This window comes from Thalassobaculum sp., assembly GCF_040219215.1.
Lineage (GTDB): Bacteria > Pseudomonadota > Alphaproteobacteria > Thalassobaculales > Thalassobaculaceae > Thalassobaculum_A.
Genome location: NZ_JAVJSX010000022.1, coordinates 279642 through 323929, shown reverse-complemented (window position 1 = coordinate 323929; position 44288 = coordinate 279642). Strand labels below are relative to the sequence as shown.

The window sequence follows — 44288 nt, the reverse complement described above, 5'->3', positions numbered from 1 at the left end:
TCAGGGTGGTGGTGGTGTTGATCGTGGTGACGATGCCGAAGGTCGCTTTCGCCAGCGTCGCCGGATAGGCGGCTCGCGCCTCCGCACCGAACGCCAGGGCGCCCCGTGCCGGGATGCGCCAGTCGCCGCCCAGGTCCGCCGTGCCGACCAGGCTGTCGGATGCCGCCACCGGCCGGTCGAGCAGCGTCGACAGTAGGTCGACGAAAGCCGCACCTTGCGGTCCCTGCGCGACCGAACAGCCGTACAGAACGATTTCGGCATCCTCGGACAGCGCGCCGCGGATCGACGCCGTCAACGCCGGACGCGCGGCCAGTGCCGCGGCGTCGATGCGCTGACCGGACAGCGCCAGCGCGCCGGGGGTTCCGTGCGACAGGATGTGGAGAGCCGAGACGTGTCGGCGTCCCGCCATGTGCAGCGCGATAGTCGCAATCGGGTCAGCGTCCACAGGCAGGCGAACGACCTCAACTTCTGGTCGTAGGCCGTCCAGCAGGATGGAGGGGTGGTCAACGCCGGGATCGACGAACAGGAGTTCCTGGGCTTTATTCGCAGCAACCAACGGGCGCCATTCTTGGCGTGCGTCTTCCATCTTTCCACTCCTCTCAACGGGCCGCGCAACAGGCCGGCCCGATGCTGTCGATATCAGCGTTCTGCGGATGACAGGTCGATCGGTTCCGAGATCCGAGAGATAAGATGGATCGGAAATGTCTCGAATGCCATTCAAATTCCGCTCATGTTAGGAGCTATCTACAAGACACTGATTAAGCAATCATTAATTTGAATCGCTAATATTGACGATGAAACGCAACCTCGGGCATCGGTGTGTGGCCGGTACATCCACCATTTGGAATGGCGGCAGCGTCGTTCCGGGCGGTTTCGAGCCAACCGCCAGATGTCGGGCAACAGGACCGATTGGTTGCGACGGACGAGGCGGCCGTGGCATTGGTCGCGGGACCCCCGTACAATTTGGAGGTTGCGGGATGTATCGGTCGGGCGGCGGGCTTCGAAAGGAAGTTTCGATTGCGAGAGTCGGCGCGACATAATGTATGCAATCGAATGTTAGATTCTAATTAAACCATAGAATGAGTTAGCTGAATCTTAACTATGGCAACCGAACCACCCCTGCAGCAGATTGAGCAGGCCGTCCTGACGGCTCCCCAAGACGCTCGGGCGGCGTTTGCATGGTCGGGCCATCTCCTGGAGCGGCGTGCTCCGCTCAAGTCACTCGTCTGGAGCCGTCGCGCGCGCTGCATCGCGGCTGACGCCGCGCCTCCGTGGAATCGCGAGGCCCTGGCGCTCTGGCACCTCAATCGGCTCGGGGCCGCGGAGACTGCGGCGCGGCGGTCGGCGGTTCTTGATCCGGGATACTCCCCGGCCTGGATCAACCTAGGCGCGGTTCTGAAACGTCTGGCCGCCTACAGCCGGGCGCTGCGTGCCTATCGCCGCGCTGAAGTCGCGGGCGCCGAGCCGCGTGCCATCGGGATGAACCGGGCGGCGATCGTGCTTGGTGGCGGCAACTTCCGGGAGGGCTGGCCGCTGTACCGAAACCGGCATGGTGCCCTCGGCGCGGAGCCTGCCGCCGTCTGGCCGGAATTGGGGGAATGGGACGGCCGGGCGATGCCGGGCCGCCTTCGCATCCTCGCCGAGCAGGGCATCGGCGACGCGATCATGTTCCTGACCCTGATGCACGCCGTCCGGCAGTCCGTCGGGGCGATCACGTTGCTGGTGGCTCCTCGCCTGGCCACGCTGATGCGTCGAAGCTTCCCGTACGCCGACGTCGTGGCACCCGACGAGAAGGGACAGCTTCCCTCTCTCGCACCGGCGGACGCGTGGATCTGCGCGGGTGACCTGCCGGCGGCCCTGGGACTGTTTGTCGACGGCGATCTTCGCCCGCATCCCTATCTTCAGCCGGACCGCCGACTTTCCGAGCGCCTGCGCGCCGGAATCCAGCGACGATCGCCCGATTGCCGTCTCGTCGGCATTGCCTGGACCAGCCAGGCCGAGGATGGATGGCGACGGACCGTTCCGCCGGAACTCTGGCGCCCATTGATCGAGACGTCGGGCGTTCGCCTGGTGTCGCTGCAGTACGGTGCCAGCCCCGGCGACCTCGCCGCGTTCGGCGACGGCATCGACTGCGAGCACGGGGTCGAACCCCTGACCGACATCGACGGATTCGCGGCGCTGGTCGCGGCGATGGACATGGTCGTCTCGCCGCCGAACAACACAGTGCATTTCGCCGGCGCCCTGGATGTGCCGTGCCTGGTTCTGCTGCCGGAAGATCCGGACTGGCGGTGGGGCCGCAGCGGGGCCACGAGCCTCTGGTACGATCGCACCAGAGTGTACCGCAAGAGCGCGCGGGTCGACTGGCCTGATCTGATCAGGCAGATTGCGGCTGAACTCATCGGTACACCATCGGAGCATCGTTCATGAGCGAGGCCTCGCTGCGCTTGCTCGAGGAAGGGATGCGTCGGCAGCGCGCGGGGTTTCGCGCCCACGCAGCGCGCCTGTACCGCCGGGTGCCCGCCGATGACGCGTACTACGCCGATGCCCTCAACCTTCTCGGTACGATACGCTTCGAAGAGGGACACGCCACCGAAGCGGCGCACCTCATCGAGAAGGCCGTGCGGACCAACCCCCGCAACGCTGCGGCCTGGGGCAACCTGGGCGGCGTCGCGCAGGGATTGCAGCGACCGATGGTGGCCATCGCCTGCTATCGCCGCGCGATGCTGCTGGCGCCCGCACGCGCCGAAAGTTCCATCGGGCTTGCCAAGATTGTAGCCGGCACCGCCCGGACCGCCCTGCTGAAACGCTGCCTGGTCCTGTCACCGTTCGACGAGGCCGCCAGCATCGAAATCGGCAACGATCTGGCGCTGGGCGGCGACAAGCAGGGGGCGGCGCGCCGGTTTCGTCGGCTGCTGGTCGCGCGGCCTGCGGTTTCCACCGCGCTGTTCAATCTCGGCAACGCGCTCCGCGATCTCGGCCGCTTTGACCTCGCCGAAGGACTCTACCGCCGCACGCTCTGTGTCATCCCGCGCAGTGGCAATGTCCTTAACAATCTCGGGCTCCTGGCCTTCAACCAGTCGGACTGGGTGGCGGCGGAGGAACGGTTTGCCGCCGCAAGCCGCGGCGATCCCCGCCTCGCAGCGGCGTGGTCGAACCGGGCACGCGCCCTGCAGAAGCTCGGACGGGATTCCGACGCGATCCTCCCCTACAAGCGCGGACTGCTGATCGAGCCAACCGGCGTGACGGTCTGCTGCGAGTTGGCCGGCCTGTTGGAGGACAAGTCCTGGGCGCTTCGCGCCATGGTGCTCGATCCGGTTGCCCCGCAGCCGTACAACCGGTTGGCGTTGCTCGCGACCAAGAACCCGGGCCGGGTCGGCGTGCTGTCCTGGTTGCGTCGAGGCGCCGTGGCCAAGCCGAACGACCCGGACGCCTGGTACAATCTCGGCGTCGAGCTTGGCCGAGCCGGCGATCCGCAAGGGGCGGTGACCTACGGCACCTACGCCACGCGGGTGAGCGACCGCCACGCACTGGCGCATCTCAACACCGCCCTGGCCCTGCTGGCGCTCGAACGGTTCCAGGAAGGATGGCAGGTACACACGCGCCGTCTCGAGTCGCCGGAGGCCGCATCGGTTCTCCGTTACTTCGCCGTTCCGGAATGGACCACCGAGAATATCGTGGGGCGCCATCTCCTGCTGTGGGGCGAGCAGGGCATCGGCGACGAGGTCCAGTTCCTGACTCTCGCGCCCTACCTGCGCCGGCTTGGCGTGAAGCTGACGATCCTCACCGAGCCCCGCCTGCGCCCGATCATCCGGCGCAGCTTTCCGGATGCCGCGGTGCCGGACATCTCCAATCCCGATGGCGCGGTGGAGAGCCATCACGGCGCCGATCTGCACCTGGCGCTTGGCGACCTTCCGCATCGTCTGAGGCTGTTCTGCGGAGGCGACGCGGTTCCCGAACCGTGGATCGTGCCCGACAGCGATCGGGTTGCCGCCATTCGCACCAGCCTCCAGGCCCGGCATCCTGGAAAGCGGCTGGTCGGAATCACCTGGCGGTCGCTGGCGCCGAAGACGGGCGGACGCCGGACGATCCCGCCGGCCCTGTGGCGGGACATCGCGGCCGTCCCGGGGGCTGCGGTGGTATCGCTGCAGTACGGGGCGGGCGAGGAGGACTTTTCGGCGTTCGAAGCCGAGGCCGGCGCCAGCATCGACAACAGCCACGGGATCGAGCCGATCCAGGATCTCGACGGTCTGGCCGCCCTGGTCGCGGCGGTCGATCTGGTGGTTTGTCCGGCCAACAACACGGTGCATTTCGCCGGTGCATTGTCGAAGCCGTGCTGGACGCTGCTGCCGACCAAGCCGGACTGGCGCTGGGGTCTCGGCAGAACCGACTCGCTCTGGTATCCGCGGACCGCGGTCTACCGGCAGGACAGCGACGACGACTGGAAACCGGTGATGGCGCGGGTCGCTGCCGATCTGAGAGCGTGGGCAGCGGGTCCCGGTTCACCGGACGCCGGGGCTGATTGAGTGGGGGCGAGGTGATGGGAGTGGAGATCGGGTTGATCAAGTGATCGGGGCGTCGCGACGATCCGGGCGATATCGCAGGGAAATCGGCTGACGACATAGGCGTCATCGTTGTTAGTCTTCGGCGTCCGATTTCAGCGAGAGCGCAGCATGAGCCAGTTCATCAATTCCAAGGAAACCCTGGTCACCGATGCCATCGACGGGGTGTTGAGAGCCGCTGGCGGCCGTCTGGCACGGTTGGATGGCTATCCGCACATCAAGGTGGTGGTGCGTTCCGACTGGGATAAGTCGAAGGTGGCGCTGGTCTCCGGCGGCGGGTCCGGCCATGAACCGTCGCACGCCGGCTTCGTCGGACAGGGCATGCTGACCGCCGCGGTCTGCGGCGACGTGTTCGCCTCGCCCTCGGTGGATGCCGTGCTGGCGGGCATCCTGGCCGTGACGGGTGCGGCGGGCTGCCTGCTGATCGTCAAGAACTACACCGGGGACCGCCTGAACTTCGGATTGGCGGCGGAGCGCGCACGGGCGCTTGGTCTCAATGTCGAGATGGTGGTGGTCGATGATGATATCGCCCTGCCCGACCTGCCTCAGGCGCGGGGAGTGGCCGGAACCCTGTTCGTGCACAAGATCGCAGGCGCGCTCGCCGAGGAGGGGGCGGATCTCCGGACGGTGAGCGAGGCCGCAAGGGCGGTGATCCGCCGGGTGGTGTCCATCGGGATGTCCGTGGACACCTGCACCGTCCCGGGGTCGCCCAAAGAGGATCGGATCGAAAGCGGCAAAGCCGAACTCGGTCTTGGAATTCATGGCGAGCCCGGTGTCGAGCAGGTTATCCTCGACAGCGCCCAGGCCGCTGTCGGTCTGGTCGTCGACCGGCTGTTGCCCCATGTCGGCTCCGGACCACTGGTGGCCCTCCTGAACAATCTGGGAGGAACGACCGGGCTGGAGATGTCGGTGATAGCCAACGAACTGGCCCGCTCTGCGCTGGGCGGAGACCTTAAGTGGCTGGTGGGTCCGGCGCCCTTGATGACGTCGCTCGACATGCAGGGGTTCTCGGTATCGTTGCTGCCGGTCGGCGAGGACGACGTGCGGGCGTTGCGCGCGCCGGTTGCTCCGCCGGCATGGCCCGGATGCCTGCCGGTGGCCGATGTCGCCGTCCGGCCGCTTCCGGATGGGTTGCTGCCGACGCCGCCGGTGCCGTCCGGGAACGCCCGCATCCACGATCTGGTCGGCAGCTGCTGCGATGTCCTGATCGCCTCGGAGCGACCGTTGAACCAGCTGGATGCGAAGTCCGGTGACGGTGACACCGGAACGACCCTGGCATCGGCGGCGCGCGCCCTGAAGGCGGCCCGCGACCGCTTGCCGCTGGCGGATCCGATCGAGCTCCATCGCGCGATCGGGCTGGAACTCGCCCAGACCATGGGCGGGTCGTCGGGCGTGCTGCTGGCGATCTTCTTCGCGGCGGCCGGCGATGCCGCGGCCGGCGGGGCCGATACGGTCGGCGCTCTGAGGGCCGGCCTGCAGCGGATCCAGCAGGTCGGCGGTGCGAGCCTTGGCGACCGGACGATGATCGACGCCCTGTCGCCGGCCCTGGACGCCGCGCCGCAGGGTTGGGACGCGGCTGCCAAGGCGGCGCGCGAAGGGGCGAACATGACCGGATCGATCACCAAGGCGAAGGCCGGGCGGGCAAGCTATGTCTCGGAGAGCAACCTCGCCGGGCACAACGATCCGGGCGCCGAGGCCGTCGCGATCCTGTTCGAACACCTCGCGTCGCGGTAGGGTTTGCCGGCCCCTTGCGCACCCGGGCTCGATCGAATGCCTGAGTTTGCGCCTGACGTCGCCAACTACGTACTGCTGCGAGCGTAGCACAGCGAGGATTATATCGCCGCGGACCAGAGTGCATCGGCGCGGCGGTCATACAATGGGATTAGCTGGCTTGATGCAGAGGTTCGACAGCAAAAGATGCGCTGATCTCTACGACTACTGGCGTGCGCTGGAAAGGCCGGCGGGCGGCGCAATTCCGCTGAAAAGCCGGCTCGATCCGACGGCGATTCCGAAGCTGCTGCCCAGGGTCCTGCTTCATGATCTGCGGACGCCCGGCCGAGCCATTCTTCGGCTGGTCGGTACCGGTCTTGTCGAGCAGTACGGATTCGATCCGACCGGCGAGGACTATTCGAAATACGTCGATCCCGAGCGCTGGCCGAGCGCCCTGGGCGAACTCGTGAAGGTCGCATTACACCCCTGCGGGATGCGCGTTCTCACCGTGCATGTCCATGCCGGAGGGGCGGTGCACAACAACGAGGCTGTCGGCCTTCCCCTCGAGGCGGATGACGGGAGCGGACGGTTCCTGATGTTCGTGGACGAGATTCTCGCGGCGCCGAAATTCATCGACCCGCGGCGCAAGCCGGTCGAGCGGGTCCGCGTGCTGCAGCGCGACTACATCGACATCGGCCGAGGAATTCCGCCCGGCACCCCGCCGCTCTAAGGTCGAGGGGAGCCGGATGTGTGGCGTCAAGCCGAGACGCGCTCGGTCCGGCGTTCGATGCCGGCCCGCCAGGCGAAGCCGAGACGCGCGCCAGCCCAGATCGATGCCAAGGCAATCATCGACGGCACGGACAGCGTGGCGACGCCGGACAACCCCTGGCCGACGGCGCAACCCAGGGCCAGCACTCCGCCGAGTCCCATGGCCGCGGCGCCGAGGCCGGCCCGGGCCATGTGCGCCGGATCATCGAAACCCTCCAGGCGGAGGCTGCGCGAGGCCGCCGCCTGCAGGAATGCGCCGGCGAGCACACCGACAAACATCACGACGCCGAAGTTGGCGTCGATCCCGGTGGAGATCATGACGAACATCAAGGCGTCGGCGCTCGGCTGGGTGAAGCGCAGCGATTCAACGGCGACCGGGTCGAACGCGGTGGCCGCGACCCAGCTGGTCGCCGCGAAGCCGAAGGCGACCAGCAGGCCGACGGCGGCTCCGACGGCGATGGGTGCCACTCGTCGGCTGCCAAGGCGCCAGGCGAGCGCAATTCCGCCGACCAACGCCAGCGCGCCGATTCCGGCGGCGATCGCCTGGGCGGGCAGGCCCGCAGTGATGGCCAGCGCGTCCGGAAGGGTCGGCGTCAGGTTACCAAGGGTGACGCGAGTGCTGTCGGCGAAGCCGGCGCGGGCCGAGGCCAGCAGCCCGCGGATCGCGGCATAGCCGACCACCGCGACCACCAGAAGGCTGAAGACCGAACGCAGGTTGCCGCGGACCGACAGCACGGTCAGCCGGCTGATGCAGCCTCCGGCAAACGTCATCCCGATCCCGAACAGCACTCCACCGACCACCATGCCGCCGAGCGAGAAATCAGCGCGCAGATAGGGCGTGTCCGAGACATCGATCACGCCGGCGGCGATACCGGCCTGGGTGGCGGCAATCGCGACCGCCGTGGCGGCGACCCATTGGGCGATCCGGGGTTTGTCGCCACCGCTGCGCGTGGTTTCCTCGACGGCGGCCCGGAAGCAGAAGCCGGAGCCCTGGGCGATCGCTCCGAACGCCAGCCCCAGCAGGGCGGCAAACAGCAGCAGCAGGCTCTCCGCCTCCCATCCGCCGAGTATTCCGCTTGCCAGCGCGTCCATCGAGTTCTCCGATCGAGCAGTGCAGCCGACGTCCCTGTGTTCGGCAAACCCTGCAATTCCGCTAAAACGAACATACAGTCGCTTTACAGAACTTCAATGCTTGTTTCGAAGCCCTGCTGGGGTACCGGGGGTCGCCGCGGGCTTGTGGCGACAGCGGCTTCTTGCCAAGGTTGAACATCCGATGCGGCGGCGACGCTTGAGGAGAGGCGCTGCCGCCTCTTCGAGCATGGTAGCGGCACGGCTCGGGGGAACAGTGCCCGCCCCGTCGGGCACGAGGGGGAGGAAGCGCCGAATGATCCGCAGAATACTGGCTGTCGCGATTCTGGGAGTGTCGCTGTCAGCGTGCAGTACCTGGTCGACGTCGAGCGTGAAGTCGCCGGCGCCCGGTGTGGGTGCGGCGCCCAGTGTTGTGGCACCGGCCCGCCCGGTTCTCGACCCGTCGCAGATCGTCGTCACGCCGAACGACTTCCCGAACCGGCCCTACGATGTGCTCGGCGACCTGGAGGTGACGGTCAACAAGACCACGGTGTTCCATCCCGATCCAACCCCCGCGCTGATCGACGAGAAGCTCCGCGAACAGGCCGCCCCGCTGGGAGCTGACGCGGTGATCCTGGCGAAATACGGCAAGGTGACGGTGTCGCTGTTCAGTTGGGGCTCGCTCGACGGATCCGGCCGGGCAATCCGGTTTCGGAAGTAGGCACCGGCCGGCAGCGCGGGTTTAACCCCAACGCCGCCGGCCCGCCTGCCAACGGTGGCGATCAGGCGCGGGCGGCGATCCCCGGCATGGCGAACCCTGCCGCTTCCAACTCGGCGCCCAGCTGCTTCACGGTGGCCGTGTCGAGCGCGACCAGCGGCGGGCGCAGCCGGGTCCAGTCGGGGTCGTCGGTGAAATGCGCGATCGTGGCCTTCAGGGCCGGGATCATCGGGTACTTGCCGACCCGATGCCGGAGCGCGGTGCAGGCGCTCTGACGCTCGTCGGCGTCGGCGTCCTGCCAGTGCCGGTACAACTCGACGATCGCCGGTGCGTTGACGTTGCAGGTCGCCGAGATGCAGCCAGCACCTCCGTGACGCATGGTGTCCAGCAGGATGGTCTCGTTGCCGGCGAACACGCCCCAGCCGGGGAACCGTTCCAGCATGGCCTTGGTGTTCGACCAGTCGCCGGAACTGTCCTTGATGCCGGCCACGGCACCTGCGTAGTCGTGGATCAGCCGCTCGATCAGATCGAGACTGAACCCAACCTGGGCCACCGGCGGGATGTGATACAGATACATCCGCAGCCGGGAGTCGCCGGCCCGCTCGATGATCTCGGCGATCGAACGGTAGATGCCCTCGTCGCTGAGTCCCTTGTAGTAGAACGGCGGCAGGGTCAGCACGCCGCCGCAGCCGCGCTCGACCATGTGCCGGGTCAGCCGCACGCTGTCGGGCAGGGCGCAACAGCCGGTCCCCGGCATCATCCGCGCCGGGTCGATCCCGGCCTCGATCAGACGGTCCACGATGTCGATCTTCTCGTCGACCGACAGCGAGTTGCCCTCGCTGTTGGTGCCGAAGATCGCCAGGCCGCAATCGTGCGACAGCAGCCATCGGCAATGCCGGATCAGGCGTTCGACATCCACCTGCAGGTCGGCGTCGAACGGCGTGACGACGGGTGACAGAACGCCGCGCATCGGCGCTGCATCGGTCATCGGGCTTCTCCTCGGTTGGGAACGGGGCTGAACAAGCGATGGACGATCGAGCCGATCGTCGCCGGTGTGCGTTTGGTCACGGGATGCTTGCCGTGCCCGTGAGGCAGACGGCAACACCAACGTACCAACCCTACGCCTGGACGTGTCCCGGTTGATCGAGCATCGGGTTTACAGGAGGCATTCTAATACTTCAAAATGAAATCAAGAAACGAAAACGCGTATTAATAGAATATAGAAATATGTTCTAGCACTAAAGTTGCCGATGTCTCCTGGTAAGATAAATTTAACAGTATTTTGGATAATTTCATCAAGAAATGTCGGATTAATACATTGGTGGGGGACGATGCCGGGTCGGACTACGCATCAAACCACTCGACAGATACTGGTGGCCACTGTCGTGGGGGCCGCAGTGCTGGTCTCGTCGTTCGGTCTGTATCAGTGGCAGCGCTATCAGGAAGAACTGACCCAGGCCGAGCGCAGCCTGCGCAGTACCGCTTCCCTGCTCGCCGAACACACCGCGCGAACCTTCGAGGTTGCCAAAGCGGTGCTGCGGGTCGTGGTGAACCTGCATGATGAAGCGGCGGAGCAGGGATACGATCGACATACCGTCCACGGCTTTCTGAAAACCGTTCACGGAGGCTCGCCGGTCTTCAAGGCCATCGGCTGGGTTGACGCCACCGGTAATCGTACCGCCTCGTCGCTGTTCGCCGATCCGCCGCCTCTCAACGTGGCCGACCAGGAGCAGTTCCGGGTGCACCGCGATGGCACTGCTGCGGCCGACCAAGTGTACGTGCCGGCCCCGGTGTTCTCGAACCTTCTCAACGCGAAGATCCTCAGCGTATCGATGCGTCTGAACGACCGGGGCCGGGGCTTCGGCGGCATCGCGGGCGGAGTGGTTGACCCGGATTATTTCACCGGCGTTTTTCGCGGCGTTGAGACGCGGCCAAGCGACGTGATGACGCTGTTCCGCCGCGACGGCATGATCCTCGCCCGCCAACCGACAGACGATGCGCTGTTGGGGACCTCGCTGGCGGGCCGTCGTTTCATGACCGAGATCGTCGCGAGCGCGCCGACCGGCGCGTTCCACGCCTGGGGTCTGTCCGATGGAGCGGAACGCATCATCGGATATGCGACCGTGCCGGGCAGCGGCTTCATCGTGACCGTCGCGTCGACATACAGGGAACTGTTCGCCGAGTTCTGGCGAAGCTTCGCATTCGCCAGCGGGCATCTGGGACTGGCCCTATTCGCCTTGGTGGCCGGTGCCTGGTCGCTGATACGGCAGACCCGGCGGCGCGACCAGTTGGCAGCTGACCTGCGGCGCAGCGAGGCGCGGTTTCGCGATCTGGCGGAGTCCTCGAGCGACTGGTTCTGGGAAACTGACGATCAGAACCGCTTCATCTGGTTGTCGGCGTCAGTCGAACAGGCCAGTGGTGTTTCTCCGGAATGGCACTACGGCAAGAGCCGCATCGACTTTTCAGACCAGCCCCAGAGCGTTCCGGGGGCGTGGGATAACCACCTGCGATGCATAGAGGAGCGTCGGCCGTTTCAGGATTTTGAGTATCTGCGCCGCGGTCCGAACGATGACCGATGGATTCGTACCAGCGGGGTTCCAGTCTTTGACGAAACCGGCCGCTACCGCGGTTATCGGGGCTCCGGCCGCGACGTCACCGAGCTGCGCCGCGCCGAGGAACGGTTGCGTGACGCCGTTGAATCGATCCCCGGCGGATTCCTGATGTTCAACCCCGATGGCCGACTTGCCTACGTCAACGCCAACTCGGCCAAGTATGTGCCGGAGATGGCGGCGATGGATCGGATCGGGGACACCTTCGAGGAGATTCTGCGCCGAACCCTGGCTGAGCGATTGATCCACGACGCACACGATGATCCGGAGGCTTGGCTGGCATGGCGCCTGGAACGGCACCGCGCCGCCAACGGCAGCACCCTGGTGCACTACGAGAAACGGGTGGTCGAAGTGGTCGAGCACCCGACCCGCGAAGGCGGGGTCATCGTCCTGCGGTTCGACGTTACCGAGCGCGAGCGCGCCCAGGAGGCGACCTTGGCGGCGCGTGAAGCGGCCGACAACGCCAACCGTGCCAAGTCGGAGTTCCTGGCGAGCATGAGTCACGAGTTGCGGACGCCGCTGAACGCCGTCATCGGCTTCGGGCAACTTCTGCAGATGCCGCGCGGGAACGCATTGTCGCAGAGCCAGCAGGAGTACTGCAGGCACATCGTCAGCAGCGGCCAGCACCTACTGGCGCTGGTGGACGACGTGCTCGACCTCGCTGGCATTGAGGCCGGGCAATTGAAGCTGTCGACCGAGCGTATGGCGGTCGCCGACACGCTGTCCGGTGCGGTCGAGTCGATCGGCGCGGTTGCTGCGAAGGCCGGGATTGCCGTCGAGTTGTCTCTGGAAACGACGGTGTCCGACGTCCGTGCCGACAGCCAGCGCTTGCGGCAGGTCCTGCTGAACCTGCTGTCCAACGCGATCAAGTACAATCGGCCTGGCGGATCGGTATCGGTGTCGGCGCGGGAGATCGAGGGTACGCGGGTTCGTATCCTGGTCGCCGACACCGGCAGAGGAATTCCCGAGGATCGGGCCAGCGAGATCTTCACGCCGTTTCAGCGCCTCGGTGCCGAGTTCACGACCATCGAAGGGACCGGCATCGGCCTGTCGGTGTGCAAGCTGCTGGTCGAGGCGATGGATGGCCGGATCGGCTTCGAGAGCGAACCCGGCCGCGGCAGCACGTTCTGGATCGACCTGCCCGTGGAGACCGCCGCCGCCCTTCCCGAAGCCGCTGCGTCGGCCGGGTCTGGCACTACGATCAACGCCCCGTTGGCCAACGCGGGCGGCTACTCTTTGCTGTACGTCGAGGACAACCCGCTGAACCTGCGTCTGGTCGAGTATCTTGTCGAAACGTTGCCCGACGTCACGATGCATTCCGCTGCGTCCGGGCAGGTTGGGCTGGAACTGGCGCGGGCGCACCGACCCGACGTGATCGTCCTGGACCTCAACCTGCCCGAAATGAACGGGTTTGAGATTCTGGAGCAGCTGCGAATGCATCCTGACACCAAGGACATTCCGGTCCTGGCCCTGACGGCATCGGTAATGCCGAACGAGGTCAACGATGGCCTGGCGGCAGGATTCTTCCGGTATCTCGGCAAGCCAATCAATTTCGATCAGTTCCTGGCGGCCATCGACGCGGCGTTGCGCACACGCCCGGTCAAGCCGCCCGAGGGAGGCTACCAAGCCGCCTCCTGAACCAAGCCGGTCCCGCTACCACCGGTGCGGGACCGCAAAGCCTTCCAGATCCGACAGGTGTGGAACGACTCCCAGTCCAGACTCATCCGTCAGAACCGAACGACCATTGTCGATGGTTCCGAGCGGGCCGCACAGCAGCGTTCGCAAAGGATTGGGATTGGCGTCAATCTCCAGGATGCCGTCGCCACCGGCCGCCGCGAGCAGGTGCGCCGACGCCAGCAATCCGATACCGCCGCCGAGATAGTGCGGGCAGTAGCGCGCACCGGAGGCAAGGATGCGGCCCGCCAGTGGCAGGCAGGCGGTGAGCCCGCCCCATTTCGCCAGATCGGGCTGGACGACGCCCAGCACACTGGCGTCCAGTGCGCTGTCGAACGCGGCGTCGCCCATCAGGTTCTCCCCGGCCGCCAGCGGGATCGCCGTCGCGTCCCGCAGCGTGCGCCAGTCCGACCATGGCGTGTCGGCCCGCAACGGCTCCTCCAGCCAGTCGAGGTCGAACCGCTCGATCATCGGTGCGGCGTGCAACGCCTGCTCCAGCGTCCAGCCCTGGTTGGCGTCGACCATCAGGCGTGCGTCGGGGCCAAGAGTGGAGCGCAGGGCCTGCAGGTTGGCGATGTCGCGGTCGGCGCCGAACCCGATCTTCAGCTTGAACGCCCGATACCCTTCCTCGAAGCGCCGGGCGGCCAGGGTCTCGGGCGAGGTGGGGTTGAGGCCGCTGGCATAGACCGGCACCGTCGGCTCCCGCCCGCCCAGCAGGCGCCACAGCGGCTGTCCCGCCAGCCGTCCCGACAGATCCCACAACGCGGTGTCCAGTCCGGCGATCGCCTGGGCAAACGGCCCCGGCTCGGCGCATTGGATGGCCAGCACCGCGGTGGCCTCGGTCATGTGATGAAACGCGGCCGCGGCGCCGTCGAACGACCGGCCGGTCAGCAGGGGTGCCAGGACGCTGTCGACCAACCGGGCCCGGTGTTCGGCGCCGACGCCGGGGAAGTTGCACCACACCTCGCCCCAGCCGGTCTCGCCGCTGGTGTCGGTGACGCTGACCAACACCATCGGGCGGTCGGCCATTACTCCGAACGAGGTCTGCACCACCTGCTCCAGGGGATATCGGAACACGTGTGCGGTGACGGATGCGATGCTGAGCGTGACGGTCAAGGCTGGCGCTCCGGTACGATCACTCGTCGTCGAATGGCGTCCGGTGTCGGCCGCGCATGACGATGTCCCACCGTAAGCCACCTTCATCGGTTCTGGCGATCGAACCGGGCCGCTGCTCGGGCGGGATGATCATGTGGATGGGGTCCTTCTCGTTCAGCGGATCGCCCGGGAAGTACATCTGGGTTACCAGCTGCGGGCCGCCGCCGAGAATCGAGAAATGGATGTGCGGCGGGCGCCACCAGCCGATGTCGGCACGCGCCAGATAGGCGGCGGGCCGGATCGTCCGCAGACGGTAGGCGCCCCCGCTGTCGGTCATCAGCCGTCCGAAGCCGAGGAAATTCGGATCCAGCGCGGCGTCGACGTTGTTGTCGTCGATGTGCGAGTAGCGCCCGTGGCTGTTGCAGTTCCAGATCTCGACCAGCGCGCCCGATACCGGCCGCATGTCCTCGTCGAGGATGCGTCCCGACACCTCGATCACCTCGCCCTGTGCGACCGGTCGCCCGGGCGCGATGCGCGACAGGTCGAGGCTGCTCGGTCCCGGCCACTCCTGAAGTGGCGGCTGCGGCGTGAATGGGTCGCAGGCCTGCATCGGGATCCGGCGCAGCGGCTGTGCGGGCGTGCGGGCTTCGCTTTCTCGGTCCTGGGTGACCACGGCGAGGGTCCGGGTATCCTGGCGGTCCATCGGGCTAGGTGCTCCAGTCATCGAAGAACGGCGTCTCACCCTCGCCCCGCAGGATGAGGTCGAGGCGGTAGCCCGTGAAGCCGTCACCGTCGTCATCCGCGCACCGACGGGCGATCAGGCGCGCTCGCAGCGGTTCCTCAAGGCTGGCCAGCACCGGATCACCAGCGTTCACTGCCTCGTCGTCGAAGTAGACAAAGGTCACGAGCCGATCGATACCCGACCCGAACACCGTGAGCCGCAGGTGCGGCGCCCGCGTTGCGGAACCGTCGGCACACGGATGGGCGCCGGGCTTGATCGTCTCCAGGCGAAACTGGCCGGAGGCCGACGTGCGCACCCTGGCGAAACCGTGGAAGGACGGGTCGAGCGGCCGCGCGCTTCGGTCGTCGGGGTGACGGTAGCGACCATGCGCGTTGGCCTGCCAGCTTTCCAGGATCATGTTGCGGACGCCGATGCCGTCGCTGGCAAGGATCCGTCCCGACAGGACGACCGATTGGCCATCGGGTCGCTGGCTGAGCCCGGGGCCCGGAACGGCCGCTGATCCCGGCATCACCTCGGTGAAGGCGAACGGGAAGAACGGCCCGATGGTGGCTTCCGGCGTGAAGGGCGGGTTGTTGGATGTCGGCATGCCGGCACGTCGATGGTTGCGGGAGTGTCAGGTTGCTTGGGCAAAGGTCTCGGCGATGGCTTTCTGCAGCAGGCCAATGATCGCTTTGCGGGTCTCGAAGGTGATGCTGGCGTAGTGCGGTTGCAGCACCACGTTCTCGAATTTGAGAAACGTCTCGTCGAACTTCGGTTCGTTGGCGAACACGTCGAGGCCGGCGCCGGCGATGGCTTTGCGCTCCAGCGCGTCGATCAGCGCCGCCTCGTCGACCACCGAGCCGCGGGCGATGTTGATCAGGATTCCGTCCGGGCCGAGGGCCTCGAGGACGCGGGCGTCGATCATCTTGTCGGTCGCCGGCCCGCCGGGACAGGTCAGGACCAGGAAGTCGGCCTGGGCGGCGAGGTCCACCACGTCGGCCACGAACCGGTAGCCGACGTCCGGCTTGGCGCGCGGCCCGCTGTACAGCACGGTGAGGCCCAGGCCCTCGGCCTTGCGCGCCACGGTCTGACCGATCCGGCCCAGCCCGACGATGCCGACGGTCTTGCCCGAGACCCGGCGCGACGGCGTGATCCGCTCGTTGGGCCAACGGCCGGCACGCACGAACTGGTCGGCCCGCACGATGCTGCGCGCGGTGGCGTAGATCAGCGCAATACCGAAGTCGGCGGTGTCCTCGGTCAGAACGTCCGGCGTGTTGGCGACCCGGATCCCCCTTGCCTCGGCGGCGGCAAGGTCGATCTTGTCGAGGCCGACACCCTGGCAGGCGATCAGCTTGAGGTCCGGCAGCGCGTCCATCAGGGCCGCATCGGCACCGGCCATGCTGGTGGTGAGTGCGACGCCGATCCCCGGCTGCTGCGCCCAGGTCCCGTCCGGCGCCTTCTGATGGTCCTGCAGGCGGTATTCGGCGGACAACGCGTCGCGCAGGTCTTTGGGGATGGTCGTGACGACCAGAACGGTGCCGGTCTCGGTCATCGTGATGTGTCTCCGCTGGCTGCTGCTTCCCGGGCGGTACGCAGGTCGGCGAGGATCTGCGGCATCGCCTTCTCGGCGTCTTCCTGAAGGTTGTCGTAAAGGCTGTTGCCGTGGGCATCGATCGCGACCGTCAGCGGGCCGAGCTGCTCGACCCGCAGCTTCACGATCCGGTAGTGCGAGATCATGTCGTTCCAGCTGACCGAGGTCACCTCGCGGATCGCCTCCGACAGCACGGTGCAACCGCCGCCGAGGAAGGAGAGGTAGACGCAGCCGACCTCCTTCATGGCCTCGGCGCAGGCCCGGTCGAGCCCGCCCTTGCCGCCGACCGCGCGCAGCCCGAACGACCGGATCAGAGTCGGCATGTACTCGTTGAAACGGGTGCTGGTGGTGGGGTTCAGGTACAGGACGTCGAACACCCCGTCGTCTTCGGTGTTGTAGCTGCCGAGGTGGAAGAACCCGGCGTTGGTCAGGTCGGTCGGCAACTCGGTGCCGTTCTCCAGGCAGCGCACGATGCGCTGGTGGGTCGGCAGTCCGGCGGTCATCACGATCTCTCCGTCGAGATAGACCATGTCGCCGAGCGCCAGTTTGCGGATGTCGGCTTCCTGGACCGGAAAATTCAGGGTGTAGGTGTTGCCCATCGCGCCGTTCCCTATTCGTAGAGCGTGACGGTACCGTCGGCCGCGATCCTCGCGCCCATCCGCCGATTGATCCAGCAGTTGAAGCAGACGGCGACCGGAATGAAGCCGTGGCTGGCCGCGTAGTCGACGTGCACCGCCAGGGCCGTGGTGTCGCCGCCGGTGCCCATCGGACCGAAGCCGGTGGCGTTGACCGCCTTGGTCAGCCGCGCCTCCATGTCGCGCAGGATCGGGTCGTCGTTGACCGAGCCGAGCGGGCGCAGGGTCGCCTCCTTGGCCAGCTTGGCGGCGTAGTCGAAGGTGCCGCCGATGCCGACGCCGATGATCACCGGCGGGCAATGTTGCGATCCGGCCTTCATCACGCATTGCATGACGTAGGTCTCGATGGTCTCCAGGGACGGGAAGGTGAAGATCTCCAGCGCCGCCCAGCGCCCGCCGCCCAGCGCCTTGGGCGAGCACAGCATGTCGATGTGGTCGGCGTCGGCGATCATGTCGAAGGTGGTGATCGGCATTTCCTTGCCCTGGTAACCGCGTTCCAGGGTCAGGGGGTTGGTCACGTGCTTGAGGATCGGCGGCTTTATGGTCTCGACCAGATGGTCGAAGCCGTCGGAGATCGCCTGGCGGACATCGAAGCCGAGCCGGGCGCCGGTGCCGACCTTCACGAAGTACACCGGGATGCCGGAGTCGGAGCAGACAAGGTGATCCTTCTCTTCGGCGGCCAGCGCGCTGCGCAGCATGAAGTTCAGCGTCTTCTTCGAGACCTCCTTGGTCTCCGCCTCCATGGCGCGGCGCAGCGCATCCTTGGTGTCTTCCGGAACCTTCTTCAGCGCGGCTTCGTAGACCTGGGCGGCGACCGACTTCACAAGGTCGTAAGTGATGGTCATGGCTGGTCTTTCGCGGGCGTCGAGTGGGCGGCGGCAAGGGTGCTCAGGGCTGTCGGCGGCGCTTCGCCATTTGGGTACAGCTGCGGCGTCATGCTGTCGGGCAGGGGGATACGATGCGCGTTCAAGGTCATCGACACCATCGTGTAGTAGCCGATCAGCGCCGTCAGCTCGACGACGCCGCGTTCCTGCCAGCGTTTCAGCACCGCGTTGTAGGTCGGATCGCTGACCTGGCCGGTCAGCTGCATCTCGCGGGCGTAGGCGTAGATCTCGGCTTCCTGGTCGTCGCTGAACCGCGGTGGTTCGGACTGGCGGATTGCTTCGATGATCGCGGGGTCGAGTCCGGCCTTCAGGGCGGCATCGGCGTGGACCACCCACTCCAACTCGCTGTTCCAGCGCCGGCCGGTCACCAGGATCGCCAGTTCGTTGAGGCGCGGCGGCAGGCAGGTACGGAACCGCAGGAACGCGCCGAGCTGCTGCCAGCGGTCCGCCAGCTCCGGGCTGTGCAGCGCGGCGCGCAGCGGGCCGATCACCACGCCGCGCGGCCCGCTGACCACCGAGTCATGGACCTGGCGCTGCTCGGGCGACATGGTTTCGGGCGTGGGAAACGCGATGCGCGCGCCGGTCATCGGTCGGCCTTTCCGGCCGGTTCGGCCCTTGGCGGCAGTCCCAGCTCCGCCAGGATCTGGTCGGTGTGCTGGCCCAGCAGCGGCGGCGGCGTGTCGAACGTCAGTGGGGCGTTGGTGAAGCGCAGCGGGCTGACGACCTGCGGCACCTCGCCGGCGATGGGGTGCGGCAGCTTGCGCAACATCTCCCGGTGCCGGACCTGCGGATCCTCGAACACCATCGGGACGGTGTTGATCGGTCCGCACGGCACGCCGCGCGATCCGAAGGCGTCGATCCAGTGCTGCAGGCTCTGCTCCGCCAGCCGGTCGCAGATCAGCGGGTGCAGGGTGTCGAGATTGCGCACCCGCTCCACGTTGGTGGTGTAGCGCGGGTCGTCGGCCAGTTCCGGCTGGCCGATGGCGTCGGCGAACCGGCGGAACTGCTCGTCGTTGCCGACGGCAATGGCGATGTGCCCGTCGCTGACTGCGAAGACGTCCTGCGGCTGGATGTTCGGGTGCTTGTTGCCCTTTCGCGCCGGCGTGGCGCCGGACACCAAGTGGTTCATCGCCTGATTGGCGAGGCACGCCACCGACACGTCCAGCATGCCGACGTCGACGAACTCTCCCTCGCCGCTCTCGGACCGGCGGGCCAGCGCCGCCAGGGCGCCGATGGTGGCGTACATGCCGGTCATCATGTCGATGATCGGCACCCCGACTTTCTGCGGACCGCCGCCGGGCGCGTCGTCGCGCTCGCCGGTGACGCTCATCAGCCCGCCCATGGCCTGGATCATGAAGTCGTAGGCGACCTGGTCGCGCTTCGGGCCGGTGGCACCGAAGCCGGTGATCGAGCAGTAGATCAGCCGCGGATTGACTGTCTTCAAGTCCTCATAGCCGAGCCCGTAGCGGCCCAGCGTACCGACCTTGAAGTTCTCCAGCAGGATGTCTGACTTCGCCGCCAGCGCCTTGACGATGGCCTGGTCGTGGCTGTCGGCCAGGTCGATCTCGATCGAGCGCTTGCCACGGTTGACCGACAGATAGTAGCCGGCCTCGGTGGTGTCGCGGCCGTCGCGGTCCTTCAGGAACGGCGGCCCCCAGCCGCGGGTGTCGTCGCCGGCACCCTTGCGCTCGACCTTGATCACGTCGGCGCCGAGGTCGGCGAAGATCTGGCCGGACCAGGGCCCGGCCATGATCCGGCTGAGGTCGAGCACGCGGATGTGCGACAGCGGGCCGGCCACGGTCAGGCTCCCGCGAAGTGGAACGGCGACGTGGAGTCGTCGGCCCCACTGGCTTGTGAAGGAGCGGTGTCGTCCTGCACCGCGGTCGCGGCGATCGAGGGGCGGGTCTGGATGTCGGCGTACCAGGCGGCGAGCCGGGGGTATGCCGCTTCCCAGCGGCTGTCGCGGAACCGGAAATCCATCTGGCCGAGCGCGCAGACCACCGCCGCCTGCCCGATTCCGAAGCGGCTGGATGCCAGCATTTCAGCGTTTGCTTCCAGATCGGCGAAGCAGGCCCGGACCTTGGTCTCAAAGGCGGCCAGGATCACAACGTCGCCGCCGCCCTTGCGCAGACGTTCGTTGCGCCACAGCAGAAGGATGTCGGTCAGCCCATCCGCCAGGGCCAGCCAGCGCAGTTGCCGGAACCGCTCGACCGGATCGGTGGGAAACAACTTCGGACCGTCGTCCAGACTGTCGAGGTACTCGCAGATCACCCGTGAGTCGAAAAGCGTGGTGCCGTCGTCCAGAACCAGCGCCGGGATCTTGCCGAGCGGGTTGTCGGCGAGCACGTCTGGATTCGGCGGTGCCGCGAACGCGACGACGGAACGCACACACTCGACCCGGTCGACCAGACCTGCCTCGTGCAGGACGATCATGACCTTGCGGACGAACGGAGACCGGGGGGACCAATGCAGTTTCACGGACCGGCGAGCCTTCCTTGACTGGGGCGTCGACCAACGGGGCGGATGATCGTCAGCGTCGCGCAGGCACGATATTAAGTCAATAAGTCGTATCTATGACCTAATGAAAATTGAAGCGCTACTGGAGGAACCCGAGCAGCGCGCGGTTGAAGGCGACGGGCTGTTCGACGTTGGGAATGTGCCCGGCGTCGGTGATCTCGATCAACTCGGCGCCTGCGATCGCATCGCCCATGCGGGCCATGGTGACGGGCATCGCCCCGTCGCGGGCGCCGACGACCAGCACCGTCGGAACGCGAATGGTCTGCAGAACGTCGGTGAAGGCGTAGGACTGCAGCGCCTTGGCACAGGCGGCAAAGCCGTCAACCGGGGTGCTGGCGATCATTGCGCGAACCCGGTCGGCCTTGCCGGCCGCAATGAAGGCCGGCGCGAACCAGCGCGCGATCATCGCGTCGGCAATCACCGACATTCCCTTGGTACGGGCCTGTTCGATCCGCTCTTCCCAGGCGGCGGCTCCGCCGGGAGCGGTCGCGGCCTGACCGTCGCACAGCACCAGCCGCTCGATCCGCTTGGGGTGCTTCGAGACGACCTGCAGGCCGGTCGGCACACCCATCGACAACCCGACGAACCGGCAGCGCTCGATCCGGAAGTGATCGAGCAGGGCGACCAGATCGCCGCCGAGTTGCTCGAAGTCGCACGGGCCTGTCGGAACACCCGTGCCGCCGTGCCCGCGCTGGTCGTAGCGCAGGACGCGGAATCGCTCGCCGAGCGCGGCGACCTGTTCATCCCATACGCTGAGGTCGGTGCCGATGGAGTTGCTGAAGACCACCCAGGGGGCGTTGTGGTCGCTGCCGTCGAGCCGGCATCGGAACGACAGCCCGTTCGCTTCCACCCTTCGGACTTCCGTCATCTGCCATCCTTGGTCACTGTTGGGTGGATCGGCGCAAGGTTCCAGCGCGCCATCGCCATGATATGCTGAAAAGCTAGTTCATCAACCTTTGGCGAGACCAATAGATGCCAGTCGAGGGGCCGGACAACGCCGCGGGTGCGACCCTGCGTTCCGTTCGCACTGTCGAGGCGACGATCAGCTATCGCGCGCAGGGCAGCGGCCAGTTGGTCCTGATCCTGGCTTCAACCGGACGCGGTACCGAGGAGTTCGGGCCGCTGGCGGAACGCCTTGTCGAACGGGGTTTTCGCGTGCTGCGCGCCGAGCCGCGCGGCGTCGGAGCCAGCACGGGACCGATGGATGGTGTGTCGTTTCACGACTTCGCCAGCGACTTCGCGGCGGTCATCCGGGCGGAGGGCGGTGGCCCGGCGATCGTCGCCGGCCATGCGTACGGCAACCTGGTCGCGCGTACCATCGCGGCGGACCACCCGGGCCTGACCCGAGGCGTCGTGCTGGTGGCGGCCGGTGCCGTGAACTGGCCGAAGGAACTGAGCGAGGCGATCACCATGATCAACGACCCGGCCTCGACCCGCGAGCAGCGCCTGCAGGGCCTCCGGTTCGCGTTCTTCGCCGAGGGATCGGACCCCACCGCGTGGCTCGACGGTTGGCACCCGGCGGTGATGCGCAGCCAGCGGGCGGCCCGCGCGCTGACCGACGAAGCCGACTGGTGGGGGGCCGGATCGGCGCCGATCCTCGACCTGCAGGCCGATCTCGACCCGTTCCGCCCGGCGGAATCGCGCGACGAGATCCGGGCGGTGCTGGGTGACCGGGTGACGGTCCAGGTGATTGCCGGTGCCAGCCACGCGTTGCCGACCGAGAAGCCGCAGGCAGTGGCCGATGCGATCGCCGACTGGGCCGACCGGCTGCCGGTGTGACCGAGACAGAGGTTAGCGCAGCTTGATGTCGAAGCGGACTACGTCGCCGCGGTAGATGCCCTCGGCGATCAGGACCGCAATGCCGTCGCTGTCGACGGCGCAGCGATGCACGAATGCGACCGGGGCGTTCAGCGGCATGGACAGCGACTCCGCGATATCCATGTCGGCCGTCCCGATGGTCAGCGTCTGCTGCGCCTCGGTGATCTCCAGGCCGGGCACGTCGTTGATGAGGCGCAGCGCAGTCTTGGTTTCGATGTCCTGCTGGGTGATGCGGTCGCGCAGCCGCTCGTCGATGTACACGTTGGTCAACAGGAACGCGGCATCGTGCCGCCAGTGCCGGCGGTGCAGGTGGCGATACGCCGGAGCCAGTTCACCGGTCCGGTGGTCGGCGGGTTCGTAGACGACGTTCGGATGGTCCGACAGGATCTCGATCTTCGCCGAATGGCTGGGGCGCAACAGGCCGGACCAGTCGGTCGCCACCGCGCACCATAACTCCTCCTGTGGACGGCGGCGCACGAAGGTGCCCTTGGCGCGGAAGCGCTCGATCAGCTTCTCGTGTTCCAGGATGTCCAGGGCTTGGCGGATCGTCGCGCGCGCCACCCCGCATTCCGCCGCCAGTTCGTCGACGGTCGGGATCTGGCCATCGATCGGCCATTGCCCGGACTCGATCCGCCGGCGGAACAGCGTGGCCAACTGGATGTAGCGCGAGATCGCGCTCCGGCTGAAATCGACCACCTTCTTCTGCGGAACGTTCATCGAGGCTGCGGCGCTTTTTGGATCATCAAATCTGCCATCAACGCCCGTGGAACACCGGGGGACGTTTCTCGACGACGGCACGGGTGGCCTCGCGGGCATCCTCGGTGGTCATCAGCCGGGTGCTGTACTGCTGCTCGCGGGCGTAGCCGTCCTCGACCGGCATGAACTCGACCTCGTTGAGCGCCGCCTTGCCCAGGCGCAGCCCGAGCGGCGCCTTGGCGGCCAGGATCTCGGCCAATCGCCCGGCGGCGTCCGCAAGTTCGGCCGATGGCACCACCTCGTCGACCAGCCCGATGCGGTACGCCTCATTGGCGTCGATCGGCCGGCCGGTGAAGAACATCCGGCGCAGCATGCCTTGCGGTATCAACCGTCCCAGATGGGCGCCGCCGCCGCAGCGGCCGACATTGATCTCCGGCAGGCCGAAGGTGGCGTTGTCCGACGCGATCCGCATGTCGCAGACCGACGCCAGCACGCACCCGGCGCCGAGGGCGGGTCCGTTGAGCGCGGCGATCACCGGCACGGCGGCGTTGCGGACGGCACTGAAGGTGCGGCGGATGATGGCAGCGCGCTTGGGATCATCCTCGACGGTGGCGGCCAGGAACTCGTGCAGGTCGAGTCCGGCGCAGAACGCCTTGGTGCCGGCGCCCGACAGGATGACGCAGTTCACGTCGTCCCAGGTCGACATGCTCTCGAACAGGTCGGCGATCTCACCGTAGAGCTGCAGTGTCAGGGCGTTGACCGGGGGGCGATCCAGCGTCACCCGCGCGATCCGGCCGGCCTTCTCGACATTCAGTGCCATCGTCTTCCAATCCCAGTTGCGCTCGGTCGCACGGCGGACCCGGCTTCAATAGGCAATAAACCTAGCTGTATGATCTAAAAATGTCGAGCGAGAGACGTCCGGCCGCCGGCTGACGACACGCTGTCATACCGGCGTGGCGCCCAAGGGAAAAGACCGGGATGGGGGAAGGCAAGGCGTTGAAAATACGCTAAACAACAACGAGGGAAACCAACTGACCAGCGGTTGATGACGCGTTCCGACCCACTCGACGCCGGCGAAACATTGACGCTGACGCTGCCGACGCTGGAACAATTGGGCAGATCGGTATCCGAAGAGGGTCAAGATGCCTGAATTCGTCCTGCGCTACATTCGCGTGGTTGAGGCGATCAACCGCCGGGTCGGGCGGTTTGCCATGTATCTGATCTTCGTGCTGGTCGGCATCCTGCTGTGGTCGTCGATCTCCAAGACCTTCCTGCTGCCGTCGCTCTGGACGCTGGAGATGGCCCAGTTCGCGATGGTTGCGTACTACATCCTGGGCGGGCCGTACTCGATCCAACTGGACGCCAACGTGCGCATGGATCTGGTGTACGGAAGCTGGTCGCCGCGCACCAAGGCCTGGGTCGACGCGTTCAGCGTGCTGTTCCTGATCTACTTCCTGGGCGTGCTGCTGTACGGCGGCATCGCGTCGACCACCTATTCGCTGGAGTACGGCGAGCGCAGCCCCACGGCGTGGCGACCGTACCTCTGGCCGATCAAGATCGTGATGTGCTTCGGGATCGTGCTGATGATCCTTCAGGCGACGGCAGAGTTCTTCAAGGACATCTGCCGGATCCGCGGGGTGTCGTTCTGATGTCCTACGAGATGATCGCCCTGCTGATGTTCTCGACCATGATGCTGATGCTCATGACCGGGCAGCGCGTGTTCGGCGCCATCGGCTTCGTGGGCGTTGCCGCCGCCATGCTGCTGTGGGGCACCGGCGGCTCGGACATCGGCTTCTCGGCCGCCATGAAGCTGATGAAGTGGTACCCGCTTCTGACCCTGCCGATGTTCATCTTCATGGGCTACGTGCTGTCGGAATCAAAGATCGCCGACGATCTTTACCGCATGTTCCATGTCTGGATGGGGCCGGTGCGCGGCGGACTGGCGATCGGAACGATCGGGCTGATGGTGCTGATCTCGGCGATGAACGGTCTGTCGGTCGCCGGGATGGCGATCGGTGCCACCATCGCCCTGCCGGAACTGCTGCGCCGCGGCTACGACAAGATCATGGTCACCGGGGTGATCCAGGCCGGTTCCAGCCTGGGGATTCTGGTGCCGCCGTCGGTGGTGCTGGTGCTGTACGCGATGATTGCGCGTCAGCCGGTCGGTCAACTGTGGCTGGCCGGGGTGATGCCGGGGCTGATGATGGCCGGCCTGTTCATCGTCTACATCGTGGTGCGCTGCTGGCTGCAGCCGCACCTCGGGCCGGCGCTGCCGGTGGAGGAGCGTCAGGTTCCGCTGGCCGAGAAATTGCGGCTGCTGCGGGCCGGCATCCTGCCGCTGGCGATCTTCGCGGCGATGATGGTGCCGTTCGTGAACGGCTGGACCTCGCTGGTGGAGAGTTCGGCGATCGGCGCGATGACCGCCTTCCTGGCAGCGGTGTTCAAACGCCGGATGACCCGCGAGGTGTTCGAGACCTCGGTGCGCCAGACCCTGGCGATCTCTTGCATGTTCATGTGGATCATCCTGGCCGCCCTCGGCTTCGGTGCGGTGTTCGACGGGCTCGGCGCGGTCCGCGCGATCGACAGCCTGTTCACCCAGCAGCTCGGTCTCGACCCGTGGGTCATCCTCATCCTGATGCAGCTGAGCTTCATCCTGATGGGCACCTTCCTGGACGACACCGCCATGCTGGTGATCGTGGCGCCCTTGTACGTGCCGCTGGTCCAGGCACTGGGTTTCGACCTGATCTGGTACGGCGTGCTCTACACCATCACCACGCAGATCGCGTACATGACGCCGCCGTTTGGCTACAATCTGTTCCTGATGCGGGCGATGGCGCCGCCGGAGATCACTCTGCGCGACATCTACCGCTCGATCATTCCGTTCGCGTTCGTGATGGTACTGGCGTTGGCCTTGGTCATGGCGTTCCCGCAGATCGCTCTGTGGTTGCCGAACCTGGTTTATTCGAAATAATCGAAGAGAGCCTCGCTCAGGGGCCGCAAACAAGAAAACACAGGGGTCTTCACAATGTCGACAAGACGTAAGTTTCTGACCACGGGCGCGCTTGCTGGCGCAGCCGCCCTGGCCGCTCCGGCGGTGCATTCCCAGACCACGATCCGCTGGCGGATGCAGACCTACGCCGGCCCGGCGCTGGCCGAGCATGTCATCAAGCCGGCCATCGACAGCTTCAACAAGGTTGCCGGCGACGAGATGCAGATCGAGCTGTTCTTCGCCGACCAGCTGGTTCCCACCGGCGAGCTGTTCCGCGCCATGCAGCGCGGCACCATCGACGCCGTGCAGTCGGACGACGACTCCATGGCCTCGCCGACCGAGGTGACGGTTTTCGGCGGCTACTTCCCGTTCGCCAGCCGCTACAGCCTCGATGTGCCGGTGCTGTTCAACCAGTACGGCCTGAACGAGATCTGGGACGCCGAGTACTCCAAGGTCGGGGTGAAGCACCTGTCGGCGGGGGCCTGGGATCCATGCCACTTCGCGACCAAGGATCCGATCAAGAGCCTGGCCGACCTGAAGGGCAAGCGCGTGTTCACGTTCCCGACCGCCGGCCGCTTCCTGACCCAGTTCGGCGTGGTGCCGGTCACCCTGCCGTGGGAGGACATCGAGGTCGCGGTCCAGACCGGCGAACTCGACGGCATCGCCTGGTCCGGCATTACCGAGGACTACACGGTCGGCTGGGCCGACGTGACCAACTACTTCCTGACCAACAACATCTCGGGCGCGTGGGCCGGCTCGTTCTTTGCCAACATGGATCGCTACAACGCCCTGTCGCCGCGATTGAAGGAGCTGCTCAAGCTCACCATGGACAGCAGCCACTACTATCGCCAGTGGTGGTACTGGGGCGGCGAGGCATCGCTGCGGGTCAATGGGACCAAGATGAAGCTGACCACCATCCCCGACGCTGAGTGGGATACGGTGGAGAAGGCCGCGATCAAGTTCTGGGACGAGATCGCCGCCGAATCCCCGACCAAAAAGAAGGTCGTGGACATCTTCAAGAAGTACAACGCCGATATGCAGAAGGCCGGCCGGCCCTACCGCTACGGCTGACCTTGGGCCGCTCGGCGCCTGGTGCCGGGTGGTTGCAAGAGAGCGAACGAGCGATGGCCCCGGACCGGTTTCGGGGCCATCGGCATTTCAGACGCTGGGTTGCGGTTACTCGGCCGCCTTGATACCCGCATAGGCGAGCGCGTCGTCTTCCATCTCGAGCTGCATCACGTCGTTGAACTTGTTGAAGAATGTGCACAGGGTGATGCGCAGGGTCAGCTCGACGATCTGCTCTTCGGTGAAATGCTGGCGCAGGGCGTCGAACATCGTGTCGCGCACCCGGTTGTGGTCGTGGGTCACCTGGGCGGCGTAATCGCGGACCAGCCGGTCAACCTCGGTCAGGCCGGGGCAGTCCGGCTCGAGGATGCGGTCGACGGTCTCGCGGGTCAGGCCGACGCTCAGCAGCTTCGGGCCGTGGTGCGCCACGCAGTAGGTGCACTTGTTGATCTCGGAGACCGTGACTATGGCGATCTCGAGGTGGCGCTTCTCCAAAATCGGATTGTCGGCGTTCTCGAGCAGCATCCCCATGATGTGCTTCAGCGCGATCGGCCGGTGCGCGAACACCTTCACCTGGTTCATGAACGGCCCGTACTCGGCGGCGAACCGGGCGTAAATCGGCTGCACGTCGGCCGGCACCTCTTCTATTCCAACATCGCGAACTCTTGCCATCGGGCGTCCTCCTGATCGTTGTCGGTACGATGTGGCCTCGGTGCGGACAACACCAATAGATTTAATCGGATCAGCCGGTGACTGTAAGGCAACGGACCGGTGCGCGGGCAGCACGCCAAACCGTCGACGACGCGGGTGGCGGCCGAGGATGCTACCATCATCGGAGTCGGCCTCAGCGTTCCTGCCACGGAGTGACACGCCAGAATGGATCTCATCATCTTCGCCCTGTCGGCGCTGTGCGTGGTGTTCCTGCTGGTCGCCCTTGCCATCCCGTTCTCGGATTTGACCCGGCTGCCGCTGGCCGTCGTCATCGCCGTGGCGGGACTGGTCTACGGAACCGTGTCCACGGTCGTGGGGATCAGCTCGGTCGGGTTTGCGTTGGCCGACTACGATCGCTGGCTGTTCGAGACTCTGGCGTTCAACAACCAGACCCTGCTCCTGGTGTTCCTGCCGCCGCTGCTGTTCGAGATGGCACTGCACGTCAACGTCCGGCGGTTGCTGGAGGATGTCAGCGTGGTCGCGGTCATGGCGGTGATCGCGGTGATCCTGGCGACCGCGATCGTCGGCGTCCTGCTGTGGCTCGTCTCGCCGATCGGGCTGATTGCCTGCCTGCTGCTCGGGGCCGCGGTCTCGACGACCGATCCGGCGGCGGTCATCTCGATCTTCAAGCAGATCGGTGCGCCGCGGCGGCTGCTGGTCATCCTGGAGGGCGAGAGCCTGCTGAACGACGCGGCCGCCATCGCGTTGTTCACCCTGCTGGTGGCGGCACTGGGCCAGAGCGAGCCGATCGGGCCGGGGTCGTTCGTGGTGAGCTTCCTGTACGGGTTCGGCGCCGGTGCGGCGTGCGGCGTGGCGGTGGGCTGGCTGGCCAGCCGCCTGTACGGAATTCTCGGCGGATCCGACGTCGCCGAGACCACGGTGACCGTGGCGCTCGCCTACGGCAGCTACCTGCTCAGCGAGTACGGGCTGCAGGCGTCGGGAGTGGTGGCGGTGGTGTTCGCCGGGCTCGCCACCACGATGTTCGGGACCTTGACCATGGGGCCGCGCAACTGGCGCACGCTGACCCGGGTCTGGGGACAGATCGGCTTCTGGGCCAACACCCTGATCCTGCTGCTGGCGGCCACCATGGCGCCGCGCATGCTGCTGTCGCTCGACTGGTGGGGCGGCCTGCTGCTGGTCGTGGTGTACCTGGCGGCAGCGCTGGCGCGGGCCGCCGTGCTGTTCGGGCTGCTGCCCGGCCTCAGTCGCCTCGGCATTTCCACGCCGATCACCACCGGGCAGAAGACCCTGGTGCTGTGGGGCGGCGTGCGCGGCGCGGTCACCCTGGTGCTGGCGCTCAGCCTCAGCGAGACCACGGGGCTCGATCCCGATGATGCCCAGATCATCGCGGCGCTCGGCGCCGGCTACGTCTTCATGACCCTGCTGGTCAACGCCTCGACCCTGGCCTACGTGACGCGCCGTCTCGGCCTCGACCGGTTGTCGGCCGGCGATCTGGCGCTGCGCGAGCGGATCGTCGCCGGTGCCCAGGCCGAGGCCCAGGCCTATGTGACGGAACTGGCGAGCGAACGGGCGATCGACGTCTCGGCCATCGAGGCGATGAACGCATCATACGAGCCGCAGATCCGAGAGGCGGTGACCCATGCCGAGGCGGTCGCCATCCCGTTCGGCGACCGGCTGCGGCTTGGCCTGACCATCCTGACCAGCCAGGAACTGCGACTGGTGCAGACCGCGTTCGAGGACGGCGCGGTAGGCCCGCGTTCGACCCGGGTGCTGCGCGGCAACGCCGAACGGCTGTCCGATGCCGTCCGCCTGGGCGGCCGGGAAGCCTACGAGGACATGGTCGAGGCCAACCTCCGCTTCCCCGTGCTGTTCCGGGTCGCGGTCTGGCTGCACCGGCTGCGCCTTGCCGACCGGCTGTTGCGGGTCATGCTGGAGCGCCGGATGACCATGCTGCTGGAATCCGAAACCGTGGTGCGCGACCTTGCGACGTTCGCGCGCGAGGTGATTGGCCCGATGATCGGCGAAGACGCGACGCGCAACGTGGTCGAGTTTGTCGGCAAGCGTCTGGAGATGCTGCACGACGAGATCGACGTCATCCGGCTGCAGTACCCGGGATACACCCGCGCGATGGAGTCGATCCTGCTGATGCGGGCGGGTGTGCGGCGCGAGCGCACGCAGTACCGACGGCTGTTCGACGAAGGCATCATCGGCAACGACCTGCACCGGTCGCTGGAGCGTGAGCTTGACCAAAGGATGCGCGCGCTGGCGACGCCACCGCCGGTCGACCTTGGCCTGACCCCGACTGACCTGATCGGCAAAGTGCCGCTGTTCGCGGCGCTGGACGGGCGCCAGGCTGCTGCGATCGAGCGCTGTCTCCGGGGGCGTCTGGCACTGCCGGATGAAGTGATCGCGGCGGCGGGCGAGCGCGGGAACGCGATGTACTTCATCGCATCCGGCGTGCTGGAGGTGACCGGCCTCGAACACGAGATCCTGCTGTCGAACGGGCAGTTCTTCGGGGAATTGGCGCTGATCGCCCCGACCCGCAGGCGGTCCACCGAAATTGTCGCCCGCAGCTTCTGCCGGCTGCTGATCCTGTCCCGGCGCGATTTCAAGCGGCTGGCGAAGAACGACCCGGCCCTCGAACGCACGATCCGCGACGCCGCCGATCGCCAGCTTGGCGAGGGCTTCCGGAAATCGGTTCCCGAGGAACTCGACTGGAGCGGCGGTGGTTCGGACAAACCGGAAGCAACCTAGTGCGTTTTCGTGCACTTCATCGCCGGCCACCGAAGGCATAAGCTGATCATAACAAGTGTCACCCTGGGAGGACGCCATGGCCGCCGCGTTGACGTTTCAGCCGAAGGGGGTGATCCCCGCCTGCCTGCTGCCGTTCCATGCCGACCTGTCGATCGACGAGGCCGGATACCGTGCCCATCTGCGCGACGTCGCGGCGGTGGAAGGCATCACCGCGGTCACGGTCAACGCCCATGCCAGCGAGGTCGCGACCTGCACCATCGCCGAACAGGAGCGGGTGCTGGCGATGACCATGGAGGAAGTCGGCACCCGCCTGCCGGTGGTTCACGGGGTGTATTCGGACGGATCGCACCTTGCCGCCGACATCGCCCGTCGAGCCGAGAGCGGCGGGGCAAGCGCGCTGCTGGTGTTTCCGTCGGCGACCTTCGCCTCCGGCGGGGCGATGCGCCCGGAGATGGCGCTGGGGCATTTCCGCACCATCCGCGAGGCCAGCGACCTGCCGATCATCGTGTTCCAGTATCCGCTGGCCAGCGGCCTCGGCTATCCTGTCGAGACCGTGATCCGGATCTGCCAGGAGATCGACACCGTCGTTGCCATCAAGGACTGGTGCAACGACACCAAGCAGCATGAGCGCCAGGTGCGCGAGCTGCACGCTCTGCCGCGCCGGGTCTCGGTGCTGTCGACCCATTCGTCCTGGCTTCTGTCGTCGCTGGTCCTGGGCTGCGACGGCTTGCTGTCGGGCGCGGGCAGCGTCATCGCCGCCCTGCAGGTCGCCCTGTTCCGCGCGGTGCAGAACGGCGACCTTGCGGCTGCCCGCTCGATCGCCGACCGGATCTACCCGACCACCGGCGCGTTCTATGACCCACCGTTCCTCGACATGCACAACCGCATGAAGGAGGCGCTGGTGCATCTCGGGCGGATGAAGGCGGCCCATGTCCGGCCGCCGCTGATGAAGCTGTCGGAAGCGGAGATCGCCAAGATCGGTCGCGCGATGGAGGCGGCAGGCCTCACCGGCGGAACGGTCTACGCCAAGGTTGCCTGATCGCCTTCACGCCGCTTTCGGATAGGTCACGGCCATCGAGCTTTCCTCGAACGCATTCAGGTTAAGGCGCCATTCGGCCGACGGCCAGCGATAGGCCATTTCCCGGCGTCGCGGCCACATGGCGGCAGTGTACAGCGTTCCGAACCCGCGCTCGAACGCCAGCGAATACAGCGGTGGCCGCAGGAATGCGGAAATGAACCGCGCTTCGGACTCTTCGTGAAGTGCGAGACGCGTCAGCAGGTAGCGTTCGCGTTCGACCGTGGCGGTCTGGCGCGCGTGGCTGATCCATTCGACCCGTTCCTGGTGGTTGGTCGCGACCGCGGCGTGGGTGATCACCGGCGGGCGATCCGGCGACAGGTAGACCGTCAGCCATTTGCGCTCGGCGTCCAGGACCGTGACGTTGTAGGCCATGTGCGTGGGTACGCGGGCCAGCACCCGTCCAGCCTGCTCCACGGTCTCGCAGGTTTCCAGCACGTAGCGCAGGATGATCGGCACCCCGAAACCCCGGCCGACAACGCGGCGTCCGCCGAAGGTCAGCGACACCGCCAGCCCGGCATCGTTGATGCCGTCGACCAGTCCGATCAGGCAGTCGCTGGTGCCCATGATGGCCTTGTCGGTCCAGTTGGACCGGAGCACGACCGCGTCGAAGGCGCGCGAGTTGTAGTCGTAGTTCCGGACCAGCAAGGGGTCCGCTCCCGACCACACCGCTTGCGAACAACCCGTCAGATAGGCCGGAGGGTCGTAAAGGCTGAGCAGGCGTGCCGGCAAGTCGCCACCGCCGGCCAGATCGACCAGCCGCTCCCAGACCGGAACCAGTTCGGGCATGTGGGTGCGCAGGGCCTGCCGACACTCGAAGTAGCTCGGCCTCGCCTCGACTCCGTCCTGCAGGTACCAGCTCCGGTACGCCGGCCACAAACGCTCGAAAAGGCCCTGCCAGCGGCGGCCGGTGTGGTCGTTCAGCGCGGAGAAGGTCAGGTCCATGGCGCCGGATACCATATCATCGCGGTACGATGCAGCCCAGGCGTGGCTACCACCACGCCTGGCTCCGCAATCGCGCTATCGGCCGGTGTCGCTCAAAGGATCTTGAACTGATGGTTCTCCAGTTGAGCCGGCACCGGGGCCGCCGCCGCCAGCGGCCGTCCCTTGAAGTGGGAGCGGATGCCGTCGATCCATTGCCTTGATCGCTCGGTGAGCTGGAACTTGTTGTCCATCGCCCGGCCGCGGGTCACCAGGATGCCGAGATCGGCACCCTCGTAGCGGTAGTCACCCGGACGCTGAATCCGCAGGAAGAACGCTTCCGCCTCGCTCTCCACAGCGCGTCGGTGATAGTCGAACCGGCTGTAGTGCACCGAACCGTCCGCCTCCATCCGCCAGATCCCGGTTTCCGGGCACTCGGTCAGGATGTCGATGGAGTCCTCGGTGTGCTTCACCACCATCTGGCACCACGAGTCGATGTTCTGCGGATCGGCCCAGCGGTCGTTCAGGCCCGCGATGTCGATGTCGAACGGCACGCCGCAGAACTCGAGCAGGTGGAACAGGAACAGCGGCGCATCGGCATGGGCGAACGCCGCGTGGTTGGTCATCGAGCTGACGCCGGTGATCCGCGGATTCAACTCGCCCAGGTAGATGTTCTTGCTCTTCTGGTCGATCAGGAAGTCGAGCTCGAAGTAGCCGCGGTAGCCTTCCTTGCGCAGCTGTTCGCCGAACTGGAACGTGTAGGTCCGGGCCTGTTCGCGGGCCTTCTTGGAGAAGGCGTTGGCGAAGATCTCGTTGCCGCACCAGCCGCCGCGATATGGCGTCAACTCGTTGAAACCGACCAACTCCGTCATCAGCGGGCCGACGATCGTGCCCTTTTTGGTCACGCACGCCTCGATTGCCGATCCGCGGCAGTCGATGCGCTTCATGATCTTGATTTCGCCCTGGCCGACGATCTCATGCTCGTGCTTGCGGAAATCCGCGGCCGACTTGATGAAGAACGTGGTATGGCCGGAATCGCCGAACGCCGACTGCAGAACCAGGTCGCTGCCGAGCCCCGCAGACTTTGCCAGTTGCGTGACGTGGTCCCAGTTCTCGACCTCCGACAGCGTGTTCGGGACGCTGGGGACGCCGGCCTTGTTGCCGATCCGCACGGTCTCGATCTTGTTGTCGACCTTGGTGCGCAGCGCGGCCTTCGGGAACCAGACCTCCCAGCCGAGTTCCTTGGCCAGTTGCTCGGTCTTCTCGTCGAACATCAGGAACACCAGCTTCGGCTTGCCGCCGCGCGACTCGATGAAGTCGATCACCTCCTTGTGCTGCAGGAGGTAGTTGTTGATGTCCTCGATCGACGTGAATTCAGCGTGCGGCTGCTCAGACGGGCAGAACACGTTCGGGTGGCGTCCGTCGTAGCAATCGATGTAGCTGATGTACTTGAAGTTCTTGCACCACTCATCGATCTGCAGAAGGTTGAAGTTGGTTGCGCTGATGAAATAAACCGGTTCCTGATTCCGGTGAAAATACCGGCGGATCTCGGAAATATTCTTCAGCTTTGTTCTGGACGGCATGTTGTTCTCCCTGTTCTTTCAGATCGCCGTTATTCGGTGATGCGAGCCAGTTGCGGGGTGAGACCCGCCTGCTCGTCGAGCGCGTCCTGCGTGAAGACGCGCATTCCGAGGTCGGTCCGATAGCCGTGGATCTCCTTGACATCGAGCGCCCGCATGAAGCGCAGGATCTCCTTGGAGATCACCTGGCCCGGGACCAGGATCGGGAAGCCGGGCGGATAGGGAATGATGAAGGACGTCGAGACCAGTTCGCGGCCGGCGTCCATTTCCCGCTCCATCGAGTCGTCCTCGAGCGGGAAGTAGCCGCACTTCGACTCGTCATAGGCCAGGAAGTAGGCGGCCCGAATGTTGCCTTCCGGCGTGCCGGTCCCGTCGTTGCTGCGGAACGCGTCGTGGAAGCGCGAGAAATCCGGCAGCGGCGGCAGTTCCTGGGTAAGCGAACGAACCCGCCGGTCGAACGCTTTCCGTTCCATGCTGCTGGCGTCGTCGTACTGTGCGTCGAGTTCGGTGGCGATCTTGACCAGTACCTCGATCAGATAGGCCACGGACGACCGCGACGTGCCGATGTTGGTCATGAACAGCACGGTGTTGCGGGAGGTCTTGTTGATCTGGATCCCGTACTTGTCCATCAGCTCGACGTTCTTGAACGTGTCGCCGTCGAACCCGGCGTGGCCCACCGCCACGGTCACGCGGGTGGCGTCGAGGGCGAACTCGTCGACTGCCCAGGCGTCCCAGATGTCGTTCCAGCCATGCTCGGCGTCCCAGTAGGACTCGATGCCGGACTCGCGGTACTGCGCGGGCACCATGTCGCCGACCTTCAGGACCTTGAAGTACTTCTGCAGCAACGGGTGCGAGTCGATGGCCTTGCGCATGGCCATGGCGGCTTCGACCTGCTTCTGAACCAGCTCGAAGCCCTCGAGTTCGACCTGCCGGCGGCCGACGTCCAGGGACGCGATGATCTGGTAGTTCGGCGATGTCGAGGTGTGGGTCATGTAGGCTTCGTGGAACGCCTGCTCGACCTCGCCTTTGAAGTTCTGGTCGTGCACGTGGATCATCGATCCCTGGCGCAGCGACGTCAGCGTCTTGTGGGTCGATTGGGTGGCGTAGACCCGGATGCGCACCTTGTCCGGATCCGGCATCAGCCGAACCCCGAGCAGAGCCTCGTCGTCGAGTCCGGCGATCTCGGCCTGCTGCGCTTCGTAGGCCTTGCGGTAGGCCGGATCGCGATAGCGTTCGCGCAGATTCGAGGCGGTGTTCATTGCGGTGCGTTGCCGATAGGTCGGGCCGAAGCGGGCAAACGCGAACCAGGCTTCGTCCCACAGGAAGACCAGGTCTGGCTTGATCGCCAGGCACTCTTCCATCACCCGTTCGACGTTGTAGACGATACCGTCGAACGTGCAGTTGGTGAGCAGCAGCATGCGCACCCGGTCGAGCTTGCCGGCGGCCTTGAGCTCCAGCAATTGCCGCTTGATCTCGTGGAGCGGTACGGCGCCGTACATCGAGTATTCGGACAGCGGGTAGCTGTCCAGGTACACCACCTGGGCGCCGCCCAGCACCATGCCGTAGTGGTGCGACTTGTGGCAATCGCGGTCGACCAGGACGATGTCGCCGGGCCGGACGATCGCCTGGACGACGACCTTGTTGCAGGTCGAGGTGCCGTTGGTCGCGAAGAACGTGAACTTGGAGCCGAACGCCCGTGCGGCCGCTTCCTGCGCCTTCTTGATCGGCCCGTGCGGCTCCAGCAGCGAGTCCAGGCCGCCGGAGGTTGCCGAGGTTTCGGCCAGGAAGATGTTCATGCCGTAGAACTCGCCCATGTCGCGGATCCAGTTCGACCGGGTGATCGACTTTCCACGGCTGATCGGCAGGGCGTGGAACACACCGGTCGGCTGCTTGGAGTACTCCTTCAGGGCAGTGAAGAAAGGTGTCTGGTATCGGGCGTTGACCCCACGCAGCATGTTCAGGTGCAGTTCCAGATAATCTTCCTGGTTGTAGAAGACGCGCGAGCAGCCGCCGAGATCGCGCCCGGCGATATCCTCCACCGATCGGTCGGTGACCAGGAACGTGTCTAGTTCGGGACGGACCTTGCGGATCAGCCGGCACAGTTCGGGACCATAGTCGATCGGGTCGATCTCCTGGATGTCCTCGTCACCGACCCGGGCCAGATAGCGTTGCAGAATCTTGAGCTTGTTCTCGGACTCGAACCCGAAGCTGTACCGGACCACCACCGACTGGATGTTGTGGTTGAACAGCACCGCGATCAGGCCGTCCTCGAAGCTGGGAACCACGATCGGGTCGTAGACGAACGGGTCGTCGGGGCGGCGCATGGCGCGCAGCGCCTTGCGCTGGGTTTCCTCCTGCGCCTTGGTCATGTCGTCGACGAACAGGACCTCGAAGTACGGCCGCGCGGTCGCGATCGCCTCCGGTTCGTCAAAGACGTCCCGCTCGGTCCCGGCGGTTTCCTCGGCGCCAAGGTCGCTGAAGTGACGACGGAATGACCCCGAGACCAAGGCGCGGACGACATGCACCACGGTCTGCGAGAGTTCCTGGTAGTCCTCGTTCAGCAGCAGTTTCTTCAGATAGGCGAGGCCGCGTTTGCCGGGAAACCCCCAGTAGATCTCAATCGGGGCCAGGGCTTCGACGAGTTCGCGCGCGGTCTCGATGAGCCGGGCTTTGGTGCGGTCGCGCTGAGGAGCGGACAGTTGCGATGCCACCGACTTCAGCTGGGTCCACCGATCCATGCGCAGTTGCGCGGCGCTGTAGTAGTCGCTGAGCGAACCCTTCGCACTCTCAGTCTTTGTACCGCTCGCCAAAGCCCTCTCCTTTCGTAACTGTGGGGGTTATTAAGCCTGTGGGGTGGACAATGGGTCGACGAGTGACAACGTCGGCGCGACCGGCAGGGACTGGACCGGAACCGTCAGGCCCGGAGCCGGTGCGGCGAGGCCCGCTTGTCCACCCTTGGTCTGCATCTCCAGCGGTCCAAGCGTGTGCAGGTAGGCGTCGGTGCCGGACGCGCGGTCGTAGACAGGGAAATCGACCGGCCGGTCGCGAAACGATTTCAGCGGTTGTCCCAGGTTGCGGACGCCGACTTCGCGCTGGCGCCGGACCTGCATCAGGTCGATCTCGAACGGAATGATCTCATCCTGCCCTTGCGCCTGATAGATCACGGTACCGGCCGGATCGACCACACAGGATCGGCCGATTCCACCGGCGCCGAGCCCGTTGATGTCGAAGACGTAGCACTGGAACTGTGCAGCGGTGGATCGCGCGATTGCGAGTTCAACCTCGCGATCGATGGTCCCGGTCAGCACGGGGTGCAGCAACACCTCCGCTCCCATCGCGGTCAACATCCGCGTGGTTTCCGGAATCCAAATGTCGTAGCAGATCGACAGGCCGAAGCGGCCGACATCGGGAACGTCGAAGACACAGAACTCAGTGCCCGCGGCGACGTCACGCTCATACGGGCGGAACGGAAACATCTTGCGGTAGCGCGTGACGACGTGGCCGACCGGGTCGATCACCGAGGCGGTGTTGTACAACTCGCCGTTCGGACCCTTCTCCCACATCGAGCCGGTGACCACCCAGATTCCGTGCTTGGCCGCGGCCTCCTGCAACGCGTGCTCGCCGGGACCCGGCAGAACTCCAGGGTCTTTCGGCACCGGGCCGCAAGCCGCCAGTTCGCTGAACAGCACCATCTGGACCCACGGGAACCGGGCAACGGCAACGTCCACTTTGTGAACCATCGCCGGAATGTTGTCGTGCAGCGCAGGGACGGGCATTTGTATTCCTGCGATAGCAAACGGAACCATAAAGGTTTCTCCAAGTTGTCACGTCGTCGGCAGTAGCATAGAGGGGTCAACGTGACTCAGGTCACAGTTGTTCTAAATTGTTCAATCTCTGACGATGAAAATTGCCTTCTGGTTAATCGTATCACTGAACCTGTCGTCTATGCTACGGCATGGATGAGGCCGCTTCCTGAGAATCCAATAGGCAGTTGATCTGTATGGTATTTTCCAACCATAGTGGTGTCGTGACGAAATGACTACATGTGGTCAACCACAGCTATACGGTGGGACCGGCGCGGATTTTGCGGCTGCGGATCGGGACTGATGTCGGGGTTCAGTTCGGCCCGATCGGCGAGGCCGCTGGGTCAGTCGGTCGCGGCGTGGTCGAGCTTGACCAACCAGTTCAGCAGCCGATCCATCGCACTGCCGGAAAGCTTGACGAACTGTCCGGCGACGAGCTGATTCGCGCGCTCGACGCGCACGATCTTCACCAGTGTGCGAAAGCCGCCGATCGAGAAGGCCGGGTCCGGAATGGTATCCCCGTCAACCGTCGTGCCGACTGACGGCAGGAGCGGGTCGGTCCAGCGCACGGATATGCCGGACATCGAAACAGAGAGAACGGTAAAGGACCGCTGGTTCAGTCGGAACTCAGCCTCCATCGGCGTGTACCGGGCGGCCTTGCGGCTGGCAGCGCTCCTGTCCGATGGATTGCTCTGGACGTCGACGCCCGAAACGACCGGTTGGCCGATCTTCAGTCCGGCGGACTGATCGACGCTCTCCGGCTGCCGGCGCCCCGGTCGCGGAGCCGCCTCGTGTTGAACAGAACCCGGATCGCGGAACGATTTGCGGACGCGCCAAGCGGGCAGGGCGGTCGGCGCCTCCGCTGCAGGCACCGTGGCGACCGGAACGCCCAAAGTGGTCAACGTCCCCACGCCCGCCACTCGCGCGCGGATGCGTTTTATCATGGCGCGGTCGCCGATGGCCATCTTGGCAGGGTTCCGGTTGACTCCGAGTGGTATCGTTTTAATGGAGAATCGGCCGATGTCTAGCGTGATGGTAGAGTTGAGGCCGGTCGGGCGGTGTCGAACCAGGGCGTCGCCTGGACTTTGCCGGCTTCCGGGAGGGTGAGCGGCGGCATCGACAAGGCGTCCGTCCAGGGGCATGTTGTTGGTGCCTTCGACCGATCGGGTCCGTCGTGGCCGGTAGGGCGATTGTCCGATTGAGGCAGGCCAACGAGCCCTCCACGGCTTCGGGCTGTTGTTGACTGACCATCAGGGGAGCGCGTTTCAGGAGATGGCGAGTGACTGATCCGAACGCGCAGCTCTCCCGGCGCTTGGATGCGCTCAGGGTCGATTACGTTCTGCAGCTGCCCGATCGAATTGCCGAGTTGCGGGCCGCTTGGCTGGCGATCCAGCGGGCAACCGACGCCGACACTCGCGAGGGCGCGCTTGTGCAGCTGCGCCGGATTGCACACCGCCTGGTCGGCTCGGGAAAGACCTTTGGCCTGCCGGCGGTGAGCGAGGCGGCTATACCGATCGAGCAGTTGGCGGATGCCTTGCTCGATGGCGATGCGGCCGCGCAGACAACCGATGTGGGAGCTCTGGTCGAGCAACTCGCACGGCTCGACTTCACCAATATCATTGCCGAGGCGGCACCGGCTCCGGCGCCGTTGCGCCCCGCACCCCGTTCGGCACGCCCCGCGCCCGAGGTGGTCGTCGGTCTGATCTGGCTGACGGGTCTCACCGAAGATGAAACCCAATACCTATCCACCGTGCTCCAGCGATACGGCTTCACCGTTGACCAGCTCGAGCCCGACGACGTGCCGGAGGAGATCCGCGAGCAACGTCCGGCGGCGGTCGTTGCCGGGATGGATGGTGTGAAGGAGGTCGTTACAGGCGAGCGATGGGACGATCCCGCTACTCCGCTGGTCGTGATCTCGTCCGATGATCGGATCGAAGCCCGGTTGTCGGCCGTCCGGATCGGAGCCAGTGGATTTGTCACCCGCCCGTTCAGCGGCGACCAACTCGTCGATCTGCTGGACCGCCTGCTTGAGCATGCCGATCCGGAGCCCTATCGGGTGATCCTGGTCGAAGATGACGACTTCCTGGCGGAGTCCTTCTCGACCAGTCTGGAAGCGGAGAACATGCGGGTCGAGCGGCTGGCCGATCCGATGAAAATTCTGAAGGTCTGCCAGTCTTTCGCACCGGACATCATCGTGACCGACCTGTATCTGCCCGAGGCCGACGGCATGGAGATGGCGCAGGTCATTCGCCAGCATGGTGGATTTGACGGAGTACCGATCCTGTTCGTGTCTTCCGAGACCAGCCTGAACCGGCAGATGACCGCCCGTCGGTTCGGCGCCGACGATTTCCTGACCAAGCCCCTGACCAGCGCCCAACTGGTTACAGCGGTGCGAAGCCGGGCAATCCGGTATCGCGAACTGCGACGGCTGATGGATCGCGACTCACTCACTGGACTGCTCAATCACGGTCGCACGGTTGCACGGCTGGAAAGGGAGATCGACCGGTGCCGGGAAGCCGGGGAGCCGCTCTCGGTGGCGGCCCTGGACCTGGATCACTTCAAGCGGGTGAACGACACCTATGGGCACGCCGCGGGTGACCGGGTGCTGCGCACTGTGTCGCGCCTGTTTCTGCAGCGGCTGAGGGGCACCGACGCCGCGGGGCGGTTCGGGGGGGAGGAGTTCGTGCTCGTGCTGCCGAGTGCGGATGCTGAAGCAGCGTTCAATCTTCTCGACAAACTGCGCGAAGCGTTTGCATCGATCGAGCATGTGTTCGATGAGCATCGCTTCAGCGCAACCTGCAGCATCGGCCTTGCGACACTGCGCGATGACGACGATCAGACCTCGCTGCTGGCCCGGGCCGATGCCGCGCTCTATCAGGCCAAGCAGGACGGTCGAAACCGGATCGGACTCGAGTAGAACCGCGATCAGTCGTCGGCCAGCCGGACGTAGCTTGGACCCTTCGGCCGCAGGCAGGCGGAGACGCGGTCGATCAGCGTGTCAGCGTCGACCGGTTTGACCAGGAACGACGCGGCGCCCAGGGCTTTGGCGCGTGTTACGGAGTCCATGGTCTGATGGATGGTCGAGAAGATGACCGGGCAGTTCAGGTGCGGGTGGTTGCGGCGAATGCTCTCCAGCGTCTGGAATCCCGTCACCCTCGGCATGTCCACATCCAGGATGATGACGGCCGGACGGATCCGGTTGAGCAGCGTCAGGCATGCGTCGCCGTCATTGGCGGTGAACACGTTGAAGCCGACGGCCTGGAGGGTCGCCTTGTAGAACCGCCTCATGTCGTCGTCGTCGTCGGCCGCGACAACCGTGCCGCGCCGTCGGGAATCCGCAGGTGGCTCCATGATCTCGCACGCGGTGGTGAAACCATGTCTTAATACATTGTTCAGTATAGTCGGTGGAACGAAGACCGGCAAAGCGGTGGGGATCGACGGTGGGCTTGCTGACGTGACGACATTTGAGGACAGGGAACCGCACAAGCAGCGACGCGACCGACGGTCACTGCGTAACGGCCTGATCGCGTCGATCGGCAAACAGGATCATCCCGTACTGAACTATGCTGTCGGGGGTATCCTGATCGGGAACTGCCGGTTGCCGGTCATGATCGGCCAGCGGGTCTTCGTCACCCTGTTTGACGAGCGCAACCGCAAATACCGGGTGTTCGCCTACGGGATCGTGGTGCGCATCGACCGGTTCACCCATGAAGTCGCCTTCGACTTCGAGACCCCGAGCCCCGAGACGTTCACATTCCTCGAGGGGCTGCAGTCGCGTGCGATCAGTCGTCCCCAGCGGCGGGTGCCTCCCAAGAAAGGCGTGCTCGGATGGCTGGGCAGCCTGACCGGCTCGCCTCGACGCAGACGATAGTATCAAAGAGCCAGGGTTGGGATTCTCGCGATGGGGCGATATGCGGTAACGGGTGGATGCGGGTTCATTGGATCGCATCTGGTTGAGGCCATTCTGGATCGCGGTGATGACGTCGTCGTGCTCGACGATCTGTCGACCGGCAAGCGTTCCAATGTGCCGGCAACCGCCGAGGTTGTTGTTGGTGACGTGACGGACCCGGCGGCTGTAGGACGCGCAATTGCCGGTGCAGACGGAGTGTTTCATCTGGCGGCCATTGCGTCGGTGCAGCGCTGCACCGATGCGTGGCGCGACAGTCACAGCGTCAATGTCACGGGAACCATCGCTGTCCTGGAAGCGGCGCGCGATGCCGGTCGGATACCGGTGGTCTACGCGTCGTCGGCGGCGATTTACGGCGACAACACCAGCACGCCGCTGCGGGAAACCGAGCGGCCGCTTCCGCTGACCGCCTATGGCGTGGACAAGTACGGATCGGAACTGCACGCCGGGGTTGCCGGGCGGATCCACGGGGTGCCGAGTTTCGGGTTTCGGTTCTTCAACGTGTTCGGGCCTCGGCAGGACCCGTCATCGCCGTACTCCGGGGTGATTTCGATCTTCGCCGACCGGATGGTCAGTGGGCGGGACATCACGATCAACGGCGATGGCGGGCAGACCCGCGACTTCGTCTATGTCGGCGACGTGGTCGAGCACCTGCTGGCCGGCATGGCGTCGGCGGATACCGCCGCGCCGGTCGCCAATGTCTGCACCGGGCGCGAAACCTCCATTGTCGTGCTGGCTGAAACGCTTCGGGGCCTGACGGACTACAAGGGGACGATCACGCACGGTCCGGCGCGGGCTGGAGACATCAGGATCTCCGTTGGTGATCCGACGTTTGCCTCGACTCGTCTGGGCTGCCGGGCCTCGGTCAGCTTGGCCGACGGCTTGGCCCAACTGCTCACTCAGAAACCGGACTGAATCCGGCTCGTTATCTGTCCTGAACTGTCGTAAAGATTGTTTTGGATTGGGGAAGATGCAAATGCATTACAAAATCGATCAAACCGAAACTCATATTCGTGTCACTGTCGACGGCGACCTTGATGCCGCCATGGTGCAGGACATGCGCGCCTCGGCCGATGACGCGGCAAACGATCGGCGCAACCTGATCATCGATCTCAGTCGGGTAGAGTTCATGGACTCCGCTGGCGTGGGACTGATCGTCCGAGCGTACAAGGTTCGCCAATCGACCAAGGTCCCGATGGCGATCGTTGTCGGCTCGGCCGGTCAACCGCGGGAGATCCTGCGAACCACGCAGATCGACCGGTTGATCCCGTTCCATGCGTCACTCGAAGACGCGCTGGCCTAACGCACCCGACGCCGACGTTACCGGCCAAGCACCAGGGCCGTGACGTCATCCTGTGACGTTCCCGCGGCATCCTCTCGGTGGCGGTCCATCATCTGCTTCAATCCATCCGCCGGCGTTCGATCGGCAAGGTCGCGCGTGTAGGCGAACAGGCGCTGCATGGCGGCCGTCTGGTCCTGTCGTTCGGTGCCGATCTCGGTCAGGCCGTCGGTATAGGCGAGCAACCGGTCGCCGGGCGCCAAGGTGACCTGGCGCGACGGGAAGGGCAGGTCGTCCGCCAGCCCGAGGAGTGGGCCGCCGATCTCGACCAGGGCCGGCCCCTCGGCAGACAGGTGCACAGGGAACGGGTGGCCTGCGGACGCCACCTCGACGACGCCATCGCTGTCGACGGCGAGCATCTGGGCGGAAACCACGGTTCGTTCGTAGGTAGGATCGTTGTAGAGCGCATCGGACAGCGCGGTCATCAGGCCGTCGACGCTTGACGGCGCGTTCGCGCCGAGCGCGACCGACCGGAAGTAGGCGGCCACCCCGTGGGCGAAGAAACGCGCGGCGAGGCCGTGCCCCATCACATCGGCAATCAGCACGACATCCCGGCCCTTGACGGATACCGTCTGCACCAGATCGCCGCCGCCGGCGGTGGCGGACTGCGACGCAGCGGCCAATTGAACGCCACCGATCTGCTTGGGCACGTTGACCGAGAGCGACTCGGTCGCCTCCTTCTCGCGATCCAGCACCAGACGCTCGCGCAGATTGCGGGCGCGCCGGATCAGCCGGCGGGCCGTCCGCAACAGGATCGGCTGGGTAACCGGCTTTTCCAGGAAGTCATCAATGCTGAGGTCGCTGGCCAGATCGGCGGTCTCGTCGTCGCTGTGCCCGGTCAGGAAGACGAACGGGATGGTGTCGGTGCGGTGATCCTTGGCCAGTTCCCGCCGGAATGCGAACCCGTCCATGTCCGGCATTTCAATGTCGCTCAGGATCAGGTCGGCCGGATGGCTGCGCACCACCCTCAGCGCCTGGCCGGCCCGTTCGAAGTCTGCGACCCGGAAGGCGTCGCTCAGCAGGTATTTGAGCACCATGCGCTGCGTCGGGTCATCCTCGACGATCACCACGAACGGCTTCAGGATCTCCGACGCTCTGGGTGGGAGGGTCAGGCTGAGGA

The 44288-nt window shown here is 65.7% G+C and carries 39 protein-coding genes (1 of these 39 only partly in view); 16 read left to right on the top strand and 23 right to left on the bottom strand.

What is annotated here, in order from left to right; genetic code table 11:
* Window positions 1-586, bottom strand: a 586-nt coding sequence (locus RIC54_RS17065) for a DUF4347 domain-containing protein (protein ID WP_350090619.1), incomplete at its 3' end; no start/stop codon positions are given.
* 515 nt (window positions 587-1101) lie between these two features.
* On the opposite strand from RIC54_RS17065, the gene RIC54_RS17060 reads away from it, so the two are divergent.
* The 4 genes from RIC54_RS17060 (at window position 1102) to RIC54_RS17045 (ending at window position 6999) form a co-directional block, all read left to right on the top strand.
* The gene (locus RIC54_RS17060) at window positions 1102-2427 is read left to right on the top strand and encodes a glycosyltransferase family protein (RefSeq protein ID WP_350090616.1); all 1326 of its coding nucleotides are present in this window, start codon (window positions 1102-1104) and stop codon (window positions 2425-2427) included.
* Window positions 2424-4523, top strand: a complete 2100-nt coding sequence (locus RIC54_RS17055; RefSeq protein ID WP_350090613.1) for a tetratricopeptide repeat protein — start codon at window positions 2424-2426, stop codon at window positions 4521-4523. Before RIC54_RS17060 ends, RIC54_RS17055 begins: the two co-directional genes overlap by 4 nt.
* Window positions 4524-4670: 147 nt before the next feature.
* The gene (locus tag RIC54_RS17050; RefSeq protein WP_350090610.1) at window positions 4671-6293 is read left to right on the top strand and encodes a dihydroxyacetone kinase subunit DhaK; all 1623 of its coding nucleotides are present in this window, start codon (window positions 4671-4673) and stop codon (window positions 6291-6293) included.
* A gap of 118 nt (window positions 6294-6411) precedes the next feature.
* Window positions 6412-6999, top strand: coding sequence for a PAS domain-containing protein (locus RIC54_RS17045; RefSeq protein WP_350090607.1), 588 nt, complete (start codon window positions 6412-6414; stop codon window positions 6997-6999).
* Window positions 7000-7025: 26 nt separating this feature from the next.
* Here RIC54_RS17045 and RIC54_RS17040 read toward each other — a convergent pair whose 3' ends face one another.
* Complete coding sequence (locus RIC54_RS17040) at window positions 7026-8129, bottom strand: YeeE/YedE family protein (protein WP_350090604.1); 1104 nt, start codon at window positions 8127-8129, stop codon at window positions 7026-7028.
* Between the two features lie 292 nt (window positions 8130-8421).
* On the opposite strand from RIC54_RS17040, the gene RIC54_RS17035 reads away from it, so the two are divergent.
* Window positions 8422-8826 carry a hypothetical protein gene (locus RIC54_RS17035; protein ID WP_350090601.1) on the top strand — a complete coding sequence of 135 codons (405 nt, stop codon included), beginning with the start codon at window positions 8422-8424 and terminating at the stop codon, window positions 8824-8826.
* Window positions 8827-8887: 61 nt separating this feature from the next.
* On the opposite strand, the gene RIC54_RS17030 is transcribed toward RIC54_RS17035, so the two are convergent.
* Window positions 8888-9811: a dihydrodipicolinate synthase family protein gene (locus RIC54_RS17030; protein ID WP_350090598.1), complete on the bottom strand. Its 924-nt coding sequence runs from the start codon at window positions 9809-9811 to the stop codon at window positions 8888-8890.
* Window positions 9812-10196: 385 nt separating this feature from the next.
* On the opposite strand from RIC54_RS17030, the gene RIC54_RS17025 reads away from it, so the two are divergent.
* Window positions 10197-13070 (top strand): ATP-binding protein, encoded by a 2874-nt coding sequence (locus RIC54_RS17025; protein ID WP_350090595.1) that lies wholly within the window; start codon window positions 10197-10199, stop codon window positions 13068-13070.
* Between the two features lie 15 nt (window positions 13071-13085).
* Here RIC54_RS17025 and RIC54_RS17020 read toward each other — a convergent pair whose 3' ends face one another.
* From RIC54_RS17020 to pcaD, 10 genes are all read right to left on the bottom strand, one after another.
* Complete coding sequence (locus RIC54_RS17020) at window positions 13086-14222, bottom strand: mandelate racemase/muconate lactonizing enzyme family protein (protein WP_350090592.1); 1137 nt, start codon at window positions 14220-14222, stop codon at window positions 13086-13088.
* Window positions 14223-14241: 19 nt separating this feature from the next.
* Complete coding sequence (locus RIC54_RS17015; protein WP_350090589.1) at window positions 14242-14904, bottom strand: dioxygenase family protein; 663 nt, start codon at window positions 14902-14904, stop codon at window positions 14242-14244.
* A 4-nt stretch (window positions 14905-14908) separates the two neighbouring features.
* Window positions 14909-15529: a protocatechuate 3,4-dioxygenase subunit alpha gene (pcaG, locus tag RIC54_RS17010; RefSeq protein ID WP_350090586.1), complete on the bottom strand. Its 621-nt coding sequence runs from the start codon at window positions 15527-15529 to the stop codon at window positions 14909-14911.
* A 27-nt stretch (window positions 15530-15556) separates the two neighbouring features.
* On the bottom strand, window positions 15557-16474 hold the full coding sequence (locus RIC54_RS17005) for a 2-hydroxyacid dehydrogenase (RefSeq protein ID WP_350090583.1): 918 nt from the start codon (window positions 16472-16474) through the stop codon (window positions 15557-15559).
* On the bottom strand, window positions 16471-17112 hold the full coding sequence (locus tag RIC54_RS17000; RefSeq protein ID WP_350090580.1) for a fumarate hydratase C-terminal domain-containing protein: 642 nt from the start codon (window positions 17110-17112) through the stop codon (window positions 16471-16473). The genes RIC54_RS17005 and RIC54_RS17000 overlap by 4 nt, the downstream gene beginning before the upstream one ends.
* A gap of 11 nt (window positions 17113-17123) precedes the next feature.
* Window positions 17124-17993, bottom strand: a complete 870-nt coding sequence (locus RIC54_RS16995; protein WP_350090577.1) for a fumarate hydratase — start codon at window positions 17991-17993, stop codon at window positions 17124-17126.
* Complete coding sequence (locus RIC54_RS16990) at window positions 17990-18619, bottom strand: carboxymuconolactone decarboxylase family protein (RefSeq protein ID WP_350090574.1); 630 nt, start codon at window positions 18617-18619, stop codon at window positions 17990-17992. Before RIC54_RS16990 ends, RIC54_RS16995 begins: the two co-directional genes overlap by 4 nt.
* Window positions 18616-19830: a CaiB/BaiF CoA transferase family protein gene (locus RIC54_RS16985; RefSeq protein WP_350090571.1), complete on the bottom strand. Its 1215-nt coding sequence runs from the start codon at window positions 19828-19830 to the stop codon at window positions 18616-18618. Before RIC54_RS16985 ends, RIC54_RS16990 begins: the two co-directional genes overlap by 4 nt.
* 2 nt (window positions 19831-19832) lie before the next feature.
* Complete coding sequence (locus RIC54_RS16980; RefSeq protein ID WP_350090568.1) at window positions 19833-20510, bottom strand: glutathione S-transferase family protein; 678 nt, start codon at window positions 20508-20510, stop codon at window positions 19833-19835.
* Between the two features lie 118 nt (window positions 20511-20628).
* Window positions 20629-21417, bottom strand: coding sequence for a 3-oxoadipate enol-lactonase (pcaD, locus tag RIC54_RS16975; protein WP_350090565.1), 789 nt, complete (start codon window positions 21415-21417; stop codon window positions 20629-20631).
* A gap of 104 nt (window positions 21418-21521) precedes the next feature.
* Here pcaD and RIC54_RS16970 point away from each other — a divergent pair, with 104 nt between their 5' ends.
* Window positions 21522-22328, top strand: coding sequence for an alpha/beta fold hydrolase (locus RIC54_RS16970; RefSeq protein ID WP_350090562.1), 807 nt, complete (start codon window positions 21522-21524; stop codon window positions 22326-22328).
* 12 nt (window positions 22329-22340) lie between these two features.
* Here the strand turns inward: RIC54_RS16970 and RIC54_RS16965 are convergent, their stop codons facing one another.
* The gene (locus tag RIC54_RS16965) at window positions 22341-23084 is read right to left on the bottom strand and encodes a GntR family transcriptional regulator (RefSeq protein ID WP_350090559.1); all 744 of its coding nucleotides are present in this window, start codon (window positions 23082-23084) and stop codon (window positions 22341-22343) included.
* 37 nt (window positions 23085-23121) lie between these two features.
* Window positions 23122-23883 (bottom strand): enoyl-CoA hydratase-related protein, encoded by a 762-nt coding sequence (locus RIC54_RS16960; protein ID WP_350151234.1) that lies wholly within the window; start codon window positions 23881-23883, stop codon window positions 23122-23124.
* Between the two features lie 322 nt (window positions 23884-24205).
* Between RIC54_RS16960 and RIC54_RS16955 the strand changes: the two genes are divergently transcribed.
* From RIC54_RS16955 to RIC54_RS16945, 3 genes are read left to right on the top strand one after another with little or no spacing between them, the layout of a single operon-like run.
* The gene (locus RIC54_RS16955) at window positions 24206-24712 is read left to right on the top strand and encodes a TRAP transporter small permease subunit (protein ID WP_350090553.1); all 507 of its coding nucleotides are present in this window, start codon (window positions 24206-24208) and stop codon (window positions 24710-24712) included.
* Window positions 24712-26034 (top strand): TRAP transporter large permease, encoded by a 1323-nt coding sequence (locus tag RIC54_RS16950; protein WP_350090550.1) that lies wholly within the window; start codon window positions 24712-24714, stop codon window positions 26032-26034. The genes RIC54_RS16955 and RIC54_RS16950 overlap by 1 nt, the downstream gene beginning before the upstream one ends.
* Window positions 26035-26088: 54 nt before the next feature.
* Entirely contained in the window at window positions 26089-27123 is a 1035-nt protein-coding gene (locus tag RIC54_RS16945) for a TRAP transporter substrate-binding protein (protein WP_350151232.1), read from the top strand.
* 105 nt (window positions 27124-27228) lie between these two features.
* On the opposite strand, the gene RIC54_RS16940 is transcribed toward RIC54_RS16945, so the two are convergent.
* The gene (locus tag RIC54_RS16940; protein ID WP_350090544.1) at window positions 27229-27789 is read right to left on the bottom strand and encodes a carboxymuconolactone decarboxylase family protein; all 561 of its coding nucleotides are present in this window, start codon (window positions 27787-27789) and stop codon (window positions 27229-27231) included.
* 204 nt (window positions 27790-27993) lie between these two features.
* Between RIC54_RS16940 and RIC54_RS16935 the strand changes: the two genes are divergently transcribed.
* Complete coding sequence (locus RIC54_RS16935; protein ID WP_350090541.1) at window positions 27994-30543, top strand: cation:proton antiporter; 2550 nt, start codon at window positions 27994-27996, stop codon at window positions 30541-30543.
* Window positions 30544-30619: 76 nt separating this feature from the next.
* Complete coding sequence (locus tag RIC54_RS16930) at window positions 30620-31582, top strand: dihydrodipicolinate synthase family protein (RefSeq protein ID WP_350151230.1); 963 nt, start codon at window positions 30620-30622, stop codon at window positions 31580-31582.
* A 6-nt stretch (window positions 31583-31588) separates the two neighbouring features.
* Here the strand turns inward: RIC54_RS16930 and RIC54_RS16925 are convergent, their stop codons facing one another.
* From RIC54_RS16925 to RIC54_RS16905, 5 genes are all read right to left on the bottom strand, one after another.
* Window positions 31589-32563, bottom strand: a complete 975-nt coding sequence (locus RIC54_RS16925; protein WP_350090535.1) for a C45 family autoproteolytic acyltransferase/hydrolase — start codon at window positions 32561-32563, stop codon at window positions 31589-31591.
* A gap of 92 nt (window positions 32564-32655) precedes the next feature.
* Window positions 32656-34122, bottom strand: coding sequence for a biotin carboxylase (locus tag RIC54_RS16920; protein ID WP_350090532.1), 1467 nt, complete (start codon window positions 34120-34122; stop codon window positions 32656-32658).
* 29 nt (window positions 34123-34151) lie between these two features.
* Window positions 34152-36929, bottom strand: a complete 2778-nt coding sequence (locus RIC54_RS16915) for an ornithine decarboxylase (RefSeq protein ID WP_350090529.1) — start codon at window positions 36927-36929, stop codon at window positions 34152-34154.
* Window positions 36930-36959: 30 nt separating this feature from the next.
* Window positions 36960-37895 (bottom strand): carbon-nitrogen hydrolase family protein, encoded by a 936-nt coding sequence (locus RIC54_RS16910; RefSeq protein WP_350090526.1) that lies wholly within the window; start codon window positions 37893-37895, stop codon window positions 36960-36962.
* A 371-nt stretch (window positions 37896-38266) separates the two neighbouring features.
* The gene (locus RIC54_RS16905) at window positions 38267-38887 is read right to left on the bottom strand and encodes a hypothetical protein (protein ID WP_350090523.1); all 621 of its coding nucleotides are present in this window, start codon (window positions 38885-38887) and stop codon (window positions 38267-38269) included.
* Window positions 38888-39201: 314 nt separating this feature from the next.
* Between RIC54_RS16905 and RIC54_RS16900 the strand changes: the two genes are divergently transcribed.
* A complete protein-coding gene (locus tag RIC54_RS16900) occupies window positions 39202-40839 on the top strand; it encodes a diguanylate cyclase (protein ID WP_350090520.1) in 1638 nt (545 codons plus the stop codon).
* Between the two features lie 8 nt (window positions 40840-40847).
* Here the strand turns inward: RIC54_RS16900 and RIC54_RS16895 are convergent, their stop codons facing one another.
* Window positions 40848-41210: a response regulator gene (locus RIC54_RS16895; protein WP_350151228.1), complete on the bottom strand. Its 363-nt coding sequence runs from the start codon at window positions 41208-41210 to the stop codon at window positions 40848-40850.
* On the opposite strand from RIC54_RS16895, the gene RIC54_RS16890 reads away from it, so the two are divergent.
* The 3 genes from RIC54_RS16890 to RIC54_RS16880 all read left to right on the top strand — a co-directional run bounded on the left by RIC54_RS16890 (window position 41209) and on the right by RIC54_RS16880 (window position 43132).
* Window positions 41209-41793: a hypothetical protein gene (locus RIC54_RS16890; RefSeq protein ID WP_350151226.1), complete on the top strand. Its 585-nt coding sequence runs from the start codon at window positions 41209-41211 to the stop codon at window positions 41791-41793. The two genes, RIC54_RS16895 and RIC54_RS16890, sit on opposite strands and share 2 nt — an antisense overlap.
* 30 nt (window positions 41794-41823) lie before the next feature.
* Window positions 41824-42744 carry an NAD-dependent epimerase/dehydratase family protein gene (locus RIC54_RS16885; RefSeq protein ID WP_350090511.1) on the top strand — a complete coding sequence of 307 codons (921 nt, stop codon included), beginning with the start codon at window positions 41824-41826 and terminating at the stop codon, window positions 42742-42744.
* A 61-nt stretch (window positions 42745-42805) separates the two neighbouring features.
* Entirely contained in the window at window positions 42806-43132 is a 327-nt protein-coding gene (locus tag RIC54_RS16880; RefSeq protein WP_350090508.1) for an STAS domain-containing protein, read from the top strand.
* Between the two features lie 17 nt (window positions 43133-43149).
* Here RIC54_RS16880 and RIC54_RS16875 read toward each other — a convergent pair whose 3' ends face one another.
* Window positions 43150-44288 carry the 3' portion of a SpoIIE family protein phosphatase gene (locus RIC54_RS16875; RefSeq protein ID WP_350090505.1) on the bottom strand. The gene runs 412 nt beyond the window's last position, so only the last 1139 of its 1551 coding nucleotides appear in the window; the start codon falls outside the window, past its right edge; the stop codon is at window positions 43150-43152.

Bases quoted from the DNA above. Each gene is read 5' to 3' on its own strand.
- RIC54_RS16960 (WP_350151234.1), bottom strand. From the start codon at position 23,883: ATGGCACTGAATGTCGAGAAGGCCGGCCGGATCGCGCGGGTGACGCTG.
- RIC54_RS16905 (WP_350090523.1), bottom strand. From the start codon at position 38,887: ATGGCCATCGGCGACCGCGCCATGATAAAACGCATCCGCGCGCGAGTG.
- RIC54_RS17005 (WP_350090583.1), bottom strand. From the start codon at position 16,474: ATGACCGAGACCGGCACCGTTCTGGTCGTCACGACCATCCCCAAAGAC.
- RIC54_RS16910 (WP_350090526.1), bottom strand. From the start codon at position 37,895: ATGCCCGTCCCTGCGCTGCACGACAACATTCCGGCGATGGTTCACAAA.
- RIC54_RS17015 (WP_350090589.1), bottom strand. From the start codon at position 14,904: ATGGACCGCCAGGATACCCGGACCCTCGCCGTGGTCACCCAGGACCGA.
- RIC54_RS16935 (WP_350090541.1), top strand. From the start codon at position 27,994: ATGGATCTCATCATCTTCGCCCTGTCGGCGCTGTGCGTGGTGTTCCTG.
- RIC54_RS16970 (WP_350090562.1), top strand. From the start codon at position 21,522: ATGCCAGTCGAGGGGCCGGACAACGCCGCGGGTGCGACCCTGCGTTCC.
- RIC54_RS17060 (WP_350090616.1), top strand. From the start codon at position 1,102: ATGGCAACCGAACCACCCCTGCAGCAGATTGAGCAGGCCGTCCTGACG.
- RIC54_RS16920 (WP_350090532.1), bottom strand. From the start codon at position 34,122: ATGCCGTCCAGAACAAAGCTGAAGAATATTTCCGAGATCCGCCGGTAT.
- RIC54_RS16885 (WP_350090511.1), top strand. From the start codon at position 41,824: ATGGGGCGATATGCGGTAACGGGTGGATGCGGGTTCATTGGATCGCAT.
- RIC54_RS16965 (WP_350090559.1), bottom strand. From the start codon at position 23,084: ATGAACGTTCCGCAGAAGAAGGTGGTCGATTTCAGCCGGAGCGCGATC.
- RIC54_RS16880 (WP_350090508.1), top strand. From the start codon at position 42,806: ATGCATTACAAAATCGATCAAACCGAAACTCATATTCGTGTCACTGTC.
- RIC54_RS17035 (WP_350090601.1), top strand. From the start codon at position 8,422: ATGATCCGCAGAATACTGGCTGTCGCGATTCTGGGAGTGTCGCTGTCA.
- RIC54_RS16995 (WP_350090577.1), bottom strand. From the start codon at position 17,993: ATGACCATCACTTACGACCTTGTGAAGTCGGTCGCCGCCCAGGTCTAC.
- RIC54_RS16955 (WP_350090553.1), top strand. From the start codon at position 24,206: ATGCCTGAATTCGTCCTGCGCTACATTCGCGTGGTTGAGGCGATCAAC.
- RIC54_RS16925 (WP_350090535.1), bottom strand. From the start codon at position 32,563: ATGGACCTGACCTTCTCCGCGCTGAACGACCACACCGGCCGCCGCTGG.
- RIC54_RS16990 (WP_350090574.1), bottom strand. From the start codon at position 18,619: ATGACCGGCGCGCGCATCGCGTTTCCCACGCCCGAAACCATGTCGCCC.
- RIC54_RS16890 (WP_350151226.1), top strand. From the start codon at position 41,209: ATGTCGTCGTCGTCGTCGGCCGCGACAACCGTGCCGCGCCGTCGGGAA.
- RIC54_RS17050 (WP_350090610.1), top strand. From the start codon at position 4,671: ATGAGCCAGTTCATCAATTCCAAGGAAACCCTGGTCACCGATGCCATC.
- RIC54_RS17055 (WP_350090613.1), top strand. From the start codon at position 2,424: ATGAGCGAGGCCTCGCTGCGCTTGCTCGAGGAAGGGATGCGTCGGCAG.
- RIC54_RS16950 (WP_350090550.1), top strand. From the start codon at position 24,712: ATGTCCTACGAGATGATCGCCCTGCTGATGTTCTCGACCATGATGCTG.
- RIC54_RS16940 (WP_350090544.1), bottom strand. From the start codon at position 27,789: ATGGCAAGAGTTCGCGATGTTGGAATAGAAGAGGTGCCGGCCGACGTG.
- RIC54_RS16895 (WP_350151228.1), bottom strand. From the start codon at position 41,210: ATGAGGCGGTTCTACAAGGCGACCCTCCAGGCCGTCGGCTTCAACGTG.
- RIC54_RS17000 (WP_350090580.1), bottom strand. From the start codon at position 17,112: ATGGGCAACACCTACACCCTGAATTTTCCGGTCCAGGAAGCCGACATC.
- RIC54_RS17040 (WP_350090604.1), bottom strand. From the start codon at position 8,129: ATGGACGCGCTGGCAAGCGGAATACTCGGCGGATGGGAGGCGGAGAGC.
- pcaD (WP_350090565.1), bottom strand. From the start codon at position 21,417: ATGACGGAAGTCCGAAGGGTGGAAGCGAACGGGCTGTCGTTCCGATGC.
- RIC54_RS16945 (WP_350151232.1), top strand. From the start codon at position 26,089: ATGTCGACAAGACGTAAGTTTCTGACCACGGGCGCGCTTGCTGGCGCA.
- RIC54_RS16930 (WP_350151230.1), top strand. From the start codon at position 30,620: ATGGCCGCCGCGTTGACGTTTCAGCCGAAGGGGGTGATCCCCGCCTGC.
- pcaG (WP_350090586.1), bottom strand. From the start codon at position 15,529: ATGCCGACATCCAACAACCCGCCCTTCACGCCGGAAGCCACCATCGGG.
- RIC54_RS17030 (WP_350090598.1), bottom strand. From the start codon at position 9,811: ATGACCGATGCAGCGCCGATGCGCGGCGTTCTGTCACCCGTCGTCACG.